The 56847-nt window shown below is 69.1% G+C and carries 53 protein-coding genes (2 of these 53 running past the window's edge); 24 read left to right on the top strand and 29 right to left on the bottom strand.

Going from position 1 to position 56847, the window contains the following annotated elements; all coding sequences use genetic code 11:
* Positions 1-2745, top strand: partial view of an AfsR/SARP family transcriptional regulator gene (locus tag ACZ1DY_RS01455; protein ID WP_465483406.1) — the 3' portion only. It extends 366 nt beyond the left edge of the window; only the last 2745 of its 3111 coding nucleotides appear in the window; its start codon lies off the left edge, out of view; its stop codon occupies positions 2743-2745.
* Between the two features lie 163 nt (positions 2746-2908).
* Here the strand turns inward: ACZ1DY_RS01455 and ACZ1DY_RS01450 are convergent, their stop codons facing one another.
* Together ACZ1DY_RS01450 and ACZ1DY_RS01445 are read right to left on the bottom strand one after the other, a co-directional pair.
* Entirely contained in the window at positions 2909-3577 is a 669-nt protein-coding gene (locus tag ACZ1DY_RS01450) for a hypothetical protein (RefSeq protein WP_126732466.1), read from the bottom strand.
* Positions 3574-3792 carry a hypothetical protein gene (locus tag ACZ1DY_RS01445; RefSeq protein ID WP_219146578.1) on the bottom strand — a complete coding sequence of 73 codons (219 nt, stop codon included), beginning with the start codon at positions 3790-3792 and terminating at the stop codon, positions 3574-3576. Before ACZ1DY_RS01445 ends, ACZ1DY_RS01450 begins: the two co-directional genes overlap by 4 nt.
* Positions 3793-3934: 142 nt before the next feature.
* Between ACZ1DY_RS01445 and ACZ1DY_RS01440 the strand changes: the two genes are divergently transcribed.
* Both ACZ1DY_RS01440 and ACZ1DY_RS01435 read left to right on the top strand, forming a co-directional pair.
* Entirely contained in the window at positions 3935-5026 is a 1092-nt protein-coding gene (locus tag ACZ1DY_RS01440; protein WP_465483405.1) for a C45 family autoproteolytic acyltransferase/hydolase, read from the top strand.
* Positions 5023-6567, top strand: a complete 1545-nt coding sequence (locus ACZ1DY_RS01435; protein ID WP_465483404.1) for an MFS transporter — start codon at positions 5023-5025, stop codon at positions 6565-6567. Before ACZ1DY_RS01440 ends, ACZ1DY_RS01435 begins: the two co-directional genes overlap by 4 nt.
* A 129-nt stretch (positions 6568-6696) precedes the next feature.
* Here ACZ1DY_RS01435 and ACZ1DY_RS01430 read toward each other — a convergent pair whose 3' ends face one another.
* Positions 6697-7188 carry a nuclear transport factor 2 family protein gene (locus ACZ1DY_RS01430; protein WP_465483403.1) on the bottom strand — a complete coding sequence of 164 codons (492 nt, stop codon included), beginning with the start codon at positions 7186-7188 and terminating at the stop codon, positions 6697-6699.
* Positions 7185-7781 (bottom strand): TetR/AcrR family transcriptional regulator, encoded by a 597-nt coding sequence (locus ACZ1DY_RS01425; RefSeq protein WP_465483402.1) that lies wholly within the window; start codon positions 7779-7781, stop codon positions 7185-7187. The genes ACZ1DY_RS01430 and ACZ1DY_RS01425 overlap by 4 nt, the downstream gene beginning before the upstream one ends.
* 80 nt (positions 7782-7861) lie before the next feature.
* Between ACZ1DY_RS01425 and lhgO the strand changes: the two genes are divergently transcribed.
* Positions 7862-9046 carry an L-2-hydroxyglutarate oxidase gene (gene lhgO, locus ACZ1DY_RS01420; protein WP_465483401.1) on the top strand — a complete coding sequence of 395 codons (1185 nt, stop codon included), beginning with the start codon at positions 7862-7864 and terminating at the stop codon, positions 9044-9046.
* Here lhgO and ACZ1DY_RS01415 read toward each other — a convergent pair.
* Complete coding sequence (locus ACZ1DY_RS01415) at positions 9043-10035, bottom strand: DUF3558 family protein (RefSeq protein WP_465483400.1); 993 nt, start codon at positions 10033-10035, stop codon at positions 9043-9045. The genes lhgO and ACZ1DY_RS01415 overlap by 4 nt on opposite strands.
* 27 nt (positions 10036-10062) lie before the next feature.
* On the bottom strand, positions 10063-11331 hold the full coding sequence (gene serS / locus ACZ1DY_RS01410) for a serine--tRNA ligase (protein WP_126732474.1): 1269 nt from the start codon (positions 11329-11331) through the stop codon (positions 10063-10065).
* Positions 11332-11464: 133 nt separating this feature from the next.
* On the opposite strand from serS, the gene ACZ1DY_RS01405 reads away from it, so the two are divergent.
* Complete coding sequence (locus tag ACZ1DY_RS01405; RefSeq protein ID WP_465483399.1) at positions 11465-12748, top strand: aspartate aminotransferase family protein; 1284 nt, start codon at positions 11465-11467, stop codon at positions 12746-12748.
* 145 nt (positions 12749-12893) lie between these two features.
* Here ACZ1DY_RS01405 and ACZ1DY_RS01400 read toward each other — a convergent pair whose 3' ends face one another.
* The 4 genes from ACZ1DY_RS01400 to ACZ1DY_RS01385 are packed head-to-tail and all read right to left on the bottom strand — an operon-like array spanning position 12894 to position 16138.
* Positions 12894-13799 (bottom strand): haloalkane dehalogenase, encoded by a 906-nt coding sequence (locus ACZ1DY_RS01400; RefSeq protein WP_457958857.1) that lies wholly within the window; start codon positions 13797-13799, stop codon positions 12894-12896.
* A 55-nt stretch (positions 13800-13854) separates the two neighbouring features.
* On the bottom strand, positions 13855-14307 hold the full coding sequence (locus ACZ1DY_RS01395) for a DUF350 domain-containing protein (protein WP_061980368.1): 453 nt from the start codon (positions 14305-14307) through the stop codon (positions 13855-13857).
* 58 nt (positions 14308-14365) lie between these two features.
* Positions 14366-15532 carry a glutathionylspermidine synthase family protein gene (locus tag ACZ1DY_RS01390; protein ID WP_465483398.1) on the bottom strand — a complete coding sequence of 389 codons (1167 nt, stop codon included), beginning with the start codon at positions 15530-15532 and terminating at the stop codon, positions 14366-14368.
* Positions 15533-16138: a hypothetical protein gene (locus tag ACZ1DY_RS01385; protein WP_465483397.1), complete on the bottom strand. Its 606-nt coding sequence runs from the start codon at positions 16136-16138 to the stop codon at positions 15533-15535.
* A gap of 95 nt (positions 16139-16233) precedes the next feature.
* Here ACZ1DY_RS01385 and ACZ1DY_RS01380 point away from each other — a divergent pair, with 95 nt between their 5' ends.
* The 4 genes from ACZ1DY_RS01380 to ACZ1DY_RS01365 all read left to right on the top strand — a co-directional run bounded on the left by ACZ1DY_RS01380 (position 16234) and on the right by ACZ1DY_RS01365 (position 19540).
* Entirely contained in the window at positions 16234-17214 is a 981-nt protein-coding gene (locus tag ACZ1DY_RS01380) for a septum formation family protein (RefSeq protein ID WP_465483396.1), read from the top strand.
* Between the two features lie 4 nt (positions 17215-17218).
* Positions 17219-17569: a metallopeptidase family protein gene (locus ACZ1DY_RS01375; protein WP_034309691.1), complete on the top strand. Its 351-nt coding sequence runs from the start codon at positions 17219-17221 to the stop codon at positions 17567-17569.
* A 212-nt stretch (positions 17570-17781) separates the two neighbouring features.
* The gene (locus ACZ1DY_RS01370) at positions 17782-19041 is read left to right on the top strand and encodes an MFS transporter (RefSeq protein ID WP_465483395.1); all 1260 of its coding nucleotides are present in this window, start codon (positions 17782-17784) and stop codon (positions 19039-19041) included.
* A gap of 61 nt (positions 19042-19102) precedes the next feature.
* The gene (locus ACZ1DY_RS01365) at positions 19103-19540 is read left to right on the top strand and encodes a hypothetical protein (RefSeq protein WP_126732480.1); all 438 of its coding nucleotides are present in this window, start codon (positions 19103-19105) and stop codon (positions 19538-19540) included.
* Here ACZ1DY_RS01365 and ACZ1DY_RS01360 read toward each other — a convergent pair.
* From ACZ1DY_RS01360 to pheA, 3 genes are all read right to left on the bottom strand, one after another.
* Positions 19537-20187, bottom strand: coding sequence for a DUF4232 domain-containing protein (locus ACZ1DY_RS01360; RefSeq protein ID WP_126732481.1), 651 nt, complete (start codon positions 20185-20187; stop codon positions 19537-19539). The genes ACZ1DY_RS01365 and ACZ1DY_RS01360 overlap by 4 nt on opposite strands.
* 155 nt (positions 20188-20342) lie before the next feature.
* The gene (locus ACZ1DY_RS01355; protein ID WP_126732482.1) at positions 20343-20963 is read right to left on the bottom strand and encodes a histidine phosphatase family protein; all 621 of its coding nucleotides are present in this window, start codon (positions 20961-20963) and stop codon (positions 20343-20345) included.
* Complete coding sequence (gene pheA, locus ACZ1DY_RS01350; protein ID WP_257483668.1) at positions 20960-21868, bottom strand: prephenate dehydratase; 909 nt, start codon at positions 21866-21868, stop codon at positions 20960-20962. The genes ACZ1DY_RS01355 and pheA overlap by 4 nt, the downstream gene beginning before the upstream one ends.
* A 97-nt stretch (positions 21869-21965) precedes the next feature.
* Between pheA and ACZ1DY_RS01345 the strand changes: the two genes are divergently transcribed.
* From ACZ1DY_RS01345 to ACZ1DY_RS01335, 3 genes are all read left to right on the top strand, one after another.
* On the top strand, positions 21966-22607 hold the full coding sequence (locus tag ACZ1DY_RS01345) for a macro domain-containing protein (RefSeq protein ID WP_126732484.1): 642 nt from the start codon (positions 21966-21968) through the stop codon (positions 22605-22607).
* A gap of 157 nt (positions 22608-22764) precedes the next feature.
* Complete coding sequence (gene coaA, locus ACZ1DY_RS01340; protein WP_126732485.1) at positions 22765-23697, top strand: type I pantothenate kinase; 933 nt, start codon at positions 22765-22767, stop codon at positions 23695-23697.
* Positions 23698-24474: 777 nt separating this feature from the next.
* Positions 24475-24645 carry a hypothetical protein gene (locus tag ACZ1DY_RS01335; protein ID WP_167551706.1) on the top strand — a complete coding sequence of 57 codons (171 nt, stop codon included), beginning with the start codon at positions 24475-24477 and terminating at the stop codon, positions 24643-24645.
* A 126-nt stretch (positions 24646-24771) separates the two neighbouring features.
* On the opposite strand, the gene ACZ1DY_RS01330 is transcribed toward ACZ1DY_RS01335, so the two are convergent.
* From ACZ1DY_RS01330 to ACZ1DY_RS01310, 5 genes are all read right to left on the bottom strand, one after another.
* The gene (locus ACZ1DY_RS01330; protein WP_192747446.1) at positions 24772-25188 is read right to left on the bottom strand and encodes a type II toxin-antitoxin system VapC family toxin; all 417 of its coding nucleotides are present in this window, start codon (positions 25186-25188) and stop codon (positions 24772-24774) included.
* Complete coding sequence (locus tag ACZ1DY_RS01325; RefSeq protein WP_192747445.1) at positions 25185-25484, bottom strand: type II toxin-antitoxin system Phd/YefM family antitoxin; 300 nt, start codon at positions 25482-25484, stop codon at positions 25185-25187. Before ACZ1DY_RS01325 ends, ACZ1DY_RS01330 begins: the two co-directional genes overlap by 4 nt.
* 67 nt (positions 25485-25551) lie before the next feature.
* Complete coding sequence (locus ACZ1DY_RS01320) at positions 25552-27108, bottom strand: DUF1841 family protein (RefSeq protein WP_465483394.1); 1557 nt, start codon at positions 27106-27108, stop codon at positions 25552-25554.
* A 176-nt stretch (positions 27109-27284) separates the two neighbouring features.
* Positions 27285-28592: a hypothetical protein gene (locus ACZ1DY_RS01315; RefSeq protein ID WP_257483667.1), complete on the bottom strand. Its 1308-nt coding sequence runs from the start codon at positions 28590-28592 to the stop codon at positions 27285-27287.
* Positions 28589-29479 (bottom strand): nitrate- and nitrite sensing domain-containing protein, encoded by an 891-nt coding sequence (locus tag ACZ1DY_RS01310; RefSeq protein WP_465483393.1) that lies wholly within the window; start codon positions 29477-29479, stop codon positions 28589-28591. The genes ACZ1DY_RS01315 and ACZ1DY_RS01310 overlap by 4 nt, the downstream gene beginning before the upstream one ends.
* 121 nt (positions 29480-29600) lie before the next feature.
* Here ACZ1DY_RS01310 and ACZ1DY_RS01305 point away from each other — a divergent pair, with 121 nt between their 5' ends.
* The 8 genes from ACZ1DY_RS01305 to ACZ1DY_RS01270 all read left to right on the top strand — a co-directional run bounded on the left by ACZ1DY_RS01305 (position 29601) and on the right by ACZ1DY_RS01270 (position 39299).
* Positions 29601-29960: a nucleotide pyrophosphohydrolase gene (locus tag ACZ1DY_RS01305; RefSeq protein WP_465483392.1), complete on the top strand. Its 360-nt coding sequence runs from the start codon at positions 29601-29603 to the stop codon at positions 29958-29960.
* A 10-nt stretch (positions 29961-29970) separates the two neighbouring features.
* Positions 29971-30651 carry a Crp/Fnr family transcriptional regulator gene (locus ACZ1DY_RS01300; protein WP_465483391.1) on the top strand — a complete coding sequence of 227 codons (681 nt, stop codon included), beginning with the start codon at positions 29971-29973 and terminating at the stop codon, positions 30649-30651.
* Positions 30652-30736: 85 nt separating this feature from the next.
* Positions 30737-31507, top strand: coding sequence for a hypothetical protein (locus ACZ1DY_RS01295; RefSeq protein WP_465483390.1), 771 nt, complete (start codon positions 30737-30739; stop codon positions 31505-31507).
* A complete protein-coding gene (locus ACZ1DY_RS01290; protein WP_465483389.1) occupies positions 31504-33516 on the top strand; it encodes a hypothetical protein in 2013 nt (670 codons plus the stop codon). Before ACZ1DY_RS01295 ends, ACZ1DY_RS01290 begins: the two co-directional genes overlap by 4 nt.
* Positions 33506-34468 carry a hypothetical protein gene (locus tag ACZ1DY_RS01285; RefSeq protein ID WP_465483388.1) on the top strand — a complete coding sequence of 321 codons (963 nt, stop codon included), beginning with the start codon at positions 33506-33508 and terminating at the stop codon, positions 34466-34468. Before ACZ1DY_RS01290 ends, ACZ1DY_RS01285 begins: the two co-directional genes overlap by 11 nt.
* Positions 34469-34538: 70 nt before the next feature.
* Positions 34539-37058 carry a M14 family zinc carboxypeptidase gene (locus ACZ1DY_RS01280; RefSeq protein ID WP_465483387.1) on the top strand — a complete coding sequence of 840 codons (2520 nt, stop codon included), beginning with the start codon at positions 34539-34541 and terminating at the stop codon, positions 37056-37058.
* Between the two features lie 9 nt (positions 37059-37067).
* Entirely contained in the window at positions 37068-37694 is a 627-nt protein-coding gene (locus tag ACZ1DY_RS01275; protein ID WP_034309658.1) for a response regulator, read from the top strand.
* A gap of 72 nt (positions 37695-37766) precedes the next feature.
* Positions 37767-39299 (top strand): hypothetical protein, encoded by a 1533-nt coding sequence (locus tag ACZ1DY_RS01270; RefSeq protein WP_465483386.1) that lies wholly within the window; start codon positions 37767-37769, stop codon positions 39297-39299.
* Here ACZ1DY_RS01270 and ACZ1DY_RS01265 read toward each other — a convergent pair.
* The 9 genes from ACZ1DY_RS01265 to ACZ1DY_RS01225 form a co-directional block, all read right to left on the bottom strand.
* Positions 39280-41397 (bottom strand): AAA family ATPase, encoded by a 2118-nt coding sequence (locus ACZ1DY_RS01265; protein ID WP_465483385.1) that lies wholly within the window; start codon positions 41395-41397, stop codon positions 39280-39282. The two genes, ACZ1DY_RS01270 and ACZ1DY_RS01265, sit on opposite strands and share 20 nt — an antisense overlap.
* Positions 41398-41460: 63 nt before the next feature.
* Positions 41461-42087 carry a histidine phosphatase family protein gene (locus ACZ1DY_RS01260; protein WP_465483384.1) on the bottom strand — a complete coding sequence of 209 codons (627 nt, stop codon included), beginning with the start codon at positions 42085-42087 and terminating at the stop codon, positions 41461-41463.
* A 9-nt stretch (positions 42088-42096) separates the two neighbouring features.
* On the bottom strand, positions 42097-42738 hold the full coding sequence (locus tag ACZ1DY_RS01255) for a class F sortase (RefSeq protein ID WP_465483383.1): 642 nt from the start codon (positions 42736-42738) through the stop codon (positions 42097-42099).
* The gene (locus ACZ1DY_RS01250; protein WP_465483382.1) at positions 42735-43343 is read right to left on the bottom strand and encodes an excalibur calcium-binding domain-containing protein; all 609 of its coding nucleotides are present in this window, start codon (positions 43341-43343) and stop codon (positions 42735-42737) included. Before ACZ1DY_RS01250 ends, ACZ1DY_RS01255 begins: the two co-directional genes overlap by 4 nt.
* A gap of 108 nt (positions 43344-43451) precedes the next feature.
* Positions 43452-44597 (bottom strand): GAF domain-containing sensor histidine kinase, encoded by a 1146-nt coding sequence (locus ACZ1DY_RS01245; RefSeq protein WP_125679171.1) that lies wholly within the window; start codon positions 44595-44597, stop codon positions 43452-43454.
* A gap of 14 nt (positions 44598-44611) precedes the next feature.
* Positions 44612-47854: a thiol reductant ABC exporter subunit CydD gene (gene cydD / locus ACZ1DY_RS01240; RefSeq protein ID WP_465483381.1), complete on the bottom strand. Its 3243-nt coding sequence runs from the start codon at positions 47852-47854 to the stop codon at positions 44612-44614.
* Positions 47851-48858: a cytochrome d ubiquinol oxidase subunit II gene (gene cydB / locus ACZ1DY_RS01235; protein WP_257483655.1), complete on the bottom strand. Its 1008-nt coding sequence runs from the start codon at positions 48856-48858 to the stop codon at positions 47851-47853. The genes cydD and cydB overlap by 4 nt, the downstream gene beginning before the upstream one ends.
* Before the next feature lie 339 nt (positions 48859-49197).
* Entirely contained in the window at positions 49198-50709 is a 1512-nt protein-coding gene (locus ACZ1DY_RS01230; RefSeq protein WP_465483380.1) for a cytochrome ubiquinol oxidase subunit I, read from the bottom strand.
* 81 nt (positions 50710-50790) lie between these two features.
* The gene (locus ACZ1DY_RS01225; RefSeq protein WP_465483379.1) at positions 50791-51744 is read right to left on the bottom strand and encodes a S41 family peptidase; all 954 of its coding nucleotides are present in this window, start codon (positions 51742-51744) and stop codon (positions 50791-50793) included.
* A 188-nt stretch (positions 51745-51932) separates the two neighbouring features.
* Here ACZ1DY_RS01225 and ACZ1DY_RS01220 point away from each other — a divergent pair, with 188 nt between their 5' ends.
* A complete protein-coding gene (locus ACZ1DY_RS01220; protein WP_192747994.1) occupies positions 51933-52520 on the top strand; it encodes a TMEM165/GDT1 family protein in 588 nt (195 codons plus the stop codon).
* 87 nt (positions 52521-52607) lie between these two features.
* A complete protein-coding gene (locus tag ACZ1DY_RS01215) occupies positions 52608-53270 on the top strand; it encodes a DUF998 domain-containing protein (protein WP_257483652.1) in 663 nt (220 codons plus the stop codon).
* Between the two features lie 3 nt (positions 53271-53273).
* Here ACZ1DY_RS01215 and ACZ1DY_RS01210 read toward each other — a convergent pair whose 3' ends face one another.
* Both ACZ1DY_RS01210 and ACZ1DY_RS01205 read right to left on the bottom strand, forming a co-directional pair.
* On the bottom strand, positions 53274-53915 hold the full coding sequence (locus ACZ1DY_RS01210) for an IclR family transcriptional regulator (RefSeq protein WP_192747430.1): 642 nt from the start codon (positions 53913-53915) through the stop codon (positions 53274-53276).
* Positions 53912-54766, bottom strand: a complete 855-nt coding sequence (locus ACZ1DY_RS01205; RefSeq protein ID WP_016330606.1) for a hypothetical protein — start codon at positions 54764-54766, stop codon at positions 53912-53914. The genes ACZ1DY_RS01210 and ACZ1DY_RS01205 overlap by 4 nt, the downstream gene beginning before the upstream one ends.
* Positions 54767-54851: 85 nt before the next feature.
* On the opposite strand from ACZ1DY_RS01205, the gene ACZ1DY_RS01200 reads away from it, so the two are divergent.
* Positions 54852-56024: a homogentisate 1,2-dioxygenase domain-containing protein gene (locus ACZ1DY_RS01200; RefSeq protein ID WP_465483378.1), complete on the top strand. Its 1173-nt coding sequence runs from the start codon at positions 54852-54854 to the stop codon at positions 56022-56024.
* Positions 56025-56141: 117 nt separating this feature from the next.
* Positions 56142-56847, top strand: partial view of a substrate-binding and vWA domain-containing protein gene (locus tag ACZ1DY_RS01195; RefSeq protein WP_465483377.1) — the beginning only. Its footprint extends 1112 nt past the window's final position; only the first 706 of its 1818 coding nucleotides appear in the window; its start codon is at positions 56142-56144; the stop codon falls past the right edge of the window.

The following is a 56847-nucleotide window of genomic DNA, read 5'->3' as shown; positions in this document are numbered from 1 at the left end:
CTGCTTCGCGATGCTCTCGGGCTCTGGCGTGGCCCGGCCTTCGCGGACATCACCGACGCGCCGTTCCGCGATCCGCAGGTCACCAGGCTGAACGAGCTGAAGACGTCGGCGATCGAGGACCGCGTCGAGGCCGAACTCAAGCTGGGAAAACACGAAGACGTCCTCGCCGAGCTTCGCGAGGTCATCGACGAGCAGCCGCTGCGGGAAAAGTCCCGCGCGCTGCTGATCCGCGCGCTGCACGCCGCCGGGCGGCAGGCCGAGGCGCTCACCGCGTTCGAGGACGCCCGCCGCGTCCTCGCCGACGAACTCGGCACGGACCCCGGGCCGGAGCTCGCCGCCGCGCATCTGGCCGTGCTTCGCGGCGAGACGCCTGTGAAGGCCACTTCGGCGGTGCTCCCGGCGCAGCTCACCAGCTTCATCGGCCGCGAAGGCGATCTCCGGCACGTGCTCGACAGGCTGGAGAGCTCGCGGCTGGTGACGCTGACCGGCCCGGGCGGAGCGGGCAAGACGCGGCTGGCCATCGAGACGGCGGCCGCCGTGGACCTCCCCGCGGTCTTCGTCGAGCTCGCTCCGTACACAGAGGACGCGGACGTCGCCCACGCCGTGCTGACCGCGCTCGGCCTGCGGACGGTCCCGCTCGGGACGGTCACCGCGCCGGTGGAGAACGCGCCGCTGGAACGGCTGATCGACGCGCTGTCCGAACGGGCGGTCCTGCTGGTGCTCGACAACTGCGAGCACCTGATCGAGGCCGCCGCGAAGCTGGCCGCCCGGCTGCTCGGCGCGGCCCCCGCGCTGCGGGTGCTCGCCACCAGCCGTGAACCGCTGGGCATCACCGGCGAGGTCGTCTCCCCCGTGCCGCGGCTCGCCGTGCCGCCGCCGGGCACGCCGCCCGCCCGGTCGCTGGAGTTCGCCGCGGTCCGCCTGTTCGCCGACCGCGCGCGGGCAGGCGATCCGGGTTTCGTGGTCGACGACGACACCGCGGGCGACGTCCAGCGGGTCTGCGCCGCGCTCGACGGGCTGCCGTTGGCCATCGAGCTCGCCGCCGCGCGGGTCCGGACCCTGCCAGTCGGCGAGATCGCGTCCCGGCTGGACGACCGGTTCGGGCTGCTCTCGCGGGGCAGCCGGGCCGCCGAGAGCCGTCATCGCACCCTGCGCGCCGTCGTCGAGTGGAGCTGGGATCTACTCGACGAGGACGAACGCCTGCTCGCCAGGCGGCTGACCGTCTTCGCGGGCGGCACGACCCTGGCCGACGCCGCAGCGGTCTGCGCCGTGCCGGACATCGCGGAGCTGCTGCCGTCCCTTGTGGACAGATCGCTGGTCGAGCGCACCGGCGACCGGTATCGGATGCTCGAAACCATCCGGGCCTTCTTCGCCGGGAAACTCGCCGAAGCGGGCGAAACCGAGCGGCTGCGGCGCGCGCACGCCGAGCATTTCCTCGCCCTCGCCGAGGAAGCCGATCCGATGCTGCGCACCGGCGACCAGCTGGTCTGGCTCGCTCGGCTCGACGCCGCCTACGACGATCTCCTGGCCGTGTTGCGCTGGGCCGCCGAGTCCGACGTACGGATCGCGCTCCGGCTTTCTGCTGCGCTGGTGCTGTACTGGTGGATGCGCGGTCGCCGCTTCGAGGGTTCGACGCTGTGTTTGGAAGTGGTCAAACGGCTCGGAGAACGGGCGCCGGACGGTCTCGAAGAGGAGTACCAGCTCTGCGTGCTCACCGCCGCCGCGGGACTGCGGGGGCACGAGGCGCTCGACCGGCATTTGCCGTTGGTTGACGGCCTCATGCTGAACATCGCCAAGGCGCCCCGGAACCCGGCACTGTTGCTGTTGATGGGCGTCGTGTCCGGCCCGCCCGGTGACGACGACGCGCTGATCAAACGCAGCCGGGTGCTGCTGGCGAACAGCGATGCCTGGAGCCTCGCCCTCGCTCCGACCGGTTACGGCCTCCGCGCGCTGATGCAGGGCGAACTCGACACGGCGGAAGAGTTCCTGCTCGAAGGGGCGCAGGCGTTCCGCTCGATCGGGGAACGCTGGGGCCTTTCGATGGCCCTCGACCATCTGTCCCAGATCCTGATCTGGACGAACCGGCAGGCCGAAGCCCTCGAAACGATGAACGAGGCCCTGCGGCTGATGCGGGAGCTCGGCGCGTCCGACGACAACGCGGACCTGCTGTGCCGTCGCGGCGGCAGCAAGCTGCTCCACGGCGACGCGGCGGGCGCGCGGGCGGATTTCGAACTCGCCATCGAAATCGCGCGCCGCGCCGGGATGCCCGAGAGCCGGGCGGCCGGGTACGTCGGTCTGTCGTTCCTCGCCCGGCACGAGGGCGATCTGGCGGCGGCTCGCGCGCTGAGCGAACGCGCGCTCTCGGAGTGTTCCGGTGGTTCGTTCGCGGCCGAAGGCGTGCGCGCCGGCGCGAAGATCTCCCTCGGCTGGGTCCTGGCCGCCGAGGGTGACGCCGACGGGGCCGAGGAGCTGCACCGGCTGGCGCTGGTGTCGGCGGACCGCTGGCACGACAGCACCACCATGGCCTGCGCCGTCGAGGGTCTCGCCGGGGTCGCGCTGGTGCGGGGCGACGCCGAGCGGGCGGCGGTCCTGATCGGCGCGGCGGTGACCATCCGGGGCACCCCGTTCGCCGTCGATCTGGACGCCGCCCTGCTCAGGACGACCGTGCGCGAGCGGCTCGGTGACGACTTCGACCGGGCCTACCGCCGCGGGCTCGGCCTGCGGGGTGCCGCTCAGCTGGCCTGAGCGCGGGTCAGCTGCGTGCCCTGCGACGCGAAGCCCACCTCACCGCCGGCACCCGTGTCGCGAAAGCCACTTTCGCGACGCCTGATGTCCCGAAAGTGGCTTTCGCGACACGGTCGACGGGCACCCCTGGCCCCTTGTGGACGGTCATAGCCGCCTCGGGTGCCTAAGCGCGGGTCAGCTGCGTGCCCTGCGGCGCGAAGCGGCCGACGGCCTCGGCGAGGAGCCGCTGGTCGAGCTCGCTGTCCTGGACCGCGACGTACAGCGGTGCGGCGTTGACCGGGACCGCGCCGAGGCGGGTCATTCCAGGGCCGACCGGGTCGATGGTGAGCCGGGTGACGTCACGCCACGGCACGACCGTCCGCTCGATCCGGACGCCGACCGCGTCCAGTTCGAAGAGCACCCATTGCTGGTCGTGCAGCGATTTCACGTAGCCGATGGCCGCGCAGCCGACGGCGATCGCGATGATCCGCAGCACGCCGGGCCCTTCCAGCGAGCCGACCAGTGCGATGAAGCCGAGGACGACCACCACCATCCCGGTCAGCTTCGCGGCGCCGACCAGGCCCGCGTTCGGTTTGTGCACCCGGAACCGCACGGCACGCATCAGGTGTTTGGTGAGCAGCCCGCCGCCGATCGCGGCGGCCAGCCCGAGCATCGTCACCACCAGCGAAACCGGGGAGAAGTCGGCGACGACGTTGTAGCCGGCGACCAGCGCGACGAACCCGCCGACGACGGCCAGCATCAGCGCGAGCTTGCCCTTGCGCACGTCCTGCTCGCGGCGTTGGAGGGAGGCCTGGTCGGGTGCGGCGAGGAAGCCGCCGTCGATGTTCCTCATCGGGCGTCACGCTGCGCTTCGGCGGCCGCGCGACGCTCGCGCTGACGGCGGTCGAGGACGTACAGCAGCACGCCGGCGCCGGCGCTCACGGCGGCGTAGAGCAGGTCCTGCAGGCCGTCGTCCGGGTAGCCGGTGGAGAACTCGACCATCGCGAGCGCGACGAAGAGGACGCTGAGGACGGCCCCGCCGATGATGTACACCTTGTTGCTGAGCATGGTTTCCCTCGCTTGTCGTTGCCTGGTGGGACCACTTTCGCGCGGGGCACATGACATTCCGATGACAACACTGACAAGCACTGACAAGCACTGACAGCGTTCGGTGCGCGGACGGTCAGCGGCGGCGGACACCCTCCGGGGCATGACCTACGTAGCCGGTTCTCCCGAAGACTTCCTCGCCGTGCGGCATCTGACGCTGCGCGGCTCCCAGGCCGAAATCGGCCATGCCCTCGGCGCCGAGGTGAAGGCGCGCTCGGAATGGTCGCCGCCGTCACTCGATCCGATCGTGGCCAAGGCGCGGCGTACCTGGTTCGCCCGGAACTGGCCTCAGTACGCGGCGCGCACGGCCGGGTTCGCCGAGGCACACGGGTTCCCCGCCGACGCGGCGGTCTCCTTCGACGACGCGAGTGCCTTGCCCCCCGGATCGGGTTGTTCGGCGCTCTGGACGGGAAGCGAGCTCGGCCGCAACTACGACTTCTTCACCATGAGCTGGACTCAGCTGGGCGCGGTGCTGGCCGGTGAGGAGCCGGTCGACGACGGGACCGTCCCGATGGCGTCACGGCCCTATGTCCTGACGACGATCCCCGACGACGGCATCGCGTCGACCTCGCTCACCATGTCCACAATGGACGGTGGAACGGAGGGGGTCAACGAGGCCGGGCTCGTCGTCACCCTGCTGATGGCCGAGGTCGAGACGGCCATGCCGCTGGACCACGGTCCGCAGGCGGGCCTGTCGGTGCTGCAGGTGTGCCGGTATCTGCTGGACACCTGCGAAACCGTCGAAGAGGCCAAGGAAGCGCTGATGCTCGCCAAGCAGTACGCGCACGGCGCGCCCTGCCACTACATCGTCGCCGACACCTCCGGCCGCGGCTTCGTCTACGAACGCGGAGCGCACGACGTCGAGTACTTCGTCGAGGTGGCCGACGGCCCGCTGTGCGTCACGAACCACCTGCTGCACCGTCATCCGGATCTCGACGCGCTGCCCGAGGACAACCCGGAGACCATGCGCACCTACGAGCGGCTTCGCACCATCACCAAGGAAGCGGACTCCGGAACGCGGGACGCGCTCGACACGGTGGCCTTCGCGGTCGAGCCCGGCGCGCCGTGGCGGACGTTGTGGCGCAGCGTCCTCGACCCGTCGGCCCGCACCCTGAGCACCCGGTTCTACCTGGGTGACGGCGAGAACGGCACCGCGCGGCACACGCCGGAGCTCACCTTCGGGGTCTCGCGGTGAACATCGGCAAGGGCCGCAAGATCGGCACCGTCGCGGTCTGCGTGCTGGCGCAGCTGCTGATCGCGATCGACCTGACCGTGCTGCACCTGGTGCTGCCGTCGCTTTCGGAACAGATGCACCCGTCGACGACGGAACTGCTGTGGATCGCCGACGCGTACGGTTTCGCCCTCGCCGGGCTGCTGATCACGATGGGGAACATCGGCGACCGGGTCGGGCGGAAGAAGCTGCTGCTGATCGGGGCGTCGCTGTTCGGTGTCGCCTCGGTGATCACGGCGTACGCGCCGACGGCGGAACTCCTGATCGCCGCCCGCGCGCTGCTCGGGATCGCCGCCGCGACGCTGATGCCGTCGACGCTGTCGATCGTGCGGAACGTGTTCACCGGCAAGGAACGCGCGGCCGTGATCGGGGTTTCGAGCGGGCTGACGATCCTCGGTTTCGGGATGGGGCCGCTCGTCGGCGGTTTCCTGCTCGACCACTTCTGGTGGGGTTCGGTGTTCCTGGTCAACGTGCCGGTGGTCGTGGTCATGGTGATCGCGGGCGCGCTGATCCTGCCCGAGTCGAAGAACCCGGTGTCCCATCGCATCGACGTGCCCAGCGTGCTGCTCTCGCTCGTCGGCATGGTCGGGATCGTCTACACGATCAAGGAAATCGCGTACAAGGGCTGGGGACACTGGGACGTCGCGGTCGCCGCCGTGCTCGGCATCGGCTGCCTGCTGGCGTTCGTCCTGCGGCAGCCGCGGCTGGCCGAACCGCTGATGGACCTGAAGCTGTTCGCCCAGCGGGCGTTCTCGGCGACCGTCGGCACCACGATCCTGGCGATGTTCGCGCAGCTCGCGGTCTCGCTGATGTTCGCGCAGTACCTGCAGCTGGTGGCGGGCTGGTCGCCGCTGAAGTCCGGGCTCGCCGGGCTGCCCGGGATGGGCGGCGCGATCCTCGGCGGCGTGCTCGCGCCGCTGGCGATCAAGGCCTTCGGGCGCGCGGTCACCATCGGGCTGGGCTGCGCCCTGTCGGCGGTCGGGTTCGCGTTGTACTCGGCGGTCGGCGTGACGATCGTCTACACCGACCTGCTCGCCGCGATGATCGTGTTCGGGGTCGGGCTGTCGCTGATCCTCTCCGTCGCGACGGACACGGTGCTCGGCGTCGTGCCGAAGGCCAGGGCGGGCGCGGCGTCGGCGATCTCCGAGACGGCGACCGAACTCGGCGGGGCGCTGGGGATCGCGGTCCTCGGCAGTGTGCTCGGCGCGCTGTACCGGAACGAACTCGTCCTCCCGTCCGGGGTGCCACCGGAAGCGTCGTCGGCGATTTCGGACACGCTCGGCGGCGCCGTCCAGGTCGCGGCGCAACTCCCACCGGAACAGGGTGCGCTGGTCTTGGCGAGTGCGAAGTCGGCGTTCGTCGACGGGTTGCAGGTGACGATGCTGTGCTCGGCGGCGCTGATGGCGTTGCTGGCGGTGAGCGCGCTGTTCACGTTGCGCGGGGTGCCGAAGGTCCTCGAAGACCCCGAAGACGAACCGGCTCCGGCCCCGGTCCCGGTGGGCTGAAGGGACCAACCGGGTCTTGAAGGGCTTAGCCGGGAGTTGCGAAAGCCACTTTCCCAACGTTGAAGGTTGCGAAAGTGGCTTTCGCAACATCGGCCGAGCTCCTCACATGAGATGCGGGGAAAGCGTCGTTCAGCCCCTCGGGCCGGCCAGCGGGACGGCGCGTTTGTCACCGGACCGGACCATGGCCAGCAAGGGTTTCGCGGCCACCTTGAGCAGGCGGGCCGCGAAAGTGCGGCCGTTGCGGCGGGCGATGTCCGGGCCGAAGGCGTCCATCAGCGCGACGAGCCCCGGCAGCGGCCGCACGAACAGCGTCACTTCGGCGATGAGCCCGTCTTCGCCGAGTTTCAGCACCGCCGCCTCTTCGATCTCCTCGCCGCCGATGCGCGCGGTGTAGACGACGACCCGCGTCGCCTCGTCGCCGGTGTCGGTGTGGAACCGGACGTCCCGCAGATGCGAGTACGCGACCTCCAGCAGCGGCCTGAGTTCCGCGTGCCCGGTGAACCGCACCCGGCTCGTCAACGGCGAACGCACGACGGCGTCCGGCGCGAAGGCGCTCAGCGCGAGTTCGACGTCCCGGGTTTCGAGGGCGCGGCGGTATCGCTCGGCGGTTTCGATGCTCATGTGTCCTCCTGGATCAGGTTCCCCAGCCCGCGCCACAACAGATCCGCGGTGAGCGCGACGACCTGCTCCCGCGGGATGTCGCGGTTGCTCCACCACCAGGTGGCGATGGCGTTCAGTGCGCTCTTCGCCGCTTCGGCGAGCGCTTCGTTCGCGCGGTCGCGCGGCAGGTCCGCGGTCAGCGCCAGGCCGGGGACACCGGCGAACACCTCGGTCAGCCGCCCCGTGGCCCTGGCCTGCCCGCGCCGGTGCACCTCGGCGACCGCTTCGTCGGACGGCGTCTCGGCGAAGATCATCCGCCAGCCGCGTTCGTTCGCCTCCATCCAGGCGAAGATCGCCGCCACGCGGCCACGCAGCAGCTCCTCGGCGGTGCCCGAAGGCGGCAGCTCCGCCCAGCCGGCCAGCAGGCTGTCCACTTCGGACTCCAGGAGCCCGGCGTACAGCGCGGCCTTGGACGGGAAGTGGTCGTAGAGCACGGGTGTGCTGATGCCGGCGGCCGTCGCGACCTCGCGCATCCCGGCCGCGTCGTAGCCGGACGCGGCGAACACCCGCGCCGCCGCGGCGAGGATCCGCTCCCGGCGTTCTTCCCTGCTCAAGCGCTTACCTGACATCGGTTAGGTACGCTACCACCGAACCTGACGGCTGTCAGGTAGCGCTCCGGGTAACCTGGTCGATCGTGCGCACAGTCGTAGTCGTCGGAGGCGGGATCGTCGGTCTCGCCACCGCCTGGGAGCTGACCAAACGTGGTCTGGACGTCACGGTGCTCGAGAAGGAGGACCACTGGGCGGCCCACCAGACCGGGCACAACTCGAACGTCGTGCACGCGGGGCTCTACTACAAACCGGGTTCGTTCAAGGCCAGGATGGCGACCGCGGGCAACCGGTCCATTGTGGACTTCGCCCGGCAGTACGGGGTGCCGGTCGAGGTCTGCGGCAAACTCGTCGTCGCCACCTCCGAAACGGAGCTTCCGGCGCTGAAGGTGCTCGCCGAACGCGCCGAAGCGAACGGCGTCCCGGCGAAGCTGATCACGCCGAGCGAGGCCCGCGAGTACGAACCCGAGGTCGCGTGCGTCGCCGCGCTACGCGTGGAATCCACCGGCATCATCGACTTCGCGGGCGTCTGCACCGCCCTCGTGCGGCTGCTCGACGAAGCCGACGCCGACCTGCGCCTCGGCACGCCCGCGCTGGGGATCCGGCCCGGCCGCACGGGTGGCGTCGAGGTGGCGACCGGTGACGACGTGATCCACGCGGACGCGCTCGTCAACTGCGCGGGCCTGCACGCCGACCGCCTCGCGCGGCTCGCCGGGCTGACCCCGAGCGCACGGATCGTGCCGTTCCGCGGCGAGTACTACGAGCTGAAGCCGGAACGCCGCCATCTCGTGCGCGGCCTGATCTACCCGGTGCCGGACGCGTCGCTGCCGTTCCTCGGCGTGCACCTGACCCGCATGCTCGACGGCAGCGTGCACGCCGGCCCCAACGCCGTGCTCGCGCTTCGCCGCGAGGGCTACACCTGGCGCGACATCTCGGCGAAGGACCTCGCCGAGGTCGCCCGCTTCCCCGGCGTCTGGCGGCTCGCGCGCAAGTACGCGTACCCGACCGGGCTCGACGAGGTCCGCCGCTCGTTCTCGCGCCGCCGCTTCGCCGAAAGCCTCGCGCGGCTCGTCCCCGCCGTCACCGAGGACGACATCGTGCGGCACGGCTCCGGCGTCCGCGCGCAGGCGCTGCGCCCGGACGGCGCGCTCGTCGACGACTTCCTGATCGAGACCGCACGGAACCAGGTGCACGTCCTCAACGCGCCCTCACCGGCGGCGACCAGCGCGCTGGAGATCGCGAAGCACATCGCCGACGAACTGACCGGCTAGAAGGCGGGCATGTTCCCGGTCACCAGCGGCATCACGGCCTGCGGGACCTCGCAGGCCTTCGCGTTGTCGCTGAGGTCACCGGTGTCGACCTTCACCGAGGACGTCTCCGTGACCGGCAGCATCGCGACGCAGATCGGGCTGTCCGGGCTCGAGTAGACGAACCACTTCTTGCCCGCCACCATCTGCTCGACCGGGGTGCCGTCGAGACCGGGGACGTCCTCGAGTTTCGTCGCCGTGTAGATCCACAGGTCGAGCGCCTTCTTGCCCTTGTCGCCGTCGTTGTCGTCCCACTGGCAGCCGTTCTTCGGATCCCTCGACGAACCGTTCATCGGCCGCGCGGGCTGGAGGTTGAACGGCGTCACCTGCTCCGGCTTGAGCAGCGAGCACGGATCGACGGTCATGAGCGGCCCGGAGGGCTCGATCGGCTTCTGACCGGGAGGCGCGGTGAGCGGCGGGCTCGGCTGTCCGCCCGGCAGGTGGGACGCGACCGCGGGAGCCGCGGCCTTCGCCAGGTCGCAGGCCTTGGTGACGTCTTCGCCGGGCGCCTCGCTGGTGATCTCGACGAAGGTCTTCGGATCCAGTTCGGTCATCAGCGAGCAGTGGCTCGGGCCGAAGATGGACGCGTACCGGGTCCAGGTGAACCCGCCGATGCCGAACTTCTCGCCGGGGAGCGCGCCGCTGACGTAGTCGACCAGCGAGAGGTCGAAGCTCTGCGACACCTCCAGCGTGACCCCGTCGGGCGCGTCCTCCAGCTCCGGATACCGGCAGGTCCCGGGGATCTTCCGGGCCTTGTCCGCCGGACGCTCCTTGCCGGGGAAGGTGACCCCGATGGCTTCCGCCTGCTCCTGCGAGAGCAGCTTGCACGGCTCGGCCTTCGTGATGACCGGCCCCTGCCCCGGCACCGGCGACGCCGTACCGCCGACGACCGACGTGCAGCCGCCGAGCGTCAGCACCGCCAGCCCGATCGCGAGCGAATTCCGAAACCGCATGCGTCCTCTTCCCCTCACCGCCGACGGCTACTTGGATGCCGGCGTGAGCACCTCGGTTCCGCCGAGGAAGGGGCGAAGCGCCTCCGGCACCCGGACGGAACCGTCTTCGAGCTGGTGATTCTCCAGGATCGCGACGATCCACCTGGTGGTGGCCAGCGTGCCGTTCAGCGTGGCGACGGTCTGCGGGCGGCCGTCGTCGTCGCGGTAACGGATGCCGAGGCGGCGGGCCTGGAAGGTCGTGCAGTTCGACGTCGAGGTCAGCTCGCGGTAGGTCCCCTGCGACGGCACCCACGCCTCGCAGTCGAACTTCCGGTACGCCGACGTGCCGAGGTCGCCGGTGGCGGTGTCGATCACCCGGTACGGGACCTCGATCTTGGCGAGCATCTGCTCTTCCCAGTCCAGCAGGCGCGCGTGCTCGGCTTCGGCGTCCTCGGGACGCGTGTAGACGAACATCTCGACCTTGTCGAACTGGTGGACGCGGATGATGCCGCGGGTGTCCTTGCCGTACGAACCGGCCTCGCGGCGGTAGCAGGACGACCAGCCCGCGTACCGCTTCGGGCCGTTGCCGAGGTCGAGGATCTCGTCGGCGTGGTAGCCGGCGAGCGGGACCTCGGAGGTGCCGACGAGGTACAGGTCGTCGTCGCGCAGCCGGTAGACCTCCGACGAGTGCGCGCCGAGGAAACCGGTGCCCGCCATGATCTCCGGCCGCACCAGGGTCGGGGTGATCATCGGGGTGAACCCGTTCGCGGTCGCCTGCGCGATCGCCATGTTCAGCAGGCCGAGCTGGAGCTGGGCGCCGATACCGGTGAGGAAGTAGAACCGCGAGCCCGAGACCTTCGCGCCACGCTCCATGTCGAGCGCGCCGAGGCCCTCGCACAGTTCGAGGTGGTCCTTCGGCTCGAAGTCGAACTTCTTCGGCTCACCGACGTGCTTGAGCACGACGTAGTCGTCCTCGCCGCCTTCGGGCGCGTCGGGGTGGACGAGGTTCGGCACCAGGCGGTGCAGCTGCTCGAACTCCTCCGACGCCTCGGTCTGCTCGACCTCGGCCGTCTTGACCTGGGCGGCGAGGTCCTTCGCCTTGGCGAGCAGCTCGGCCCGCTCGTCACCCTGTGCCTTGGGGATGAGCTTGCCCAGCGACTTCTGCTCGGCGCGCAGCTTGTCGGCGGCGGCGATGGAGGACCGGCGACGGGAGTCGAGGGAGAGCAGCTTGTCGACCACTCCTTCGTCCTCGCCACGGGCGCGCTGCGAAGCGCGCACGACGTCCGGGTCATCGCGCAGAGTCCTGGGGTCAATCACGAGTGCTGAGAGTAGTCCGTGCCGACCGCACAAAATGTGCGGGTCCGCGCGGATAACCCGACAGTCTGATCGTTGCCGCCCGTTTCGGGCCGTCCCCATACTGAGATCTCCCTGCTGCGGACGGAGAAACCCGATGACCGATGCGGACCTGCTGGCGCGGCACAAGGCGGTACTGCCGTCGTGGCTGGCGCTCTACTACGACGAGCCGATCGAGATCGTGCACGCGCAGGACCGCCGGGTCATCGACTCGACCGGGCGCACCTACCTCGACTTCTTCGCGGGCATCCTGACGAACTCGATGGGCTACGACGTCTCGGCGATCAGCGACGCCGTGCGCAAGCAGCTCGACACCGGCATCCTGCACACGTCGACGCTGTACCTGATCCGGTCGCAGGTCGAACTGGCCGAGCGCATCGCGAAGCTCTCCGGCATCCCCGACGCGAAGGTGTTCTTCACCAACTCCGGGACCGAGGCCAACGACACCGCGCTCATGCTCGCCACCCAGTACCGGCGCAGCAACCAGGTGCTGGCGATGCGGAACTCGTACCACGGGCGGTCGTTCGCGACGGTCGGCATCACCGGCAACCGCGGCTGGTCGGCGTCGTCGCTCAGCCCGGTGAAGGTGAGCTATGTGCACGGCGGTTACCGGTACCGCAGCCCGTTCCGGGCGCTTTCGGACACCGAGTACATCGACGCCTGCGTCGCGGACCTGGTCGACGTCCTGGAGACGGGCACTTCGGGCGACGTCGCCTGCATGATCGCCGAGCCGATCCAGGGCGTCGGCGGCTTCAGCTCACCGCCGGACGGCCTGTTCAAGGCGATGAAGGAGGTCCTCGACCAGTACGGGATCCTGTTCATCTCCGACGAGGTCCAGACCGGCTGGGGGCGGACCGGGGAACACTACTGGGGGATCCAGGCGCACGACGTCGTCCCCGACGCGATGACCTTCGCGAAGGGCCTCGGCAACGGTCTCGCGATCGGCGGTCTCGTGGCGCGCGGCGACCTCGTCGACTGCCTCACCGCGAACTCGATCTCGACCTTCGGTGGCAACCCGGTCGCGATGGCGGGCGCGGCCGCCGTGCTCGACCACATCGCCGACCACGACCTGCAGGCCAACGCGCTCGCCCGCGGCAACGAACTGCTCGACGGCCTGCGCGCGGCGGGGAATCCGCTGATCGGGGACGTGCGCGGCAAGGGCCTGATGATCGGCGTCGAACTGGTCGAGCCCGGCGGGATGACACCGAACCCGGGCGCCGCGGCGCGGATGATGGAGGAGACCAAGGCGCGCGGGCTGTTGATCGGCAAGGGCGGGCTGCACGGCAACGTGCTGCGGATCGCGCCACCGATGACGCTCACCGCCGAAGAGGCCGCCGAAGGCCTCGGGATCATCACCGACGCGCTGGCCGCCATCTCCTGACCGGACGTCCGTCTCGCCGGGGCCCGGTACCGCCCTGGCGATCATGTCGCGAAAGCCACTTTCGAGACGTCTGATGTCCCGAAAGTGGCTTTCGCGACACCACTCCTCCAGCACCCCAGCCAGACCCTTAGTCGCTGGAGTGCGTTCAGGAGTGCACGAAGCGCGCGATGACCTCGCCCAGCCGTCCACCCGCGTCCTCCTGCAGGAAGTGGCCGGCCCCGGTGATCGTCGGATGCTCGAGTTCGCGGGCGCCGCGCATCGAGCCCCGCAGTTCGAGGCCCCACGGCGCGGTGATCGGGTCGCCGTCGGAGAACGAGACCAGGAACGGCTTGTCCAGTTCCGAAAGCACCTTCAGCGCCGCCCGGTTGGCGGCCGAGGCCGGATCGTCCGGGGTGATCGGCACCAGCGAAGGCATCGCGCGCGGCGCGGCCTTGTACATCTCGTTCGGGAAGGGCGCGTCGTAGGCGGCGCGGACCTCTTCGGACAGCTTGGTCTGACAGCCCGACTGGACGAACCGCCCGACGTCGAGCACCTGGGCGTTCTCGACGGTGTCGCGGAACTTGTGCCACAGCTCGGGCATGTCGGTGTCGCCGGTGGGGAGGCCGGTGTTGGCCGCGACGACCCTGGCGAACCGATCGGGGTTCTCGGCGACCAGCCGCAGGCCGATCAGACCGCCCCAGTCCTGGCCGACCAGGGTGACGTCGGTCAAGTCGAGGACGTCGAAGGCGAACGCGCGCATCCACTCGACGTGCCGCTGGTAGGTGTGGTCGACCATGTCGCCGGGTTTGTCGGATCGGCCGAAGCCGACCAGGTCGGGCGCGATGGCGCGCAGTCCGGCGTCGGCGAGCACCGGGATGACCTTGCGATAGAGGTAGGACCAGGTCGGCTCGCCGTGGAGCAGGAGGACGGGCGGCCCGTCCTCGGGTCCGGCCTCCACGTATCCCACTCTGATCACGCCGCCGTGAAGGTCGACGAGTTCCGCGTAGCGCGGTTCGAAGTCGAAATCGGGCAGGTCCGAAAACCGGTCGTCCGGTGTCCTCAAAAGGCGCACGACCCCCACGTTAGTGGGAATCGTGCGCCGATGCCGGTTTCAGCAGGTTAAGAAGTCACGAGATGCCGACGGCCACGACCAGGCCGAGGGCCAGGTGCGCGGCCGCGACCACGACGCTGACCGGAGCGAACTTCTCGCTCTCGATCGTCGAACGGACGTCGATGCGGGTCGCCCACTCCAGCAGCCGGACGGCCAGCACCTGGACGACGATGCCGAGCAGGCCGTAGACCAGCGAGGTGATGAGGCCCTCGGTCAGGTCGCTGGCGGAGTTCGCGATCGCCACGACGACGATGAACGCCATCGACAGCAGGCCCGACGCGGTGACGATGACCGCGTTCGGCAGGCCGCGGCTGACCAGCTGGGACAGCTTGCCGGGCGTGGTCCAGTCGATCGCCCAGAACCCGGCGAACATCAGCAGCAGGCCGACGACGCCGTACAGCAGGATCGCGCCGATCCCTCGCACGAGGTCGGAGCCGAACGTGTCGGACAGCGCAAGGGTGGTGGTCACAGGGTGCTCCCAGAGGTACGTGCTGGTCAGGAATGTCAGGTTTGTGCGGTTGCTTCTATCACGACTCGACGATGATGTGCGGGACGAACGCCGCACCGTCGTCGGTGACGAGGCCCGCGGTCTCGCGGATCCCGAGGCCGGCGGCCTGGTCCCCGACGATCCACGCGCCGAGCGCGGGCCGGTAGCCCTGGAACTCGGGGAGCGGGTCGAACGCCTGGTAGACGAACCCTTCCGCACCGTAGACGCCGTCGGTCTGCGTCTCGTACCCGGTGGCGACGATCTGCACGTTCGCGCCCTCGCGGCCGAGTTTCGGCTTGCGGACGTACTCGGTCAGCAGACCGGGGTCGTCGGCGAAGGCGGGCAGCAGGTTCGGATGGCCCGGGTAGTTCTCCCACAGGATCGCCAGCAGCGTCTTGTTGGAGAGGATCATCTTCCACAGCGGCTCGACCCACAGCGTGCGCGGCATGGTCTCGACGGCGAAGCGGCCGAACTCCTCGTCGACCACCCATTCCCACGGGTAGAGCTTCACCACGGTCGCCATCTGCGCCTCTTCGAGGTCGACGAACCGTTTGAGCACCGGGTCCCAGCCGATCTCCTCGATCGACAGGCCGACGGTGTCGAGCCCGGCCTCGGCCGCGGTCTCCTGCAGATACGCCGTCGTCACGTGGTCCTCACCGGACGGATCGGCCGACGACCAGGTGAAATGCAGTTCGTTCGACGGCAGTTTGTCGGCGAGTTCGCCCCAGCGCTCGACCAGCTTCTCGTGGATCGAGTTCCACTGGTCGTTCTCGGGGAAGACCGCGGTCTTCCAGTGCCACTGCAGCACCGCGGCCTCGATGAGCGAGGTCGGGGTGTCGGCGTTGTACTCGAGCAGCTTCGCCGGGCTCTTGCCGTCATAGCGCAGGTCGAACCGGCCGTAGACGTGCGGATCCTGCCGCTTCCACGATTCGGCGATATGCGGCCAGACCCACTCGGGGATGCCGAAGCGGTGGTACTGCTCGGTGGTGATCACGTTGTCGACGGCTTCGAGGCACATCGAGTGCAGCAGTTCCACGTCCGCCTCGACGGACAGGATCTCGTCCATGTCGAAGACGTAGTGGACCGACTCGTCCCAGTACGGCCGGGACTTGCCGGAGCCGTCGCGGGCGGGCGTGCCGAAGACCAGGCCCTGCTCTTCGACGATGTTCTGCCAGTCCCGCCGGGGCGGCTTGGAATCCCGGTACACCTACGAGCCCCCGCTCTTGCCGCTGCCGCCGGAGCCGCTCTTGCCGCTGATGCCGAACCCGCCGCGCTGGACGGACTTGCCCGATTTCGTGCTGATGTTCGCGTTCGACGGCGCGGTGTACGAACCACCCGACACGCGCTGCCCGATCGCGCCGGACCCGCCGTAGTTGTAGCGGTAGCTGTTGTAGTTGCCGCCGCCGATCGGGATGAAGAAGAAGCCACCGGAGTGGTAGCCGCCGTGGGACGTCACGTAGCGCTCGTCGCAGTTGTCGTCCTGGTCGACGATCCCGTCCTTGGTGGTGCAGACGGCCGTGACGTTCTCCGGCTTCGCGACCGTGTAGAACGTCGCCACCAGACCGACCAGACCGACCGTCACACCGGTTCCGATCAGGATCTTCTTCTTGGTCGAAGACTTCTTCTCGGCGGCGCGAGCGGCTTCGGCGGCCAGCGCCTCCTGGCGCTCCTGTTCCGCCAGTGCCTGCTGTCGCGCCCGCTGCTCGGCCAACGACGGCTGCCGCGCCTGCGTGCTGCCGTCCTGGAAGCGCATGGAGCCGCGCTTGGGCGGCTCCTGAGGCCCCTGTGCCCCCTGGTTGTCATCCTGCGTCATCGAAGCTCCGTAATCGCCCGCCGGCCCGAACCCGTGTCTCAACACTAACCACCCGGTACGCGCACCTTACGTGCGGCGCGGGCATCATGGAGTGGATGTCTCAACAGGCCGAGCGGTTCCGTGATCCGCGAAACGCGCTGAGCACCCTGCGCACCCGGCTCCTCATGGCCGGTGTGTTCGCGGGCGCGATCATCGCGCTTTCGCTGAGTGTGGCGTTTTCGTGGAACGTGGGCCCGGAGGGCGGTGCGGGCGGCGGCGCCCCCAAACTGTCGCCCGCCGCGGCCGAGGCGTTCCAGTCTCCTCCTGGCACCTGTCTGACCTGGAACAATCCGGACGCCACCGACGCGCGGCGCGTGCCGTGCGCCGAGGCCCATCTGTTCGAGGTCACCAGCATCGTCGACATCGGCGCGCAGTACCCGCCGGGGGCGCCGAGCCCGAACCTGGAGCAGTGGCAGGAGATCTCCAGGTCGCAGTGCACGATCGACGTCAAGCCGTACCTCGGCCGCACGCTGGATCCGTACGGCAAGCTGAGCATGAACCTGCTCCGGCCGACGCCCGCGCAGTGGGCCGACGGCGACCGGCAGCTGCGGTGCGGTCTGCAGTGGGCGGGCCAGGGCGGCAAGCTCCAGCCGACCAAGGGGCCGGCGAAGGACCAGAACCAGTCCGCCGTCTGGGAGCCGGGCACCTGCCTCGCGCTGCTCAACAACAGCTTCGGCGACCCCATCGACTGCGCGCAGGCGCACTCGTACGAGATCTTCGCGACGCTCGACCTCAAGACGAAGTTCAAGGACGGCTACCCGTCGCAGGAGCAGCAGAACACCTGGCTGGACACCGAGTGCTCGACGGCCGCGCAGGAGTACAGCGGCAACGCGGACCTGGCGGCGAAGAAGCTCATCATCAGCTGGGACGTCCGCGAGCAGGAGAGCTGGGACGCCGGGTCGACGCTGGTGAACTGCAAGGTGGCGGCGGTCCTGCCGGACAACAAGGGGCTGGCGCCGGTCACCGGGAGCGTCAAGGTCGGAACCGGCGAGGCCCCGCCGCCGTCGTCGTCCTCCCCGCCGAAGACCGGAGGGTGATCGCGTGCCCGTCGAGATGACGCAGCAGCGGTTCGAGGAGCTGGTTTCGGAGGCGCTGGACGAGCTGCCGCCCGAATTCGCGGACGCCATGGACAACGTCGTGGTACTCGTTGAGGAGTTCAACGAAGAGTCGCCCACGATCCTCGGCCTGTACCACGGGGTCGCGCTCACCGAGCGGACCCACGAGTACGGCGGGGTGCTGCCGGACCGGATCTCGATCTACCGGCGCCCGCTGCTGGAGATGTGCGACACCGAGGAGGACGTCGTCGAGGAGGTGCTGATCACGGTCATCCACGAGGTCGGCCACCATTTCGGCATCGACGACGCGCGTCTGCACGAGCTCGGGTGGGGCTGAGCCGCCGCCGGGGTGGTAGCAAAGGTCCCTTGCTCCCCCGCGACGGATTCCGCGCCGAAGGCGGCATGGTCGGTGATTTTTGTGCGTGGAGCACCATGGGTTCTCCGGAATCTTAACTCGGTGTAACAAACCAGCCACTTTGGGCGACAGCCCCGGCTAAACTTTCGACACCTTGTCGCCGGCCGGCGCCGGCGAATGCCCGGGAGGCGGACATGGCCGGATCGGCGACACGCGGGAGGGGTGACCGGCGGTTGCGCTGGCTGCTCGCCTCCAGCGCGGCGTCGAACCTCGGCGACGGCATCGGCAAGGTGGCGTTCCCGCTGCTCGCGGTCACCCTCACCCGGGATCCGCTGCTCATCGCCGGTCTTTCGGCGACCCAGTTCCTGCCGTGGCTGCTGTTCGCGCTCCCGGCGGGCGCGCTGCTGGACCGCGTCGACCGGCGGCGGGCGATGATCCTCGCGAACGGCGTCCGCGCGGTGGTCGTCGGCGGGACGGCCGCCCTGGTCGCCGCGGGCGGGGTGACGATCTGGCTGGTCTACGCCGCCGCCCTGCTCATCGGCTTCGCGGAGGTGGTCGCCGACAGTGCCGCGAACGTGCTCATCCCGGCGGTCGTCGGCGAGGGTTCGCTCGACAGCGCGAACAGCAAGCTCCAGGCCTGCGAGATCGTGGGGCAGACCTTCCTGGGCGGGCCGGTCGGCAGCTTCACCTTCGCGCTCTTCGCGACGTTCCCGTTCCTGCTCAACTCGGTGGGCTTCGCGATCGCGGCCGCCGTGTTGATCGGCCTCGCCGGGAGCTACCGGCCGAGAGCCACCGGCGACGCGCCCGCCAACCTCCGTGCCGAACTTGCGGAGGGTTTCCGCTGGCTGAAGCACAGCCGGCTGGTGCTGCGGCTGGTCGTCGTCGCCGGGCTGATCAGCCTGGTCAGCGAACTCGCGCAGGCACAGCTGGTGCTCTACGCGATCGAGTACCTGCGTCTCAGCGAAGCGGCCTTCGGGCTCTTCGCGTTCGTCGGCGGCATCGGCGGCCTGCTCGGCGCGGCCGCCGCCCCGCGGCTGGTGAAGGCGACCAGCCGTCGCGCGGTCCTCGTCGGCGGCACGGCCTGCTGCGGCGCGGCGTTCACCGGCATGGGCCTAACGAGTTCGCCGGTGGCGGGAGCGGCACTGTTCGGTCTGTTCGCGGCCGCCGTGGTCGCGGTGAACATCGTGCTCGGCACGGCGCGGCACACACTCGTCCCCGGCGACCTGCTCGGCCGGGTCCTCGGCGTGTGGCGCACCGTCGTATGGGGAGCGATCCCGATCGGCGCCCTGCTCGGCGGCGTCCTCACCCACGCCCTCGGTTCCCCGGCCCGGACCTTCCTCACGTCCGGGCTGCTGCTGTTCGGAGTAGCCGGTTTCGCGTTCGTCTCGTTACGGCAAGGAGCCTTCGATGACGAATCGGCCACGGAGGAGCGGGTTCTCCACCAAGACCGGTGAAAACAAAGGTCTTTGGTGCTGAAATAGCCCATCACCGCCACGGGTGACGGGGAGGTCCGCGATGCAGCAGACACTGGTGCCGGAGGCCGGCGTGGGGACGACAGAACCTTCGAGACGTCCGCAGGTACTCACCGCCTTCGCCGGTTTCGTGATCGGCGGTGGCGTGATCGGCATGCTGTGGGCGCTCTCGGGCGTCGACGCGGGGGCGCTCGAAGACGCGCAACACGCTTGTTCGGCGCTGGCCAGGGTCGGCACGATCCCGGACACCACCGATTCGGCACCCGGCGAACGGACCGTGGCCGTTCTAGCCCCCGAAGTCCTGCACCGGATGACGGCCGCACGCGAACTCTCCGCCGCGGCGGCCGCCGCCAACGACACCTACCGGCCGCTGGCCGAACATATCGACGGTGTCAGCCGGATGGTGTTCAGCCTGCACTTCAACCAGATCTCGGGCCAGCGGCACCTGGCACAGGCCGAACAGCTCTGCACCCAGCTCTAGCCCTTGTGGACGGTCTGGACGGTCAGCTGATTGCCCGGGATCTTCCCCGCGCAGCCGAGTCCCTGCACCGGCACGAAGTTCGAGGCCGTCTCCTGCGGCAGGTACACCCGCAGCCCACGGGTCTCGGTGGGCTTGCAGACCGCCTCGTCGTAGTTGCGGACGTTCACGAAACCGACGTCGGCGACCGCACTCTCGCCGTTGGCGAGCTGGACGGGGGCGCCCTTGGCGCCGTCGCGATACGCGGCCTCACCGACCTGGTGGCCGTCGGCGCCGGTCACGTAGGAGACGCCGGGGAAACCCTGGATGGTGCACGGGTGCCCGCTCGAATTGGTGATGACGAGCTTGCGGTACACCGTGCCCGCGGCGGCGTCACCGTCCTTGATGGACAGTTTGACGTCGCCCGCCTTGCACAGCCCGTCGTTCTTCGGCGCCGGTGCGGGCGACTGGGCGGGCTGCGGGGCGGGAGCCGGGCTCGACGAACTCGCGCTGGGCGCGGCGGAGGTGTCCGGCGCCGAACTCGACGGCGACGCGGACGTGTTCTGCGCGACGGGCGCGGGTTCCGCACCGCAGGCACTGAGCAGCAGAAGCCCGGCGGTACCCGCGACGAGACCGCCGATGGAGATCAGTTTCGAACGAATCATGGTCATTCGCCTCCCTGTAACCGGACAATGCCGGGTGACCCACCGTTCAGTAGACGTGTTGTCCGCCGTGGGGGTTGCGCTCCATCGGTTAATTCCCCACAAGGTGTTAATCGATCTTGTGGGGGGTATTCCCCGGCGGGCGCGGAGGCAAACGTCCCTGGTCAGGCCTCGACGGGGGCGTCCGCCCAGGTGAGACAGGTCCAGCCGGCGGGGGCCGCGACGAGTTCGACGATCCCGGTGTTGGGAATGAGCCCCTGGTTGGCGACCTCGGCGGTCACGTTCCCGGCGAGCCATTCGCCGCCGAGGCGGATCGCGCCGCCGTGGCTCACCAGCACCACCGTGCCGTCGGGGTCGGCCTGCTCGTGCTTGGCGCGGAGGCGGGCGACCGCGTCGAGCATCCGGGCGCGGACCTGCGCACCGGTCTCGCCGCCGGGGATCGGCGGGTCGAGCTCGCCGAGCGTCCACCGGCGCACGACGCTCATGTAGGTCGTGATCGAGTCCTTGTCCGTCTTGCCTTCGAGATCGCCCGCCGCGACCTCGTGCACGCCGTCGAGGACCTGGACGTCCAAGCCCCGTTCGGCCGCCAGGGGCGCGGCGGTCTGCTGGGCGCGGACCGCCTGCGAGGCGTAGACCGCGACGATCGGCTCGCCGTCCAGCCGCGTCACGAGGCTCTGGGCCTGCTCGCGGCCGAGCTCGGTGAGCGGCGGCCCCGGCAGTGCGGTGTCGAGCGCGCCACGCACGTTGCCTTCGGTCTGGCCGTGGCGGACGAGGAGAAGTTTCACGCCTGTGCTCCCTTCCGTACCGACTCGACCCAGCCGATCGCGTCGGTGAAATCCTCGTTGGCGGCGCCCGGTTCGATCTCGGTCGTGCCGTTGTCCGCGCGCGGGTGGGAGCCGAGGAACCGGACGTTCCGGCACCGGCGGCGCAACGCGGCCAGCGCGTCGCCGATCCGGGGCTCGGCCACATGCCCCTCGAAGTCGATGAAGAAGCGGTACTCGCCGAAGTTGTTCCTGGTCGGGCGGGCGTCCAGCTTGGTCAGGTTGATGCCGCGGACCGCCAGTTCGGTGAGGAGTTCGGCCAGGGCACCGGTCCGGTTCGTCGCGGCGGCGACGATCGACGTGCGGTCCGCCCCCGTCGGCTCCGGCAGCTCGCCGGGCGCGCGGACCAGCAGGAACCGGGTCTTGGCGTCGCGGACGTCGGCGACCTCGGTGGCCCGCACCTCCAGCGGGTAGTGCTCGACGGCGACCGGCGCGGTGACGGCGGCGTCGAACTCGCCCGCGTCCACCGCGACCGCGGCCGCCGCCGTGGACGACGTCGCGACCGGATGCGCGCCCGGCAGATTCGCCTCGACCCAGTGGCGGACCTGGGCGAGCGCGTGCGGATGGCTGGCGACGGTGCGGATCTCGGTGGTGCCCGGCCGGGTCAGCACGCTGAAGTGCACCGGCAGCAGCACCTCCGCCACGGCGACGAGCGGCTCGGCCTCGCTCAGGCTGTCGAGGGTGGCGGTGACCGCGCCCTCCACGGAGTTCTCGATCGGGACGCACGCGGCGTCGGCCGCGCCCGAGCGCACCGCGGCCAGCGCCGCCGGGATGGTCTCCGCCGGGATCAGCTCCTCCCCGGGGGCGAGCCGGCGCGCGGCCTGTTCGGTGAAGGTTCCCTGGGGGCCGAAGTAAGCGATCCGTGACACCCCGCCAGATTACGCACGGCGCGGGTGGCGACTTTCACTCGGACAGCCGGTACGCGCACCGGTTACGCCGGGTGGCTTTTTTTGTCATGCTTAGGGCGTGACCGCCGAACCGGGCACGCGCACCGGCCACGAGGACGCCGGCTCCTCCTTTCCTCCCCTCTCGGACCGCCCCACTCCGGAGCTGGTGTTGTGCGCCGTCGATGACCTGCTCGCACAAGCCTGGACGACCGTCGCGGACACGGTGGACGGCCGGGTCTTCGTGCACCGCGGGTCCGTGCTCGACGTCGTCGCGCAGGCCGTCGTCAGCCCCGCGAACTCCTACGGCTGGATGCGCGGCGGCATCGACGCCGTCTATGCCCGCGCCTATCCCGAGGTCGAGCAGAACGTGCGCAGCGCGGTGCTCGCCTACCACGGCGGGGAGCTCCCGATCGGCGAAGCGGTGGTCGTGCCCACCGGCGAGGCCGAGCCCGCCTGGCTGATCAGCGCGCCGACGATGCGGGAACCCGGCGAACGCCTCCCGCGTGACACCGTGCACCCGTACCTGGCCGCCCGGGCGGTGTTCCGGCAATGGCGTGACGGCAGGCTCGACCAGGGCCGGATCCGTGATCTCGTCCACACGATCGCGATGCCCGGACTCGGTACCGGTTTCGGCGGCGTCGCGCCCGCGTCGTGCGCACGGCAGGTCGCCGCGGCGTGGAACGAGGTCTTCACGCCGGGCCGTACCCGTAACGGACGGTAACGCCCTGAAGCGGGGTACATCACATCGCAGCGCGTTCACGAGCCGTAAGCCCTACCGTTAAAGCGGCTTCATCCGGTTCGAGGCACGTTCACCCGCCGAGAACTCGTCAACACGGTTTTGTACGGCGCCAGCGCAGGCGACGGGCGAGGAGTGTGCGATGCCGCGGGTCCGTGAGCTCAGTCCCTACGTCGAGCTGCACCGTGAGCAGTGGCGCGAGTTGCGCAGGTCGACCCCTCTGCCGTTGACCGCCGCGGAACTGCTGCGGCTGCGCGGTCTCGGCGAACAGGTCGACCTGGCCGAGGTCGCCGAGGTCTATCTGCCGCTCTCCCGGCTGATCAATCTCCAGGTCGCCGCCCGGCAACGGTTGTACGAGGCCACCACCACCTTTCTCGGTGAAGACAGTCGGGGCACCAAGGTGCCGTACATCATCGGGATCGCCGGAAGCGTCGCCGTCGGCAAGTCGACCACCGCGCGCATCCTGCGCACCCTGCTCGCCCGCTGGCCGGATCACCCCAGGGTCGACCTGGTCACCACCGACGGGTTCCTCTATCCGCGCGCGGAACTGGTGCGGCGCGGGATCATGCACCGCAAGGGTTTCCCGGAGAGCTACGACCGCCGGGCACTGCTGCGGTTCGTCACCGACGTGAAGTCCGGGGCGGAACGGGTCAGCGCTCCGGTGTACTCGCACCTCGCCTACGACATCCTTCCCGACGAGGAACAGGTCGTTCAGCGACCCGACATCCTGATCCTCGAAGGGTTGAACGTCCTTCAGCCCGGCCCTCGGCTCACCGTCTCCGATCTGTTCGACTTCTCGATCTACGTGGACGCGCCGACGACCGACATCGAACGCTGGTACATCGAGCGCTTCCTCAAGCTGCGGCACACCGCCTTCGCGGACCCCGCGTCGCACTTCCACCACTTCGCCGGCCTCCCGGACGACGAGGCCCGCGCCGAGGCACGCCACCTGTGGCGCACGATCAACGAGCCGAACCTGATGGAGAACATCAAACCGACTCGGCCCCGGGCGACCCTCGTCCTCCGTAAGGACGCCGACCACGCGATCAACCGGGTCCGGCTGCGCAAGCTCTGAGGCTGGAGCTCGCGTGATCGGAGCTGTGACTCACGTGCGCGGGGACGCAACACGCGTGCTCTAAAGCGCAACTCACGTGGCCGAAGCCGCAACTCACGTGATCTAGGGCGGAACTCACGTGGCCGAAGCCCGACCTCGCGTGATCGGGGCCGTGACTCGCGTGATCGAAGGCGCAACATGCGTGATTGGCGCCGTAACTCGCGTGATCGGAGGCGTAACTGGCGTGATCGAGGGTGCAACTCGCGTGCTTGGGAGGCGTAACTCGCGTGATCGAGGCCGTAACTCGCGTGACTGGGGGCGTAACTCGCGTGATCGAGGGTGCAACTCGCGTGATCGAGGCCGTAACTCACGTGATCGAGGGTGCAACTCGCGTGATCGAGGCCGTAACTCGCGTGATCGGGGGCGTAACACGCGTGATCGGGCATGACTCGCGAGGCACGTCGGTGAGACCACGACACGGCGTAACCGGGCAAGCACGGATTCTCTACTCACGGCGAGCGTTCACGGCGGGTTCCAAGATCACTTCGTCGGGACCCGATCACACGGGCGACTTCCGGCCGTTCCCTCACAAAGACCAGCCTTCGCACCATCGGAGAGCCGGTGGTGCCCGCTGGTCGCGCACCGCTGTCGGGCGGTGGCATTCCTCGGCCGATCGGCCGATCCACGCTCAGTACGTGTAACCGGTTGGCCGATACCGGCTACAGGCCCCCGAGGCGACCCTTGTCTCAGGGGTTCACGAGGTCTCGAAAAGGACCTTGAGCAGGGAGGAGGCTCACGATGTTCTCGATCATCCTGACCTGGGTCGGCTCGATACTCGGACTCGCACTCCTGGTGGCCATGGCCGCCGGCGCCTTCGTCGTCGACTTCGACGACGCCCGTGGAGACCGCCGCCGGAAGAAGCCGCAAGTCACGGAGAGCAAGGGCACTCCCGCGGCACCTCTGGGCTGAGCTTCGGCAGGCCTGAACTCTGGCGGGCCGAGCTTCGGCAGACCACACTTCGGCAGACCACACTTCGGCAAGCCGCACTCCGGCCGATCAAGGCGTCCGGACGTCTTGATCCTCTCGGAGCTTCCTTCAGTCGAACGGATCGTGCACCTGCGCACCGAGCCCGGCCATATCGGCGAGGTTCCTGGTGACCAGGGTCAGGTCGTGGACCCGGGCGGTCGCGGCGATCAGCCCGTCGATGGACGGCACTTTGCGCGGCGCGTACTGCCTGCCCCATTCGGCGGCGATCTCGGCGGTCACCGGAAGGATCCGTTCCGAGAACTGCGCGGTGAGCCCGGACAGCCACTCGGTCAGCGCTTCCGCGCGCTCCCTGTCCCGCTCGCCTCGATTCCTGAGCTTCGTTATCCCCCTCTCGATCTCCCCCACCGTCAGCGCGCTCAGATAGAGCCTGCTCGACGACACTCCACCCCACCACCGGGCGAAACCCGGGTTCTGCGTGCGGCGCCGAGCCTCGGACACGATGTTCGTGTCCAGCAGAAAGCTCACCCGCTCACCTCCACGACATCTCTCGGCAGGTCTTCCGCGCGTTCGGCGGCGATCTCCTCCAGTACGTCGGCCAGCGCCTCCCCGTACTCGGGATGGTGGTGCTCTCCGGAGAGCACGAGCTTGAAATCGACGGCTTCACCGCTTCCGGTCAACCTGCGGTAATCCACGATGTCCAGCACCACGGCCACCTCCTCCCCATGTTTCGTGACGAACTGCGGCCCATCGGACGCGGCGCGGCGCAGCAGCTCGCTCAGCCGCTGCTTGGCGTCCTGCACTTGCCAGGTTGCTGCTTCCATCTAGACAGACTAGACAGAATGGGGTGGGTTGGCAAGGGGGGAGGGGTGTGACCGGGGAAAACGGGGTTCAGGCGAGCTCGTCGAGCGCCTTCCGGTAGTCGTCGACGTCGTAGTCCATCTCGTGCTCGCCCGATTCGGTGAGCTGGGCGGACAGCGCGTCGATGAGGCGGTCGAAGATCTCCTCCCGCTCCTGCCCGGTCTCGCTCAGCCGCCGCACGGCCTGCCAGACCTCGGCGGGCTCGTCGGCCCAGAGCTGGTCGACGACCGTGGTCTTGAGCGCGAGCCGCATCCGCGGTTCGCCGTCGAAGGTCTCCTCGGCCAGCGCCTCGTGGTACTCGGGGTGCTCGCCGATCACCAGGAGACGGCGCTGTTCGGGGTCGGCGGGTTCGAGCTCCAGCTCCTCGTCCCCGATCTCCGCGTAGACCGTCGGGACGGCAAACATCCGGCGCGCCAGGGCTTCCGCGAGTTCCGCCGGGTCCTCGATCCCCTCGGAGCCGTCGAAGTAGACGTCGAGCGCGGAGTCCTCGTCCTGCGCGAATTCCTCCAGGAACTCGGTGGCGCTCTCCAGCAGCGCGACACGCGCGGCCTCGGGGAGCCCGGCGCGGTCGGCGGCCCAGGTGACCCAGCCGAGGAGAGCGGGCTCCAGCGCGTCTTCGTAGGCCTCGTCGATCTCGAATTCCCCGTCCAGCAGCGATTCGAGGAACCGGGCGAGCTTCTCGGGACCGACCCGCAGCGGGCTGCCCGGCTCGGTCTCACAGCCGTAGTCGACGAGCAAGCGCGCGTAGAACCGCGTCGCCTCCGTGTCCTCCACGAGCCCGGAGCCGATGAAGTCGGCGACGACCTCTTCGCGGACCTGCTCGGGCCATTCGGTGATCTCGGGCGACGGCTCGGGAGCGGGAAGCGCCCGGATCCAGGCCAGCGCGAGCGCGTGGAACCGCGCGTAGTCCTCGCTGACGTCGGGCTCCTCGACGACGTCCGTCGCGGCCAGCCCGTCCGCCAGCAGCTGGTGGGCGCGCTCGGGCAGCACCCGCTCCAGCGTGACCAGCTCCGGGTCGTCGGCGGCCTGCTGCCGCATCTCGGCCAGCACGTCCTGCGGCTTGTCGACCACGACAACGTCGCGGATCCGGCCACCCTCGGTGAAGTCGACCAGCGCGAGCAAGCCGTGTTCGGCACCGCCGCGGGTGAAGACGCACAGAAGGGAGGACTCGTCGCCGAAGACGTCACCGGTCCGCCAGCACTCCCCGACGGTTACCGCGGCCAGGTCCGCCGCCCATTCCGGTTCCGGGATGCCGCGGCCCAGCACGGTGTTCAGCGCCGAAGCGGCCGCCTCGCGCTCCTCCTCGGTCTCGGCGAAGACCCGCAGCCCGGCGAGGAGGGCGGCCGCGGCCGGCGTGATCTTCCGCTCGGCGAACGCGATGAGCTCCAGGCCCAGCGGCGTTTCGTCCTCTTCGAGCTCGATCTCCCACCACTGGCCGAGCACTTCGGAGGTCAGCAGCTCGACGTCGAGCACCTCGGGCTCGGCACCGAGGGTCGAGAAGTCCCGGAGGACGTCCTTGAAGAGGCCCGTCACACTCGGAGTGGAGGGCTGGGCTGCCTTCTTGCGGGCACGGCTGACCGGACTCATGGCGACATGTTTTCACGCGGACCCGGCCGGGCTCGTCGCGGTGGCCCTGGGCGCGGAACACGGGGTCCGGTCGCGGGGAGGACGCGGGGGGACACCGGTTCACCGACCACCGCGACTTCACCCTCTTCGCCGGTTTTCCTCGGTTCGCTTCGAATAACGATAGGCGGCGGGCGCGGTTACGCCCTGACCGGTTTGGGAATCGCGATTCTCGCCGCTTTGACCTCGGCGATCAGCCGCGTCTTGCGTTTGTGTATTTCCACCAATGTGCCGAGGTACGAGCTGAATTCTTCAGCCGTACCGGCCTTTTTGTGCGCCGTGCGCAGTTTGCGCAGTTGCCGGGCCGCTTCGCGGTAGGCGTTCGGATCCTTCCGGGTGATCAATTCTTCGACATGGTCCCGGTACACGGGAATGGTTTCCGCGGGATGGGCGACGGAACGGGAATCAGCGAGTTCGACCCGCACCGGCAATGAGGCCTCGAATCGCACCGCCGCCCGCCATGCCTCGTCGGCGCGGTCCTCGCCGAGCAACGCGCGGACGAGTTCGTCGGCGGCCTCCGTGCTCCCGGCGGCGAGTTCACGCAATCGGGCGAGTGCGGTCTTCCGCTGCGCGACCCAGCGCCCCGTTTCCAGCGACTCCTCACGCAGCGCGAGGTACGTCGCGGCGGTGGGGTTCTCATCAAAGTCCTTGCGCGACAAAGGATCTTTCTCCGTCGGCGGCGCTTCTTCCTTCTTGTCGTGCGTGAGCGCCCGCGCCGCATGCGCGATGGCCTCGCTGTGCCGCCCCGCCGCGCGCAGCACGCGCACGATCTTGAGACTGACGTCCACCCGCGGCGGCTTGGCGGCGAGGATCGCGACGAGCGCGTCGACGTCACCGGACACCTCCGCCAGCTCCTCGCGCAGGCGCTCGGCCGTCTCGCGTTTCGCGCCGGACGGCTGCTCGGCCAGCACGCTGTCCACTGTGGACTTTATCCGCGCGATTCCCTTGTCCCCCAGAGCGGAGGCGAAGTCGGCAAGGTCGATGACGGGCCAGCCGGGGCCATCGAACTCCACTTCGAGGATCCAGGCGGCCAGGCTTTCGGGATCCGGCGGATGCGCCACGCAGGCCCGCGCGTACAGCTCGACGGCCCGGTCCAGGCGGTCCGCGACCTCGCCCGAGGCGTCGTCGATCTGCTCCAGCATTTCGCTGATGTCGTCCACGGTCCGGCGGGCGAGCGGGGCGAGGTCGGCCCGGCTGCCGGCGTCGAGAAGCCGCTGAAGCGTGTCGAGGACGGAACCGACCTTCGCGGCGTACTCGACGTTCCCCGCCAGCACGGCGGTGTCGAGGAGACGGTGCGCCTCGGCGACATCACTCCCCTGGGTGGCGAAGCGGCTCTCCAGGGCCTGCCGTAACGCAGGGTCACGCTCGGCTTGGGCGTGCAGCAGGTCCGCCAGCGTTTCCGCGTCCAAGGTACGCAGGTAGGGGCGCAGATCCGTCGGGGAACTCACCCGGACAAGTCTGCCCGACCGCTTCGCCGACTCGTGTGGGCCAACAGCGTGCTCTTTTCGGCGTAATCGCTCACCAGGTGTGACCAGGTCGGGATCGGGGTCGGCAGCCGGCGGGCGAGCTGCATGACGATCGCCATCACCACCCCCGCGAGCAGCGAAATCGCCGTGGCGGCGGCGAGGGCTCCGCTCAGCACCCGGCGTCCGCTGTCGACCGCGAGCTGCGCCGAGTACTCGATCTGGCGCGCGGCGAGGTCACCGAGGGTCCGGCCGACGACACCGGCCGCGACCCGCCAGGACTCCTGGCCGACGGGCGGCGGCGTGGCCGCGCTCAACGCGGTTTCGACCGCGGTGAACCGGCCCCAGTCCTCACTTCCGACGAGCTCCCGGTAATTCCGACGGCTACTTTCCGTCAGTTTTCCGGCGATCGCGTCGAGCCTGGACCGGTAGGCGCCCACGGCGGCGGCGTAGTCGCGCCGCCCCGCGTCGTCGATCCCGGCGACCGCGAGGGAATCGCTGCGGTCCATGCCTTCGACGACGGTGAGCAGTTCGACGGCGATCGTCTGCTGGTAGCCGACCTCGGCATCGGGGGCCGCCCGCACGATCTCGCGCAGGGAGGAAAGCGAGGTGTCGATGCGGTCGGCGTACGCGGTGTAGGTGGCGGAGCGGCTGCCCGGCGCCTTCAACGCGGCTGCCCGCTCCCGCTGCAGCGACGCGATCCCGCGGCTCGCGTCGGCGAGCGTGACCGCCCCGTTCTCGGCGTCGTCGCGGTCCTCGATGGCCTGCTGCACGAGGAATCCGCCGATGAACAACGCGACGAGCACCAAGGCCGCGCTCGGCACGAACGCGATGGAGAGCACGCGAGAGCGAAGGCTTCGCTGGTACGTCAAGGCTTTCCTTCCGGATCGGTCTCCCGACGCGGAGCGACGTTATGCAATTTGCAAATTGCACGTCAACGAGCGTCCGCCATACGGCCGTTAGCGCACCGTGACGATCTGGTAGGCACGGCACGTGACACTCGACGATCTCAACCAGCGCCTCCGCGACTTCGCCGCAGCACGGGACTGGGAACCTTTCCACACGCCGAAGAACCTGGTCATGGCGCTGTCCGGCGAAGTCGGCGAGCTGACTTCGCTGTTCCAATGGCTCACCCCGGAGGAGTCCGCGGAGTGGCGCTCCGATCCCGAGCTGGCACACAACGTGGTCGACGAGCTCGCCGACGTCACGCTGTACCTCCTCCAGCTCGCGAACAGTCTCGGCGTGGACCTGATCGAGGCGGCCAACGCCAAGATCGACCGGAACGAAATCCGCTTCCCCGCGCCCGATCAATCAGCCCGTTCGGGCGGTACCAGCAGGTCGGATGATCAGTGAGACTGGATGCGTGGATGGTGCGCCCAGGTCGACCTTCGCCTCCCGGCTAGGGCGAATCACGCTCTCCGACTTCCGGAAGCTGGGAACGACCAGGAAGTTCACCGCAGGTGATCAGCTCTTCATGGAAGGCGACGCGCCAGGGAATGTGTTCCTGGTCGAGTCAGGCTCGATCAAGGTCCACATGATCTCCCCAGCGGGAACCGAGCTCATTCTCGGCTTCCGAGGTGCCGGCGACCTGCTGTGCGAAACGAGCGCGCTGGAAGGAATCCCGCGTTCGACCTGCGGTACCGGACGCGTGGACGGGGAGGTGACCGAGGTTTCCAGGTCGGCTTTCCGTTCCTTCATCCGCAGACACCCTGAAGCGATGGCCCATGTGTTCAGCGTCATACGCGACCGCCTGCGTGATTCTGATCAGGAGCGACTCTCCTATGCGTCCGAGAGTGTGGCCGCTCGGGTCAGCCGAAAACTGGCCTCATGGGCCGCTATGTACGGAAGCCCGGAGCCCGGCGGAAAAGTGGTCATCCGCGGATTCAGCCGTAGAGAACTCGCCCAAAGCGTCGCGGCGGCAGAAAAATCGGTGGATGAGGTCCTGGTCGCGCTGCGTGCCGCAGGCCTGATCTCGACAGGGCGGCTGCAGATCGTCATGAACGATCCGCACCGGCTCCTCAGCTGGCCTCTAGCACAGCCCTGATCTCCCGTCCCCCGGTTTTCCGGGAGAACGGATTGCCTTCGCACCTAAAACTCTTCGTGCATACCGCCACAGAGAGGTGCGAACCATGCGACAGATGCCCAAGACTGGCGCCCTGTTCGGCTACGACGTGATCGGATCGTCGAGTGTGGACGACGACCTGCTGGAGGAGGTCAGGGGGAATGCCACGGATTTCGTCCTTGAAGCGTTGGAACATGTCGGAGTCGAGGAGCGGAGCCGGGCGAACTACTCGTCGACCGGCGACGGGGCTTTGGCCGTCTATCCCGAATCCGAGCTGCCTGCTTTGATCGATGCCGCCTACTTCCTGCAGGGCAAGCTCTATTTACACAACAGGGCTCATCGTCCGGCGATCAGGCTCCGGCTTGCAGTACACACGGCGCCGGTACGCATCACCGAAGAAGACAATTTTCAACGACCCACGATCGAGCTCGCCCGGCTGCTGGACGCGGCCGAGTTCAAACGGGTCGTTCGACGTATGCCGGATCAGAACCCTGTGACGGTCGCGCTCGTCGTGTCCGACCAGGCCTACCGGGTCGCGGTGCGTAGCCGGCACACCCAGCGCCTGCTGCCGCATGACTTCGGCAAAGTGGAGGTGATCAACAAGGAATTCACCGAGGGCTGTTGGATCTGGGTTCCTGGTCTCGATGCCGAGCGGGTCCGCGAGCTGTCCCTGCCCGAACCGTCAGCGCAGCCCCTCGAACAGCCGGCTTCTGCACCGCACGGGCAGCCCGCGCCTGGCGGAATAGTCATCCAGGGAGGGCTGGAGGGCAACAACTTCCTCGGCGCGAACCATGGCAAGATCACCGCGACCTACCAGCAGCCCGGCGGAAACCCGTGACCGAAACGCTGGAGAATGGCGAGATCCCAGTCCCCGCCCCGGAACCCGACTCCCAGGCCGCTGTCACCGGCAACACGGTGATGGAGAACTCGGGCACCGTGAACAACACGTTCAACAACTTCGGCCCGCAGCCACAAGAAACAGACCGCACCGACGCACCGGAAGTCACGACCAGCCTGGTCGACGGACCGGTACCGGACGCCATGGTCAAGGAGGCGATCAAGGCGTTCTGCCATCCGGGCGGATATCAGAACGCGCTTCGCGTCCTGCGTGAACGCAGGGTGCTCGTCCTCTGTGGGCGGTCGACCGGACGGACCCTCGCCGGCGTACGGATGCTCATCGATCTCAACCTCGATGCCTTACAGCAGCTCGACCCGCTTCGGCCGCTCAACGACCTCGCCACACTGAGAAAGCCCACCGTCCCGACCGGCTATTTGTGGGACGACATAACCACCAAAGACTGGGCCGACGGACTCACCTGGCGGACGCTCTTCAGCCTTGAACGGTTCCTCCGGGAAAGTGGCTCGTTCCTGGTTATCGCCTTCGGTGCCGAGGATGTGCGTGACCCGAACGTAAAGGCCTATCTCGCTGAGATCGTCGCGCCGGACACCGCGGACGTAGCGAAGGCCCATCTCAAAGCCAGAGGTATACCGGAAATCCAGCACGCGGGCCTTCTCGGCCAAGTCGAGCTGGACAGGGCACTTCCTGACTACAGCAGGCCGAGCCGGGGAGCCGAGGTCGCACGCCAGCTGCACGAAGCCGCTCAAGGGCACTACGACATCGAAGAGGTCAAGGAGAACCTCTACCGACGGCAGGACGAGGATGTCAAATCCTGGTTCGAGAAGAACAAGGATCTGCAGATAAGAGCTTTGGCCATTTCTATCGCCTTTTTCGAAGACTGCCCCTACAACACTATCGCGGCGGCCTCGAAAGAACTGGAAGAGGTTCTCAAGAACCCGGAGAACAGGGAAATTTGGCCTTACCGGCCGCCGAACCTGTTCTGGGAAAGCAGAGGCGACCGGCTCCGGCGGGCCCAGGCGAAGCCGCGCCCCGCTGACGAGCTCATGCCTGTCGACCCGGAACCGATCATCTTCTCCAGGCCGGATTGGGGTGAGCGACTGCTCTTGTACGTCTGGAAGGAGCATGAGCGGATTCGCCCGATCATCCAAGACTGGCTGGCCGGCGTGAGTCGTTCCATCCTGATTCCGGGCGCAACAGGCCATGACCAGTCAATGACCCGGTTCGGCACCCTGCTGGCGAAGGCTGCGGAACGCCAGGTGATGGACTGGGTCATCAACTGGGCATACGATGGCTCGGAGAGTCTTCAGTCGCTGGCAGCGATGACATTACGAGGGATGTCTGCGAACAGTTCCTACGTTCGGGTCATCAAGAACTTCCTCCACGCGTGGTGCAATCCCCGAACCCAACTGAGCTGCCGGATGACTGCAGCCATCGCCCTTGGTGGCGAGTTCGGCCGCAGTCAACCCGAGTTCGCCCTACTCCGTCTTCGCCGGCTGACCAAGAACGCCACGCCGGAATTAGGGATCGAAATAGAAAAGACGATAAGTTCGTTACTCGCCGAGCCCAATAATCGAAGTCTTGTCTTGAGCACACTGCCGGTCTGGATACTTGAAGGCGGTGCGACTTCCCGGCAGATCGCCCTGCGCTGCGCACTGACCGCGCTGTCCCTCAACGGGCGGACGATCTCGTTCGCCGAAGGGGACACGGCCGCGGTCAGAATCCTGATCACGGCCTTACTGGAGGACGGCAAGCTTCGACGGAAGGCGCTCTCCGGATTGACCCTGTGGGCGGTGGAGGCCGAATGGAAAGCCGAGTCGAACAGTCACATCGCCGGCTTGCTGCGTCTGCTCTTCACAAGCCCTGACGACATCCTGATCCGTCGGCTCAGCTTCTACCTGCGCAAGGCCTTCGCCGAAGACCCCCGTCAAACCGCACCGCTGAGAAACGCGCTTGCCCGATCACTCAAGGAGATCTCCGATGCCCGCTGACTCCGCCTACGAATCCTGGAGTTCGGTGCGCCGTCACACCCGGCTGTTCCGTACCGTTTTCCGCCATCAACTGAAGAGAAGGCCTACAACGGTCCTTGTGGCCGAGTGCGACGACGGCATGTGGGCCTGCTCGAACCTTCACGTCGGCTCGACCACCGGGGTCATCAAGCTTACGCTCGGGATGGCTCGGGCGAAGACGATCAAACGCCTCTATGAAGTGGATATCTCTCGTACCACCATGCGGTTCACCAGTGTCTTCGAAACGGAGAAAGAAGGCGCCATCGTCGATGGCGACATCACCGTGGCCTGGCACGTGAGCGACCCGGTGGGGCTCATCAAGCAACCGAAGTTCGATCATCTCGACGCGATCCGCAACGCGGCCGAAGACCGCCTACGGCCGATGGTCCGCAAGGCTGGACTCGACGAGATCGAGGGCATCGCTGACAAGGCCGACACCGCACTCGCCCACATGATTCCACTTCGCGAAGGCCCAATTTCCTGGGGAGATGCCAGCACGCTGTTCCGGCTCACTGGAGAAGGCGCTTTGCATCGGCACTCGCTCGAGGAAATCCGGCGGGCACGGATCGTCGACCGCGAACAGCGGGCGATGGACCGGGAACGGATCAACTTCTACACGGAGGTCATCGACTCGGGCCAGGTCAGCCTGCTCGCCATGCTCTTGAGCAACGACAAGGAAAAGGTTCAGGAGGTATTGAACTACATCCACCGTCACGACATCCCCATCGGCCGCATCCTGGTCGACCCCAAGGATCCATTCCGCAACGCGGTCGGACGGCTGATGAGCGAAGCCGACGACTTCGACCTGCACGAGATGCGGGTGGCGTGGCTGAACAGCATCACGTCGCCCGACAGAGGAAGCTCGCTGAACCTACTGCGGGAATCTCTCGAGGAGACCTTGGCCGAAAGCCCGAACGGCTCCAGATCGACATAGCCGCCTTTCGGGTCTTGTGGGGCGTTCGTTCGGCGGAAACACTGTGCCGACGTTCCCCTGGAGGTGGCCCTTGTCGCGTTCGGCTCGCACCGTGTTCCTCGCCCTCGTGCTGTCCCTGAGCGCGGTCGCCGCGCCTGCCTATGCGGCGCCGCCACCGACGACGCACCGGGACCCCGGCAACGGGCCGGAACGCAACGAGATCGCCGCGACCGATCAGCCGATAAGCGTCGCGCGGGCCGCGGCGGGCGAGAACGTCGCGGGCGACCGTTCCGGCTACCCGCGCAAGACCAAGCTGCGCGTGTACCCGGAGAACGCGGCCGACAAGTCGATCAAGCTCGGGCTCGCGCCGTATCACGCGATCGCGCCGAAGCTGAACGCGTTGCAGGCGCGCAGCGACTGGATCTCCGTCGAGATCGCCGGGCAGTCCGGCCTCGGCCGGGACCTCTACCTGGTGACGATCACCGCGCCGGAGAGCCCGTCCGAGACGCGGCGGCAGGACGCTTGGCGGTCGCTGATCGAGAACGACCCGGCCCGCGCCGCGCGCGACCCGTTCCTGCGCCACGGCTACAAGGCGCCGGTGTGGATCAACAACAACATCCACGGCAACGAATGGGAAGGCACCGACGGCGCGCTCCGCGTCATCGAGAAGCTGGCGACGTCGAACGACCGCCAGACCGCCGAACTGCTGAAACGGAACCGGTTCTACTTCAACGTCACGGCCAATCCGGACGGTCGTGTCGCCGGCACGCGGCAGACGTCGCAGGGTTTCGACCCCAACCGCGACTTCGTCACCGCGTCGCAGCCGGAGGTGCGGGCCATGCGCGGGATCGCCATCGGCAAGCAGCCGCTGATGATGCTGGACGAACACGGTTACGTCGCGAACACGCTCATCGAGCCGACCACGCCGCCGCACGGCCAGAACTACGACTTCGACCTCTACATCAAGCACGGGTACGCCAACGGGCTCGGCATGGAGAAGGCGGTCCAGGCGCTCGGGCGGCCGGAGACGGCGAAGCCCGAGATCCCGTTCCGCGACTACGAGCCCGGCAGCTGGGACGGCTGGGCGCCGATCTACACCGCCCAGTACGCGATGTACCACGGCGCGGTGTCCTTCACGATCGAAGTCCCGATGCGGGTCAACAACGCGGACTACGAGACGCAGCCGGTGGCGGAGCTCCAGCGGCGCGCGGTGATCAATACCGAGGTCGTCGAGGCCACCATCGGCAGCACGCTGCAGTACGTCGACCGCAACCGCGGCGAGCTCATCGCGAACCAGATCGAGATGTTCCGCCGCGGCACGGCGGGCGAGGCACAGCGCGAGATCCCCGACGGGTTCGTGCCCGGTTTCGGGCCGGAAGACCGCTACCGCACCGAGTTCCCGCGCGCGTACGTCATTCCCGCCGGCGCGGACCAGCGTTCCGCCGTCGCCGCTTCGCGTCTCGTCGACCACCTGGTGGCCAACGACGTCCGCGTGAAGCAGGCGGATCGCCCGTTCTCGCTGGCCGGACGCCGTTACCCGGCCGGTTCGTACGTGGTCGACATGCACCAGCCGAAACGCGGCCTGGCGAACGTGATGCTGGAGCAGGGCAGCGACATCTCGGCGAAGGTGCCGGTCATGTACGACATCTCCGGCTGGAGCCATCGCCTGCTGTGGGGCGCGTCGGTCGACATCGTGAAGCAGGGTCGCCTCGACGTCCGGGCGCACGACGTCGTCGCGGCGTCGCCGACCGGTGGCGTCGACGCCGCGCCCGGCCGGGACCTCGCGCTGAAGCTCGTCGACGGCAAGGACGTCAGCGCCGCCAACGACCTGCTGAACCGCGGGCTCGCTCTCGGCCGCACCGACGACGGCACGATCGTCGTCCCCGCGTCGGCCCGGCAGGCCGCCGCGGAGGTGGCGGACCGCTACGGCGTCCGGTTCACCGAAGCGAGCGGGACAGCGACGCCGTTGACGCGGAAGACCATCGCGGCCGCCGTCGGTCCGGACGAGCTGAAAGCGCTGCGGGACATGGGCTTCGACGTGCGGCCGGTGTCGGCGGCCGTGCTCAACGCCGGCTTCGACTGGTCCCGGGTGGACCTGCTGTTCGTCTCTTCGGGACTGCGGTACACCGATCTCAACCCGGCGGCGAAGGACGCTTTGCGCGCCTTCCTCGCCCGCGGCGGCGTGGTCACCCGAGGTGCCACCGGCGCGCGGTTCAACACGGACGTGGGACTTCTCGAAGCACGTCCGGTCGCGGGCTGGGAAGACGGGAACGGCGTCGTTTCGGTCGTCAACGGCACCGGCCCGGTGGGCGGCGGCGCGCTGCCGGACTCGTTCGTCTACGGGCCGTTCTGGTTCACCGATCTCGGCTCCTCGGTCAAGGTCGAGCAGCGCTACGCGAGCGGGAATCCGCTGGTCGCGGGGCACTGGCGGACGCGGGACGACGGAACGGGCGGGCCGCTGCAGGCGGCGGGACAGGCCGCGGTCGTGTCCGGGACCTCGGGACTCGGCGGACGGGCGGTGCTGTTCGGCACCGAACCGCTGTTCCGCGATCACCCGAAGGGCTTGTACTCGCAGGTGGCCAGGGCGATTTACTGGGCCGCCGCGAAGTAACGTGGGGGTATGCCGATCCAGGTGCTGCTCATCGACGACCACGAGGTGGTGAGGCGCGGCCTGCGTGACCTCCTCACCGACGAGCCCGACATCGAGGTGGTCGCCGAAGCGAGCGGGGTCGACGAGGCCCTGGCCGTGGCGATGCACGTCGAGCCGGACGTCGCCGTTGTCGACGTCCGGCTCGGCGACGGCGACGGCATCGCGCTCTGTCGCGAGCTGCGGTCGAAGCCGAACCCGCCGCAGTGCCTGATGCTGACCGCGTTCGACGACGAGGAGGCCATGGTCGGCGCGATCATGGCAGGCGCGGCCGGGTACCTGCTGAAACAGGTCCGCGGCCAGGACGTCGTCAACGCGGTCCGCGAGGTCGCGGCGGGCCGGTCCCTGCTCGATCCGCTGTCGACGGCGCGGGTGCTCGACAAGCTGCGGCATCCGCCCGAGGACGAGCTCGGCTCCCTCACCGAACGCGAGCGTGAGGTGCTGGAGCTGATCGGGCAGGGCATGTCCAACCGCGAGATCGCGGAACGCCTGTTCCTCGCCGAGAAGACGGTGAAGAACTACGTGACGTCGGTACTCGCGAAGCTGGGCATGCAGCGCCGCACGCAGGCCGCGGCGTGGATCGCGCGCCGGGACAGGTAGTGCGCGAAATACGTACCCCCCCCCCCGTCGTTTTGGCCGAAGGTCCCGGTCGAGCCGGGGTTCCGCTCCTGGTTGACCAACGCTCCCGAACGACAGCTCCTCGTGGTCGTCCGGACGTTGACGACGTTGAACCGGCTCCAGGACATCCTGACCCTGACGAGCGCCGACCTCCGGATCCAGACCACCTTCACCTTCGACGAGGCGCGGCCGGGCATCCTTTCGGCCGGGGTGAGCGACGCGCTGCGTGCCCTGCGCGTCGCCGTCACGCCGTGGGAGCAGGCCGCCAAGAACACCTTCGACCTCATCCTCGCGGCGAGCGAGAACGACGCCCTGCACGAGCTGAACGGGCCGATCCTGCTGGTGCCGCACGGGATCGGTTACCAGAAGTACTACCCGGGCGGACGGGTCACGTCGGGGATGGACCCGGACCGGCTCGTGCACCACGACCGGGTGATCCCGGCGGCGATCGCGCTTTCGCACTCCGTGCAACGGGAACAGCTGAAGTCGGCCTGCCCGGAGGCGCTGGACCGGGCGGTCGTCGTCGGCGATCCCTGTCACGACCGGATGATGGCGAGCAGGCACCGGGTGGCGGCGTACCGCGCGGCGCTCGGCTCCGGCGACCGGAAGGTCGTCGCGATCGCGTCGACCTGGGGCCGGCATTCGCTCTACGCCACGCATCCGCGGCTGCCCCAGCGGCTGCTGACCGAACTGCCGCTCGACGACTACCAGATCGTCCTCACCCTGCACCCCGGCGTGTGGGCGGCGCACAGCCCGTGGCAGCTGGAGTCGTGGCTACGGCCGGAACTCGCCGCGGGGCTCACCCTCGTTCCCCCGGATCACGGCTGGCAGGCCGCGTTGCTGGCCGCGGACTGCGTGATCTCCGATCAGGGATCCGCCGCGCTGTACGCCGCCGCGGCGGGTAAACCGGTGCTTCTCACCGCGTCCGCCGCCACCACGACGGTGGACGACTCGCCACTCGCGATGCTGACCAGGGTCGCGGCCAAGGTGGCGGGCGATGGGCTTCGCGAGCAGATCGACACGGCCATCGAGAACCATGTTCCGGAGCGCTACCGCCCGATCGTCGACCAGGCCGTCGAGGACGCCGCGAGCGGTCCGCGGCTGGGCGATGTGCTCTACGACCTTCTGGACCTGAAGCGGCCGGATCCCCGTCCCGCCTTCCCGCCCGTGCCGGATCCGGCGCCGGTGACCCATCCGGTGGCCGCGCTCGCCGCCGGATGGGACGAAACCGGGAAACTGGTCCGGTTTCCCGCCTCCACCCGGCCGGAAAGCCTGCGCCACCGGCATGTTCTCGCCCACGCGGATCAAGCGACCCTGCGCGATCTGGACGGGGCGGCCGTCGTGTTCGCTGAGGACCCGGGCCGGTTCGACGAACTGCTCACCCATTGGCCGCTCGCCCGGCTCGTCGCCGCTCCCGCCGCCGGCGGCTGTCTCGCGCGGGTCCGGGACCGCGGCGATTACCTGCTGTCCGCGGAAATCGACCCGACCCTCCTGGCGAGTCACCTCTACCTTCTGCTCGCCTCGCACACGGACGTCGAAGGGACGCACATGGTCGGCGGGCGGCCCGTCACCGTCGCCCGCTGTTAGCCAGGACCGAACGGAACTCGGCCTCTCGCGGATGCCCCGCGTCGAAGTACGTCTGCCAGGCACGCTGGAAGTGCGTGTGCGCCCGGCCGTGGTCCCCGCGCGCCGCGAAAAGCCTGCCGAACTCCTCCTCGAACTCGGCCGTGTACTGCGTCGCGCCGGACACCAGCCGCCACGCCTCGAGCAGTTCGCGTTCGGCGTCGTCGTAGTGGCCGACCGCCCGGAGGTACTTGGCCCGCACCATGGACACCCGGCCGAGGTTCCGGCTGTCCGACGCGGGGAACTGCTGTGCGGATTCGGCGAGCAACGCCCAGACGTGCTCGTACGCGCCGGCCTTCAGCAGCACGTTCGCCAGCATGCGGGTGTGGATGCCGAGCGACCGGCGGCCCGCTTCGGCCATCGCCCGGTCCAGTGTCACGGCTCGCCAGAGGAAGTCCGCGGCGGCCGGGAGGAGCCCTTTCTCCTCGTGGAACCGGCCGCAGAACTCCTGAACGGACGATTCCAGCGCCGGGTTGTCCAGGGTCCGGACCGTTTCGAGCGCCTCCTCCAGCAGCGGCTGGGCGCGGTCGAAATCGTGCAGCAGGAAGTAGGTACGGCCTTGCTGACTGAGGATCCTCGTGGTCAGGGCCGGTTCGCCATGCCGCCTCGCCGCGAGGAGACCGAAGTGGTTGATATGGGCGAAAAGCCGGTGGTGCCCGCGGTTGAGCATGAGCACTTCCAGCGCGCCGCAGATCTGCCCGAGCTCGACGTCCCGTTCGCGCTCGAAGGCCTGAAACGCCAGCGCGCCATAGGTTTCCCGGGCGTCCTCGACCCAGTCGAGCGGCGCCTTACCCTCGAAATCCGGGGCGGGCACGGAAACCGGCTCGTAGCAACGCAGGCGGTCCGGACTGGTGCGGTGATCCGCGGCGACGGCCTGGTCGCGGAAGAAGACCAGCGCCCGATCGGTCGCGACGTCCCAGGTCCCACGCCGGCGCGCCCCCTCCCGGATCAGGTTGAACAGCCGCTGCCGGGGAGTGCCGGTCGGCGCCAGGAACCCCGCGTCGGTGAGTTCGTCGAGCGCGTCTCCGGCGGGCGCGCCGAAGACCGCGGTCGCCGACGCCGTCGTGAAATCGGGCCCGGGATGGGACGCCAGCAGTTCGCAGAGTTCCGCGGCGCCGGCGGACAGCTCGGCGAACGACTGCTCGAACGCCATCGCGATGACGTCGACCCCGCCGAGCACCCCGGTCCGCCGGAAATCGGCCAGTACCGAGGCGACCGCGCCGGGACCGCGCCGCAGTCGTTTGCGGATCCGGACGCCGGCCTGCACCAGGGCGAACGGCATGTGGTCGCACAGCGCGGCGAGTTCGGCGGCGGCGTCGCGTTCCGCCTCGATGGCCGCCGGATCCGACGCCTTGCCGAGGAGTTCGAGCGCGAAGTCCCGTTCGAGGGAGTCCAGTTCGATCGGCGGAGCGACGTTGCCCGCCAGCAGGTCGTCATCCTGGCGGATGGCGGTCACCAGCACGAGACTCGACGGCGACGAAGGGATCAGCTCGCGGACGTCCGTGGCCACTTCGGCGTTGTCCAGTGCCAGGAGGAACCGGCGCCGGGCGGTGACCGACCGGTACTGGGCCCACAGCTCGGCGGAATTCGTGGTCACCAGATTCGTCTCGACCCCGAGCGCGCGCAGGACCCTGGTCGCCACCTCCGAGCGGCGCAGCACGGTGCCGTCGCGATAGTCCGCGAGGTCGACGTAGACCTGATCCGGGTAGCGGTCGCGGAGGTCGTCCGCGAGCCGGTACACGAGCGCGCTCTTCCCTGCCCCGCGTGGGCCGGTGATGACGTGGACGCCCGGCCCCGAAGCGCTTCGCCGTTCCCTGTCCCGGTCGACGAAATGCGCGGGCGAGCCCGGCACGTCGCGGACGCCGGTGCCGTCTCCCGCGAGGATCTCCTGCAACCGCTCGGCGAATTCGGGATCGGTTTCGACCAGTTCCCGGACGGCTCGCTCGGCGCCGACGGGATCCGCGAGCAGCGCCTCGACGTCCTGTGCGGTGCGGCGCCGGGCGAGCCGCTTGGCCACCAGGTCCTTCACCCCGCCGGCGGCGCCGACCGCCAGCGCTTTCACGGCCTCACCCAGAACGGCTTCCCACACGGCGTGTTCCCCTCGTCACGGCTGGTACCGAGGCTATCAACGATCGGCCTCCCCGGTCGGGAGATGGCCGATCACGACCTGCCGGTTGTGGAAGAAGTCGTCCTCACGCAGCACCGTGACGCTGCCTGGTGAACCGCGGAAGTCGACGTATCCGGCCGATTCGAGCGGCATCCGGATCCACGCGGCGATCACGAAGGTGAGCGCACCGCCGTGCGTGACGACGATCTGGTGCTCGCAACGGCTTTCCAGGATCGACCCCATGGCCGCGTACACCCTCGCGGCCATCGCGCCCTTGGTTTCGGCGCCGGGGATTCCCTCGTCGTGCCCCAGCCGCTCACCGGTGGCGGGTGGCGGGACGAACCTGCTGTCCAGCCATTCCCGCGGTTTGCCACCGGCTTCCCCGTACGACTTCTCACGCAGCCGCCGGTCCAGGATCGGGGCCACGCCGAGCCGTTCGCCGATCAGTTCCGCGGTCCGTGCGGTGCGGCGCAGATCCGAGGAGTAGAGCTCCACCTCGTCCGGCACCTTCGCCCGCAGCGACTCGGCGACGGCGACGGCCGCGCGTTCACCGCCGGGGGTGAGTTCGGAGTCGAACCATCCGCCCACCAGGCGATCGACGTGGTGGGTGGCCTCCGGATGCGTGACGACGTAGACGGTGCGCATCCTCCGAATCTAAACGCGCGTCAGTTTCGCGTAGGCGATGACGTTGTCGAGGTAGTTGCCGGTCGAGGAGTCGAAATCACCGCCGCAGGTGATCAGGCGCAGTTCGGGTCCGGTCGTGTCGCCGTAGACCTTCTCCGTGGGGAAGGCCGCCTTCGCATGCCGTTCGACGGCGTAAACGGTGAACACCGCCGTGATCCCGTCTTCGCGGTGGACGAGGGCTTCGTCGCCTGCCTTCAGTTCCTTGAGCCGGACGAAGACGCCGGGGACCTTCTTGTAGTCGACGTGCCCGGCGAGGACGGCGGGCCCGATCTGGCCGGGTGCCGGGCCACCGGTGAACCAGCCGGTGGTGATCGCGTCCTGCGGCACCTCCAGGGTGCCGTCACCGGCCAGACCGAGGTCGATGATCTGGCCGGTGCGGACCCCGATCGCCGGGATCTCGAGCTTGGCGGGCCGGGCGGGCGCCAGCGGAGAGACCGTTGAGGCCGCGGTGGAGGGCGCCGCCGCCGTGGACACGGTGGTGGGTGGCGCCGGCGACGCGACCTTGCCCGGCGGCGGAACGGCGCACGCGGTCAGCGCGACCGCGCACACCACCCCGATGAGGGCGCCGATGACCAGCGGAAACGGCCACCGGCGCCAGAACGCCCCGGTCATCGTTCGGCACGCCGCCGGAGCACCAGGGACGCGCCCGCCGCCGTCGCGGTCAGCAGTGCGGCGCCGGTCAGCGCGACCGCGGCGACCTCCAGGGGACCGCCGTTGGCCTCGCCGCCGCCGGTCGCGACGCCACCGACGGGCTTGACCTTGACCTGGCCCGATTTCGCCGGTTCGCCGAAGCGGGATTCGCAGGCGTACCCGTCGTGGTCACCGTCGAGCTTGTGCGGGTCCCGCGGGTTCTTCTTGAGCTCGGCCTGCGCGGCGGCCTGCGACGGGAAATCGGCGCAATCCTTGTCGGTGGATCGCGGCGCCGTCGTTTTCGTGGTGCTCGGCGGTGCGGTGGGCGTGCTTGTTTCGGTCGGCGCCGTTCCGCGCTTGGGAAGCCTTTCGCAGGCGATTCCGTCGTTGTCGTCGTCCAGGTTGTGCGGATCGGATCGATCTTTCTGGAGTTCGGCCTGAGCGTCTTCCTGGTACTTGAAGTCACCGCAGTTCAGATCGGCGATCGCGGGCGCTTCCGCCAGCGCGAACGCCACGGAAGCGGGGCCGAACAAGGAGAATCCGGCGAGGATGACGGCCGTGCCGAGGGCGCGACGAACCGAGGACATGGGGAGTCCTTTCACTGGGATTTCGCGCTCCGAGCGCGTTCGATGCACTTACAGTCGCGCACCGGCGCCAGCTGTTACGGATTAATCGGAATTCTCGAACCGTTAATTTCACACGGTTTGGTCGAGTGGAACGTCGAAAGCGACCAAAGTCCCGAGACTCGGCGAAGAATTGATCGAAAAGCGCCCGCCGGACGTCGTCGCGCGTTCGGCGAGATGACGGAGACCGCGTTTGGCCACTCCCTGCGGAACACCGGATCCGTTGTCCCGCACCCGGAGTTTGACGCCTTCCGCGTCACGGCTGAGCGTCACGCGGGTCTCGCTCGCCCCGGAGTGTCTGACCACATTGGACAGTGCTTCGCGGAGGGCGGCGCGGATGTGGTCCGCCTGCTCGGCGGGGATGTCGGCCAGCTCTCCCGAAAGTTCGAGGGTCGGCGGGTAGCCGAGCAACTCGCCCGCGATCCGCACCTCGCCCCGTGCGGATTCGGCGAGGTCGGTGGCGGTGACCGTCTGGTTCGCGGGTTCCGGGCTGCGCAGGGCGCGCACGGTACCGCGGATCTCTTCGATGGTCTGGTCGAGCTGGTCGATCGCCTCGGACAGGCGCGCGCCATCGGCCTGGGCGAAGCGTTTCCGCATGTTCTTGCGGACGCGGTCGAGCTGCATCCCGGCGCCGTAGAGGCGCTGCACGATGACGTCGTGCAGCTCGCGCGCGATGCGTTCCCGCTCTTGGTAGAGGGTCACGCGGTGCCGTGCGTTGGCGCCTTCCGCCAGCGCCAGCACCACGCCCGCCTGCGCGGCGAACGCCGTGAGCACCTCGACCGTACTGGCGGAGAACGGTTCCCCGCCGTGGCGGCGGTACACGGTGAGCGCGCCGAGGACGCGTCCGCCCGCGCCGAACGCCGACGCGGCGAACGGCCCGAAGCCCTGGAGCTCCGGCGGCACGAACGGCGCCGTGCGGGGATCGACGGTGAAGTCCTCGCTGACCACCGGTTTCCCGCCCCTGGCGACCTGGCCGGCGGCGGAATCGGCGGAAAAGGCCAGCCCCCGGAGACCCTGGGTGGTGTCCCCGTGCGCGGCCTCGGCGACCACCTGGCCGTCGTCCGCGCGCACCATGACGAGACCGAGGTCGGCCTCGGCCAGTTCGACGGCGCGGGCGACCACGGTCTCCAGCACGTCGCCCGGGTCTTCACCCGACAGGGCGGTGCCGGTGATCTCGGTGGCGGCGGACAGTGCGCGCGCGGCAAGCGTGGGATCCATGAGCGCTATCGACATTAGTCGGCCCCGGCCATCGCGCGCGCTGTGACGCGGCCCTCCCGCACCTCCAGGATCACGTCCGCGCCGTCGGCTTCGGCGGCGTTGTGCGTGACGTGGACGACGGTCTTCCCGGCGAGCGCCTCGCCGAGCCGTTCGCGGACGGTGCGCGCGGTCGGCTCGTCGAGATGAGCGGTGGGCTCGTCGAGCAGCACCAGATCGGCACGCGCGGCACCGAGCACGGCCCGTGCCAGCGCGACCCGCTGCGCCTGCCCGCCCGAAAGCCCGGCGCCGGCGCTGTCGAGCATCGTCGTGAGCTCGACGTCCTCGAGAACCGCCTGATACAAGGCTTTCCGCAGGTCCGCCTCGGACGCCGTCGGCTTGGCCAGTCGCAGGTTCTCGGCGACCGTGGTCGAGACGAGCATCGGCTCCTGCGGCGCCCAGGCGACGTTCTCGGGAACGGCGACGTCGCCCTTGCTCGGCTTGAGGAAACCGAGCAGGGCCGCGACGAGCGTCGATTTCCCGGCGCCGCTCGGGCCGACGACGGCGACGTGCGTGCCGGGCGCGATGTCGAGGTCGACCCCGGTGAGGACCGGGCGCTCCGTGCCGGGCCAGCCGAGGTCGGCGTTCCGGATCCGCACCCCGCCGGTGCCAGGAACGGCGCTTTCCTCGCTGAGAACGGCCCGTTCATCGCAAGCGGCGAGGCGCAGACGGGCCTGGCGCAGGGTGTCCCAGTGCTGCGCGGCGGGCGGAAGAAGGGAGAAGACCTCCGCGAGCGCGAGCGGCACCAGGCCGGCCACGGGCGCGAGGACCGGGTTCAGCGCGCCGGCGGCGACGGCGCTCACGGCGAACCCGGTGCTCACGACGGTGGCGGCCCCTGTCGCCAGGATGATCAGGGCGTCGGCCGCTCCGGCGCCGAAGGCCTGTCGCCGGGCTTCGGCGGTCAGCGCGGCGTCGGTCGTGGCGATTCGGCGACGTCGCTCTTTGTCGACCCCGTAGGCGATCAGTTCGGCGGCGGCTTCCAAGAGGCTCAGCACCTGCGCCGACACCGAACGTCGTCCGGCGGCCAGGGCGCTGGTCGCGCGGCGCTCCACCCGGAGCGCGAGCAGCGGCGCGAACGCGCTGACCAGCACGGCTGCGGCCAGCGCGAGCCCGGCTTCGGGCAGCACGACGGCCTGGACCGCGACGGCGCCGACGGCCACCAGCGCGACCACGACCAGCGGCGTGATCACGCGCGGAAGCAGGTCGCGCACGGTGTCGGTGTCGCCGACGAGCCGTCGCTGCTCCTCACCGGCCCGCAGCGCGCGAGCCGGGCCGAGCCGCACCAGCGACTCCCACAGCCGGACGCGCAGGCTTCCGGCGATCCGGAACGCGGCGTCGTGCGTGACCAGCCGTTCGAGGTAACGCAGCCCCGCGCGGCCGAGGCCGAACGTCCGCACGCCGACGATCAGCACCGTCAGGGTCAGGATCGGCGGCTGTTGCGACGCCTTGGCGATCAGCCAGCCCGAAAGCGCGGTCAGCGCGACCCCGGCGAGCAGAGCGGCGGCACCGAGCAACGCGCCACCGAAGAACCTGGGGTGCAGCAGGTCGCGCCAGGGCAGCGGCTTGACTGTCTGTCCGTCTTCGGTGGTTCCGGAGTCGGCAGGCACCATGGTCGACATGTCGACACCGGGCGTGCGCTCGTGTGCGGCGATGATCGCGGCGGCGCCGTTGCCGACCGCCTCGTGGACCGCGGCCATGACGAGCGCGGCGTTGGCCTCGTCGAGGTGGGCGGTCGGTTCGTCGAGCAGGAGCAGCCACGCGCCCGACCGGACCCGCGTCAGCGCCCGCGCCACCGCGACACGCTGCCGTTGCCCCTGTGACAGCTTGGAAACCGGCCGCTCGGCGAGCCCAGCGAGGCCGAGTTCGGCGAGGACGTCTTCGCCGCCGACCTCCTCGCGGACCGTGCCCCCGCCGAACACCGGCGACTGCGGCACCCAGGCGACGTTCTCGCGCCACCGCTCCAGGTCGGCGTCGGCGAGGTCGGTACCGCCGACGGTGATCGTCCCGTCGTGCGCCTGCACGAAACCGAGCAGCGTGGCGAGCGTCGTCGATTTGCCGCCGCCGCTGGGCGCGCGCAGCCAGGTGAGCTCGCCGGGCCGGACGCTGAACGTCTCGCCGTCGGGCGCGAATCCGCCGCGCCTGGCGACCCGCAGTCCTCGGACGTCGATCTCGCCCTTGGTGGGCGTCTCGGAACCGTTGGGCGGCAAGGGTTCCGCCAACACGTCCGCGACACGGCGGACGGCCTCGACACCGTCTTCGCTGGCGTGGAAGGCGGCGCCGACCGCGCGCAGCGGCTGGTAGCACTCGGGCACGAGGATCAGCACGCCGAGCCCGATGGCCAGCGACAGTTCGCCGGAGACCAGGCGGACACCGATGACGACGGCGACCAGCGCGACCGACAGCGTCGCGATCAGTTCCAGCGCGAACGCCGACGCGAACGCGACCTTCAACGTCTTGAGCGTCGTGCGGCGATGACGTTCGGAGATCTTCCGGACCGTCTCGGCCTGCGCGCCGGCGCGGCGGAACGCGCTGAGGACCGGCAGGGCACGGACGAGTTCGAGCAGGTGCCCCGAAAGGCGTTGCTCGGCGTCGGCGGCTTCGGCGACGCGCTCGGCGGTGTGCTTGCCGATCAGGATCGCGAACAGCGGCACCAGCGGCACGGTGATCACGACGAGCACGGCCGACGGCCAGTCGGCGAACAGGATCGCGACGCCCGCGGCGAGCGGCACGATCGCGGCGGTCACCAATGCCGGGAGGTACTGGGTGAAGTACGCGTCGAGCGCGTCGAGCCCCTTGGTGGTCAACGACGTCAGCTCGCCGTGACCGCGGCGCGCGATCCATTCCGGGCCGAGTTTCAAAGCGTGGTCGAGGGCTTTGGCGCGCAGCTCCTCCTTCGCGCGGGCGGCCGCGCGAACGGAAACGATCCGCACCGCCCAGCCGGTCAACGCGCGCCCTGCGACGAGCGCGAGCAGCACGGCCAGCTGGGCGGTGCGGTCCCCCGGTGTTCCGCGGACTACCGCGGAGAGGACGTCGGCGAGTAGGAAAGCCTGCCCCACCAGCAGGATCGCGTTGACGAAGGACAGGATCCCGCTGAGGATCAACGCCCGGCGCGCCGCACTCGAAAGTGGAGCCAGCGCGCCGAGCGGACCCTTCCCCGGTCGCGCTGGGTCCATTGTGGACTCCGTGGCGGAAAGGGTGTCGCGGCCGGGAAGTTCGGTCATGGTGCGTGCACCGGTGGGATGTGCCGGGTGCCGATGCGCTTGCGGAACACCCAGTACGTCCAGCCCTGGTAGATCAGAACGGCGGGAGCGCCGAACAGCGCGACCCAGGTCATCACGGTCAGCGTGTACGGGCTCGACGCCTCGCCCGCGATGGTCAGCGTGTTCGCCGGGTCCACAGTGGACGGCAGGACGTTCGGGTACAGGGCGACGAAGATCGCGACGGCGGAAGCCGCGATGACCCCGCCGAGCGCGGCGAACGCCTGACCTTCGCGGCCCATGCGGATCTTGAACCACGCGAGGACCGCGGCGACCACCGCGACGCCGATGAGGAACAGCGTCCAGAGGTCACCCGAGCGCAACTGCACGACGATGAGGAACGCGAGCAACGGCAGGAGCGCGACCGGGAGCAGGCGGGTGGCCAGGTTCCGTGCCCGGTGGCGGAGGTCGCCTTCGGTCTTGAGTGCGAGGAAGGCGGCGCCGTGGACCAGGGAGAACCCGACGACCGCGATCGCGCCGAGCAACGTTTCGAGGCTGAGGGCGGCGAACGGGCCGCCGACGCGGTTGCCGTCGGCGTCGAGCGGGAGACCGAGGACGGTGGTCGCGAGCAGCAGGCCGACGCCGAACGGCGGGACCCACGAACCGATGCCGATGACGCGGTCCCAGTTGCGGCGCCAGCGATCGGAGTCGACCTTGCCGCGGTACTCGAACGCGACGCCGCGGCCGATGAGGGCGAGCAGGACCACCAGGAGCGGGAGGTACGCGGCCGAGAAGAGCGACGCGTACCAGCCGGGGAACGCGGCGAACATCGCGCCGCCGGCGACGATCAGCCAGACCTCGTTGCCGTCCCAGACCGGGCCGATCGTGTTGACCATGACGCGGCGCTCGGTGTTGTCCTTCGCGAGGACCGGCATGAGCATGCCGACGCCGAAGTCGAAGCCTTCGAGGAAGAGGTAACCGAGCCAGAAGAGGGCGATGACGCAGAACCAGATCGTTTCGAGGGTCATCGGATACTCACTTTCCTGGCTCGCGTGGCCTTCCGGACGCTTTCGCCGCGGCGAAGGGCCCCTTCAGCCCGCTGCCCGGTCACGCGCCCGGACGACGCCCCGCGGCGTGTCGCGAAAGCCACTTTCGGGACATCAGACGTCGCGAAAGTGGCTTTCGCGACACTCCCCGCCCCACCGAGACCGCCCCATAAGCCCCGGTCGCCCTGAGTTGTCCACAACCGCTCAAGTTGTCCACAGATCGGCTGTGGGTAACCCGCCTGAGCGATACCCCCGATACGCTGGGTGCGGGGCCGTCCCCCGGGAAGGGCGGGGGGCTGGGTAGGTGACGTAAAGAGGCGATCAGTAGGCGAAGGCCAGTGCGTCGTCATCGCCGTCACCGCCTTTCGAGTCGCTGTTCTTGCTGGTCGAGGCCGGTTTCTTGGGTGGCATGACGGCGTCCACGCCGCCCCGGACGTACTTCCGCATCAGGAAGACTTCGACCACGCCGAGCACCGCGTAGACGGTCGTCAGGGCGAGCAGCGACGTCCAGACCTCGCCTGTGGACAACTTCGAGACCGCCTGCGCGGTGAACATCCACACCCCGTCGACACCGGTCGGGTTCGGCACCACCACGAACGGCTGACGGCCCATCTCGGTGAAGATCCAGCCGGCGCTGTTACCGATGAACGGCGTCGCGATCCCGCCGAGCACCATCCACGGGAACCATCGCTGCCCGGGGATCCGCCCACGCCGGGTCAGCCACAGCGCGAGCAACCCGATCCCGGCCGAGATCGCGCCGAAGCCGATCATCGCGCGGAAACCCCAGTAGGTCACCGGCAGGTTGGGCACGTAGTCGATCGGCTTGCCCGCCAGCGAACCGAGCTGCGGGTCGTCCGGATAGTTCGTGCCGTACTTCGCCTGGTACTCGGTCACCAGGTTCTCCACGCCCTTGACCTCGGTCGAGAAGTCGTTGTGCGCCAAGAACGAGAGCAGCGCGGGCACGTTGAACGTCTTGACGTCCTCGCAGTTCGCGTTCCGCACGTCGCCGATCGCGATGATCGAGAAGCTCGCCGGTTTCTCCGTGTGGCACAACGCTTCCGCCGACGCCATCTTCATCGGCTGCTGCTCGAACATCAGCTTGCCCTGGAAGTCGCCGGTGATCGCCAGCACCGCGAACGCCACCACACCGGTCCAGCCGCCGAGACGCAACGACGAACGCCACACCGCGCGGTGCTCGTCGTCCTCCGAACGTTTGCGCCACAGCTGCCAGCCCGCGACACCGACCAGGAACGCCGCCGCCACCGAGAAGGCGCCCGCGAGCGTGTGCGGGATCGCGGCCAGCGCGGTGTTGTTCGTCAGCACCGCCCAGATCGAGTTCATCGTCGGCTTCCCGTCGACGAACTCGACCCCGACCGGATGCTGCATCCACGAGTTCGCCGCGAGGATGAAGTACGCGGACGCCACCGTCGCCAGCGAGTACGCCCACGCGCACGCCAGGTGGACCTTCTTCGGCAGCTTGTCCCAGCCGAAGATCCACAGCCCCAGGAAGGTCGACTCGACGAAGAACGCGACGAGCCCCTCCATCGCCAGCGGCGCGCCGAACACGTCACCCACGAACCGCGAGTACGCGCTCCAGTTCATCCCGAACTGGAACTCCTGCACGATGCCGGTGACCACGCCCATCGCGAAGTTGACCAGCAGGAGCTTCCCCCAGAACTTGGTCATCTTCAGGTACCGCTGATCACCCGTCCGGACCCACGCCGTCTGCATCCCGGCGACCAGGACGGAAAGCCCGATGGTCAGCGGGACCATCAGGAAGTGATAGACGGTGGTGATACCGAACTGCCACCGAGCGAGATCGAGAACTTCCACGCCTCAAGCCTGCTCAACGCCCGATGCGCCCGCCAGTTCAAGTGGTCCCGATCTCGCCGGGACGTAGGTCCCGCGCCCAGGTCAGCCGAGGCCGGCGAGTGTGAGTCGCGCCTCGTCGGCGACCTGCCGCCGCACGCCCGAATCCCCCAGCGTCAGCACGTGTTCCAGCGCCAACGCGTACGCCGTGTCGAAAGCGGCCTCGACGTCGATGGCGATGTCGGGCTGGACGCCGACGCCTTCCCAGTTGGTCCCCGTGACCGGGTTCACGGCCCGTCCACCCGGGACGGTGACATCCAGATGGGTGTCCACTTTGTACTGTCGTCGCGGGTTCGCCCCGCCGCCGGTGACCGCGCCGACCGTCTTCGCCCGCCCCAGTTGCTGCAACGAGTAGCTCAGGTCCTCGGCACCGGAGAACGTCGTCGGCCCGGTCAGCACCCACACCGGCTTGTCCGCGCCGAACTTCCGGCCCGGTACGTACGGCAATGTCCAGAACTGGTTCGTCACGTCGCCGTCGCGCAGATAGATACTGTTGAAATGCGTCGGCTCGCCGACCAGGTAGCTGATGATCAGCGCGACCGCCATCGGATCCCCGCCCCGGTTCTCCCGGACATCGATGATCAGCGCGTCGGTGGTCGCGAGCAGCGTCATCGCCGCGGCCAGCGCCTCGCCGGCGATGTCCGGCCCGTAGAGCAGCTTGGTCTCCAGGTAGCCGACGTTCCCGGCCAGCCGCCGCGCCGACGCGATGCCATGGCCGTTCAGCTCCGCCTCCCGCCGGTACTGCTCGGGATCGAACGACTCCCCTTCCACCTCGGGCAGCGGATCGACGTGGTGCCGTAGCCGCAGGTGTTTGTCCCCGTTGACCGATTGCAGATCCGCGGTGACCGCGACGGCGAACGCCTGATCGTCGAGCCCCGCGTACGCGCCGTCACGCAGCCGCGCCCGCAGGAACACGGTCAGCTTCTCGGCGACGTCGGGGAACACGTAGTGCTCCTTCAGCCGCTTGCACACGTCCTCGATCCGCGCTCTCTCGTCCATGCGCCCGGACGCTACCAGCGAAGCCGGAAAAAAGAATTCGGTTTGCCGAAATCTCAATTCAGCCCGGCCGCGAAAGACAATTCGCCCGCACATGCCGGGCGATTCGGAAAAGCCATCAGCTTGCCTTTCTCTGAATCGCCCCTTTATCGTTGCAGTGAAAGGGGTGAAGCACTGTCATGTCGAGCTCGATGTTGGCGCTGATCAGCGCGTTTGGCCTGGTACTGGCCGTGGAGCTACCGGACAAGACCCTCGTCGCCACCCTCGTTCTCACCACCCGTTTCCGCGCGTGGCCGGTATTCGCCGGGGTCACCGCCGCATTCGCCGTGCAATCCGCGATCGCCGCCACCTTCGGCAGTGTGCTCACTTTGCTGCCGGAGACACTGGTGACCGTGATCGTCGCCGCGATGTTCGGTATCGGCGCGTTCATGCTCCTTCGTGAAGGGTTCAGCCCCGGCAAGGACGGCGGCGAGGACGCGTCGCGTTCCGGGCCGAGCCCCGCGACCTTCTTCCGCTCCGCGCTGACGTCGTTCGGAGTGCTGTTCGCCGCCGAATGGGGTGACGCCTCCCAGCTCGCGACGGCCAGTCTCACGGCCCGCTTCGGCAACCCGTTCGCGGTCGCCCTCGGCTCCTTCGTCGCGCTTGTCGCCGTCGCCGGGCTCGCCGTCTTCATCGGAGCGAAGGTCCGCAGCCGGATCCGCCCCAAGCTCATCCAGCGCGTGGCGGGTTTCGTCTTCGCCGGGTTCTCGCTGTTCGCGCTGGCCCAGCTGGTGTTCTGACCGCACGGGTTCTTCACAGGTTCGCCGGGTAACCTTTCGGGAACGAAAAGGTGAACACCCGCCCCGACCTGCCTGGAGAAACCGCTCGTGACCTCGCCGAAGACACTTGCCGTCTCCCCCGTGCACGGCAGGCTCGCGGTCTTCGGCATGGCCGTCGCGGTCGCCATCTCGATCGACCTGCACCTGAGGCTGTCCAGCCAGGTCAGCCCGATCTGGCAGACGCTGTCCGAGTACGTCTACGGCTACCTCTCGCCCGGTTCGACGGCGGCCCCGCTGTTCGGCGCGATGTGCCTGGCCCTGGGCTTCGGCTCGCTCGCGCTGCTCGGCGGGATCGCCAAGGCGCACCGCCGGGGCTACGAGTCCGTTCTCGTCCTTCTCGGCGTGTGGTGCGCCGGGCTGTTCGTCCTCGCGCTCGTCCCCGTCGACCCCGAGGGCCAGGCCCGCTCACTGGCCGGACAGATCCACAACTACGCGGCGCTGGCGGCCTTCCTGGCGCTTCCCGCCGCCGCCTGGGTGCTGACCCGCCGCGGCCGGGCGCGATGCCCGTGGGAGCCGCGCCGCACGACGATCCGGCGGCTCGCGGTGGCCAGCTTCGCCGCGGTGGTGATCGTGCTCGGCGGGTTCGTCTGGACGATGCTCACCGGCCCGTCGCATCAGGAGGTCACGCTCGGCCTGTTCGAGCGGCTGCTGTTCGCGGTCGACCTCACGCTGCTGGCGACCATGGTCCGCCCGCTGCTCAGCCACCGCTGAGCGCTACTCGGGCTGTTTCAGCACCTCGGCCAGCCGGACGGCGGCCGCCACGACCGCCGGGCCGGCCACGGACGCGTCCAGCGGTTCGAGGGACACGACGCCGACACTGGCCTTCAGACCGGGCACCCCGCGCACGGGCGCGGCGACCCCCGACGCCCCCGCCTCCAGCTCACCCGACGAGGTGACCCAGCCTTCGCCGCCACCGGGACGCAGCGTGATCGCCTTGCCCGCGGCGCCGGCGGACAGCGGATGCCGGGTCCCGACGCGGTAGGCGACGTGGAAGCTCGTCCAGGATGGTTCGACGACCGCGACGGCCTGCGCCTGGTCCCCCTGAGCCACCGACAGGTGCGCCGTCGCGCCGACCTTCTCCGCCAGTTCACGCAGCACCGGCCTCGCGGCCTCGCGGAGCTGCGGGAGGACCTGGCCGGCGAGCCGGAGCAGGCCGACGCCCAGCCGCACCTTGTTGCCGTCGCGCCACACCAGACCACGCTCGGACAGCGGGACGAGCAGCCGGTAGACGGCGGCCCGGCTCGCGCCGATGGCGACGGCGAGCTCGGAGATCGTCGCCGCCTCGCCGCCGGCGTCCGCGACCGCTTGGAGCAGCGCGAGCCCGCGGTCCAGAGTCAGCGACCCTTCACGAGTCACAACAACCCGAGTTCCCCGAGGTCGGCGACCGGCTCGTCGAACGAAGCGGCCGCGTACGAGGCGAAGAGCCCGCGAACGGCCTTCGCCGCCTCGTCCGACATCCCCTTGGCCTCGGCGGCCAGCGCGGCGCCGTCGGTCGATTCGAGGGCGGCGCGCACGTCACCACCCGAAAGGCAGCGCGCGGACGCCACGATCAGGTTCAAGAACCCGTGATGGGTGAAACCGCTCGACTCCTCGGTGTGCCGGACGGCGCGGTGCAGGCTGTTCGTCGCCTTGAACGACGCCCCGGTCGAGCCGCTGACCACCGCGAGGAAGTCGGCGACCTCGTCGACGCTGGGGAAGTTCTCGCCCGCCTTGCCGCCGCAGCGGATCTTCGGCCAGCTGCCGTGCTCGATCACCTTCCGCACGCCGTCCAGCCAGCCGACGCCGCGCCGCGGCTCGACCACGCGGATGACGTCCTCGGGCACGAACTCGGAGACGCGCTCCAGCCAGACCTCGTCGACGTCCGACGGCGCCGGCATCTCCACCATGCGCAGGCTGAGGATCTCGCTGCGCGACTCGACGATCGAAATCGCCTTCGGGACCCCGCCGAGGCCGGTGTCGATGATGAGCGACAGCGGCAGCGGTTCCTTGGGTTTGATCTTGATGAGCTCCGTGATGAGCTCGGGCAGCCGCGACGCCTGGCACAGGAACACACCGAGGACGCCGGAGTGCTCACCGGCCCTCGACGCGAAGTGCGCTCGCAGCGCTTCGGGCATGGACGCCTCGCCGGGCGGGAACAACGCCGAGTCGTCGACGAGCCGCGCGAACAGGGGAGGGATTCCTCGGGGGCCGGGTGGCGTGAGTTCCACAGCGCTTGACACGACTGACACGCTAGTAGCGTACGACATCAGGACAAAATCGTTCGCACAACGGACACGTTCCGGGGAGATTCCGATGCCTTACTACCGGCAGGTAGGCGAGATCCCGCACAAGCGCCACACGGCGTTCCGCAAGCCCGACGGGGGCCTGTACGCCGAGGAACTGATGGGTGTCGAGGGCTTCTCGGCGGACTCGGCGCTGCTGTATCACCGCGGGCTGCCCACCGCGATCGTCGACGCGGTCGCGATCGAGGACGAGCGCGGCCCCATCACCCCGAACCACCCGCTCAAGCCCCGCGCCTTCAAGACCCACGACCTCAAGTTCGGCGACGCCGACGCGGTCACCGACCGGCGGCGGCTGTTCGGCAACGCCGACGTCACCATCGGCTTCGTCCACGCGACCAAGCCGTCGCCGCTGTACCGCAACGCCGCGGGCGACGAGCTGTTCTACGTCCAGGGCGGCGGCGCGACCGTCGAGACGATCTACGGCACCCTGGAAGTCGGTGACGGCGACTATCTCGTCATCCCGACGTCGTGCACCTATCGCGTGCTCCCGCACGAAGACGGGGTCAAGCTGCTGACCATCGAGGCGCGCGGCCACATCGGCCCGCCGAAGCGGTACCTGTCGGCGAAGGGCCAGTTCCTGGAGCACTCGCCGTACTGCGAACGCGACATCCGCGGTCCGTCGGAGCCGCTGGTCGTCGACGGCACCGACGTCGAGGTCCTCGTGCGGCATCGCGCCGGGCTGACGCGCTACACCTACGCGACCCATCCGTTCGACGTCGTCGGCTGGGACGGCTGCCTGTACCCGTGGGTGTTCAACATCGACGACTTCGAGCCGATCACCGGCCGCGTGCACCAGCCGCCGCCCGTGCACCAGACGTTCGAGGGCCCGAACTTCGTGGTCTGCTCGTTCTGCCCGCGCAAGGTCGACTACCACCCCGAGTCGATCCCGGTGCCGTACAACCACGCGAACGTCGACTCCGACGAGCTGATGTTCTACGTCCGCGGGAACTACGAGGCGCGCAAGGGTTCCGGGATCGAGGTCGGCTCGCTTTCGCTGCACCCGTCCGGTTTCACGCACGGGCCGCAGCCCGGGGCGGCGGAGGCGTCGATCGGGGCGCAGTTCTTCGACGAGACCGCGGTCATGGTGGACACCTTCGCGCCGCTGGACCTCGGCGAGGCGGCCGACGCGTCGGAGGATCACGGCTACGCGTGGACCTGGTCCGGCCGGGGCCCTGGTGCCTGATTTCCCCGTCGCGGCCATGGCGGGATAAGTACCGCCATGGCCGCAACGGTTCGGCAACGCCAAGCCCGGCAAGGCGAAACCTCCGGATAATCGGTGTTTCTCACCGGGAGGTTCTCCATGGTCGTGAATCCAGGGCAGTCCCGCGGCGGCCGGAAGGTCCTGGCGTTCGTGGCCGCCGCGGTGGTCGCGATCGGGTTGATCATCGGTCTGCGCGCGATCACGAGCGATTCCGGCGAGGAAGCCGCGGAAGCGAAGTGCACGACGGGCGACGCGGTCAAGCTCCAGGTGTCGTCATCGCCAGAGAAGGCGGGCGTGGTCGCCGAGATCGCCAAGGGTTACAGCGGCCGCACGGTGGCCGGACGCTGCGTCGACGTGCTCGTGCAGTCGAAATCGTCCGGTACCGCGATGCAGGCGCTGTCCCGTGGCTGGAACGAGGCGGTGGACGGCCCGCGCCCGGACGTCTGGACGCCCGCCGCGTCGGGCTGGGTGAACCTGTTGCGCCAGAACCTCACCGGCTCCGACCATCCCGCGCTGGTGCCCGAGGGCGACCCGGAATCGGTCGCGAACGCACCGCTGGTCGTCGCGATGCCGAAGCCGATGGCCGAGGCGCTCGGCTGGCCGGGCAAGGGCATCGGCTGGAAGGACCTCGCCGCGCTCGCCACCGATCCGCAGGGCTGGGCGAAGTACGGTCACCCGGAGTGGGGGAAATTCCGGTTGGGGAAAACGAATCCGAACATCTCGACGTCCGGCCTCAACGCAACCATCGGCGCCTATTACGCGGCGACGGGCACGTCTTCGGACCTCACCGCGAACGCGCTCGCGA

The sequence above is a fragment of the Amycolatopsis sp. PSD-21 genome (assembly GCF_055561455.1).
Note: the sequence above shows the minus strand (reverse complement) of the source record. Positions and strands in the feature narration are given on the sequence as shown.

What these genes read in the sequence shown, in the direction of transcription:
- ACZ1DY_RS01450 (WP_126732466.1), bottom strand. Translation starts at nt 3,577, where the DNA reads ATGAGGAACATCGACGGCGGCTTCCTCGCCGCACCCGACCAGGCCTCC.
- ACZ1DY_RS01445 (WP_219146578.1), bottom strand. Translation starts at nt 3,792, where the DNA reads ATGCTCAGCAACAAGGTGTACATCATCGGCGGGGCCGTCCTCAGCGTC.
- ACZ1DY_RS01440 (WP_465483405.1), top strand. Translation starts at nt 3,935, where the DNA reads ATGACCTACGTAGCCGGTTCTCCCGAAGACTTCCTCGCCGTGCGGCAT.
- ACZ1DY_RS01430 (WP_465483403.1), bottom strand. Translation starts at nt 7,188, where the DNA reads ATGAGCATCGAAACCGCCGAGCGATACCGCCGCGCCCTCGAAACCCGG.
- ACZ1DY_RS01415 (WP_465483400.1), bottom strand. Translation starts at nt 10,035, where the DNA reads ATGCGGTTTCGGAATTCGCTCGCGATCGGGCTGGCGGTGCTGACGCTC.
- ACZ1DY_RS01405 (WP_465483399.1), top strand. Translation starts at nt 11,465, where the DNA reads ATGACCGATGCGGACCTGCTGGCGCGGCACAAGGCGGTACTGCCGTCG.
- ACZ1DY_RS01385 (WP_465483397.1), bottom strand. Translation starts at nt 16,138, where the DNA reads ATGACGCAGGATGACAACCAGGGGGCACAGGGGCCTCAGGAGCCGCCC.
- ACZ1DY_RS01380 (WP_465483396.1), top strand. Translation starts at nt 16,234, where the DNA reads ATGTCTCAACAGGCCGAGCGGTTCCGTGATCCGCGAAACGCGCTGAGC.
- ACZ1DY_RS01370 (WP_465483395.1), top strand. Translation starts at nt 17,782, where the DNA reads ATGGCCGGATCGGCGACACGCGGGAGGGGTGACCGGCGGTTGCGCTGG.
- ACZ1DY_RS01365 (WP_126732480.1), top strand. Translation starts at nt 19,103, where the DNA reads ATGCAGCAGACACTGGTGCCGGAGGCCGGCGTGGGGACGACAGAACCT.
- ACZ1DY_RS01360 (WP_126732481.1), bottom strand. Translation starts at nt 20,187, where the DNA reads ATGACCATGATTCGTTCGAAACTGATCTCCATCGGCGGTCTCGTCGCG.
- coaA (WP_126732485.1), top strand. Translation starts at nt 22,765, where the DNA reads ATGCCGCGGGTCCGTGAGCTCAGTCCCTACGTCGAGCTGCACCGTGAG.
- ACZ1DY_RS01335 (WP_167551706.1), top strand. Translation starts at nt 24,475, where the DNA reads ATGTTCTCGATCATCCTGACCTGGGTCGGCTCGATACTCGGACTCGCA.
- ACZ1DY_RS01325 (WP_192747445.1), bottom strand. Translation starts at nt 25,484, where the DNA reads ATGGAAGCAGCAACCTGGCAAGTGCAGGACGCCAAGCAGCGGCTGAGC.
- ACZ1DY_RS01320 (WP_465483394.1), bottom strand. Translation starts at nt 27,108, where the DNA reads ATGAGTCCGGTCAGCCGTGCCCGCAAGAAGGCAGCCCAGCCCTCCACT.
- ACZ1DY_RS01295 (WP_465483390.1), top strand. Translation starts at nt 30,737, where the DNA reads ATGCGACAGATGCCCAAGACTGGCGCCCTGTTCGGCTACGACGTGATC.
- ACZ1DY_RS01285 (WP_465483388.1), top strand. Translation starts at nt 33,506, where the DNA reads ATGCCCGCTGACTCCGCCTACGAATCCTGGAGTTCGGTGCGCCGTCAC.
- ACZ1DY_RS01275 (WP_034309658.1), top strand. Translation starts at nt 37,068, where the DNA reads ATGCCGATCCAGGTGCTGCTCATCGACGACCACGAGGTGGTGAGGCGC.
- ACZ1DY_RS01260 (WP_465483384.1), bottom strand. Translation starts at nt 42,087, where the DNA reads ATGCGCACCGTCTACGTCGTCACGCATCCGGAGGCCACCCACCACGTC.
- ACZ1DY_RS01255 (WP_465483383.1), bottom strand. Translation starts at nt 42,738, where the DNA reads ATGACCGGGGCGTTCTGGCGCCGGTGGCCGTTTCCGCTGGTCATCGGC.
- ACZ1DY_RS01250 (WP_465483382.1), bottom strand. Translation starts at nt 43,343, where the DNA reads ATGTCCTCGGTTCGTCGCGCCCTCGGCACGGCCGTCATCCTCGCCGGA.
- ACZ1DY_RS01245 (WP_125679171.1), bottom strand. Translation starts at nt 44,597, where the DNA reads ATGGATCCCACGCTTGCCGCGCGCGCACTGTCCGCCGCCACCGAGATC.
- cydD (WP_465483381.1), bottom strand. Translation starts at nt 47,854, where the DNA reads ATGACCGAACTTCCCGGCCGCGACACCCTTTCCGCCACGGAGTCCACA.
- cydB (WP_257483655.1), bottom strand. Translation starts at nt 48,858, where the DNA reads ATGACCCTCGAAACGATCTGGTTCTGCGTCATCGCCCTCTTCTGGCTC.
- ACZ1DY_RS01225 (WP_465483379.1), bottom strand. Translation starts at nt 51,744, where the DNA reads ATGGACGAGAGAGCGCGGATCGAGGACGTGTGCAAGCGGCTGAAGGAG.
- ACZ1DY_RS01220 (WP_192747994.1), top strand. Translation starts at nt 51,933, where the DNA reads ATGTTGGCGCTGATCAGCGCGTTTGGCCTGGTACTGGCCGTGGAGCTA.
- ACZ1DY_RS01200 (WP_465483378.1), top strand. Translation starts at nt 54,852, where the DNA reads ATGCCTTACTACCGGCAGGTAGGCGAGATCCCGCACAAGCGCCACACG.